The sequence below is a fragment of the Flavobacterium sp. CFBP9031 genome, from assembly GCF_034044945.1.
Taxonomy (GTDB): domain Bacteria; phylum Bacteroidota; class Bacteroidia; order Flavobacteriales; family Flavobacteriaceae; genus Flavobacterium.
Genome location: NZ_JAXCWF010000012.1, coordinates 57,672 through 115,342, shown reverse-complemented (window position 1 = coordinate 115,342; position 57,671 = coordinate 57,672). Strand labels below are relative to the sequence as shown.

General features: G+C 34.0%; 59 protein-coding genes and 1 pseudogene (2 of these 60 cut by a window edge). 30 read left to right on the top strand and 30 right to left on the bottom strand.

Annotation, left to right across the window (positions count from 1 at the left end; translation table 11 throughout):
• The 4 genes from SOM12_RS19160 to SOM12_RS19145 form a co-directional block, all read left to right on the top strand.
• Positions 1-136: the 3' end of a glycosyl hydrolase family 32 gene (locus SOM12_RS19160; protein WP_320494917.1), read on the top strand. It extends 1,376 nt beyond the left edge of the window; the window shows 136 of its 1,512 coding nt (coding positions 1,377-1,512); the start codon falls outside the window, past its left edge; it ends in the stop codon at positions 134-136.
• A 6-nt stretch (positions 137-142) separates the two neighbouring features.
• Positions 143-664 (top strand): PPC domain-containing DNA-binding protein, encoded by a 522-nt coding sequence (locus tag SOM12_RS19155; RefSeq protein ID WP_320494916.1) that lies wholly within the window; start codon positions 143-145, stop codon positions 662-664.
• 153 nt (positions 665-817) lie between these two features.
• Positions 818-1,408 (top strand): Crp/Fnr family transcriptional regulator, encoded by a 591-nt coding sequence (locus tag SOM12_RS19150; protein ID WP_320494915.1) that lies wholly within the window; start codon positions 818-820, stop codon positions 1,406-1,408.
• Between the two features lie 76 nt (positions 1,409-1,484).
• On the top strand, positions 1,485-2,174 hold the full coding sequence (locus SOM12_RS19145; RefSeq protein ID WP_320494914.1) for a CPBP family intramembrane glutamic endopeptidase: 690 nt from the start codon (positions 1,485-1,487) through the stop codon (positions 2,172-2,174).
• A 248-nt stretch (positions 2,175-2,422) separates the two neighbouring features.
• Here the strand turns inward: SOM12_RS19145 and SOM12_RS19140 are convergent, their stop codons facing one another.
• Positions 2,423-2,779, bottom strand: a complete 357-nt coding sequence (locus SOM12_RS19140) for a hypothetical protein (RefSeq protein WP_320494913.1) — start codon at positions 2,777-2,779, stop codon at positions 2,423-2,425.
• A 172-nt stretch (positions 2,780-2,951) separates the two neighbouring features.
• Between SOM12_RS19140 and SOM12_RS19135 the strand changes: the two genes are divergently transcribed.
• From SOM12_RS19135 to SOM12_RS19095, 9 genes are all read left to right on the top strand, one after another.
• Entirely contained in the window at positions 2,952-4,079 is a 1,128-nt protein-coding gene (locus SOM12_RS19135) for an NAD(P)/FAD-dependent oxidoreductase (RefSeq protein ID WP_320494912.1), read from the top strand.
• Positions 4,080-4,793 (top strand): methyltransferase domain-containing protein, encoded by a 714-nt coding sequence (locus SOM12_RS19130; protein ID WP_320494911.1) that lies wholly within the window; start codon positions 4,080-4,082, stop codon positions 4,791-4,793.
• Positions 4,790-5,842, top strand: a complete 1,053-nt coding sequence (locus tag SOM12_RS19125) for a type III polyketide synthase (RefSeq protein ID WP_320494910.1) — start codon at positions 4,790-4,792, stop codon at positions 5,840-5,842. The genes SOM12_RS19130 and SOM12_RS19125 overlap by 4 nt, the downstream gene beginning before the upstream one ends.
• Positions 5,843-5,853: 11 nt before the next feature.
• On the top strand, positions 5,854-6,291 hold the full coding sequence (locus SOM12_RS19120; RefSeq protein WP_320494909.1) for a 3-hydroxyacyl-ACP dehydratase FabZ family protein: 438 nt from the start codon (positions 5,854-5,856) through the stop codon (positions 6,289-6,291).
• Positions 6,288-7,556, top strand: a complete 1,269-nt coding sequence (locus SOM12_RS19115; RefSeq protein ID WP_320494908.1) for a beta-ketoacyl-[acyl-carrier-protein] synthase family protein — start codon at positions 6,288-6,290, stop codon at positions 7,554-7,556. The genes SOM12_RS19120 and SOM12_RS19115 overlap by 4 nt, the downstream gene beginning before the upstream one ends.
• 1 nt (position 7,557) lies before the next feature.
• Positions 7,558-7,812 carry an acyl carrier protein gene (locus SOM12_RS19110; protein ID WP_320495005.1) on the top strand — a complete coding sequence of 85 codons (255 nt, stop codon included), beginning with the start codon at positions 7,558-7,560 and terminating at the stop codon, positions 7,810-7,812.
• The gene (locus SOM12_RS19105; RefSeq protein WP_320494907.1) at positions 7,809-8,309 is read left to right on the top strand and encodes a 4'-phosphopantetheinyl transferase family protein; all 501 of its coding nucleotides are present in this window, start codon (positions 7,809-7,811) and stop codon (positions 8,307-8,309) included. Before SOM12_RS19110 ends, SOM12_RS19105 begins: the two co-directional genes overlap by 4 nt.
• Positions 8,310-8,423: 114 nt before the next feature.
• Positions 8,424-9,209 carry a polysaccharide deacetylase family protein gene (locus SOM12_RS19100; protein WP_250837598.1) on the top strand — a complete coding sequence of 262 codons (786 nt, stop codon included), beginning with the start codon at positions 8,424-8,426 and terminating at the stop codon, positions 9,207-9,209.
• Between the two features lie 24 nt (positions 9,210-9,233).
• Positions 9,234-10,361 (top strand): aspartyl protease family protein, encoded by a 1,128-nt coding sequence (locus tag SOM12_RS19095; RefSeq protein ID WP_320494906.1) that lies wholly within the window; start codon positions 9,234-9,236, stop codon positions 10,359-10,361.
• Between the two features lie 141 nt (positions 10,362-10,502).
• Here the strand turns inward: SOM12_RS19095 and SOM12_RS19090 are convergent, their stop codons facing one another.
• Positions 10,503-10,679 (bottom strand): hypothetical protein, encoded by a 177-nt coding sequence (locus tag SOM12_RS19090; protein ID WP_172426907.1) that lies wholly within the window; start codon positions 10,677-10,679, stop codon positions 10,503-10,505.
• A 204-nt stretch (positions 10,680-10,883) separates the two neighbouring features.
• Between SOM12_RS19090 and SOM12_RS19085 the strand changes: the two genes are divergently transcribed.
• Positions 10,884-11,282, top strand: coding sequence for a helix-turn-helix domain-containing protein (locus tag SOM12_RS19085; protein WP_095930087.1), 399 nt, complete (start codon positions 10,884-10,886; stop codon positions 11,280-11,282).
• A gap of 119 nt (positions 11,283-11,401) precedes the next feature.
• On the opposite strand, the gene SOM12_RS19080 is transcribed toward SOM12_RS19085, so the two are convergent.
• The 17 genes and pseudogenes from SOM12_RS19080 to SOM12_RS19005 all read right to left on the bottom strand — a co-directional run bounded on the left by SOM12_RS19080 (position 11,402) and on the right by SOM12_RS19005 (position 27,241).
• Positions 11,402-12,088, bottom strand: coding sequence for a hypothetical protein (locus SOM12_RS19080; RefSeq protein WP_141248148.1), 687 nt, complete (start codon positions 12,086-12,088; stop codon positions 11,402-11,404).
• 2 nt (positions 12,089-12,090) lie between these two features.
• Positions 12,091-12,786, bottom strand: coding sequence for a hypothetical protein (locus SOM12_RS19075; protein ID WP_095930089.1), 696 nt, complete (start codon positions 12,784-12,786; stop codon positions 12,091-12,093).
• A 47-nt stretch (positions 12,787-12,833) separates the two neighbouring features.
• Positions 12,834-13,469 carry a hypothetical protein gene (locus tag SOM12_RS19070; protein ID WP_141248149.1) on the bottom strand — a complete coding sequence of 212 codons (636 nt, stop codon included), beginning with the start codon at positions 13,467-13,469 and terminating at the stop codon, positions 12,834-12,836.
• 62 nt (positions 13,470-13,531) lie between these two features.
• Positions 13,532-14,023, bottom strand: coding sequence for a hypothetical protein (locus SOM12_RS19065; RefSeq protein WP_095930091.1), 492 nt, complete (start codon positions 14,021-14,023; stop codon positions 13,532-13,534).
• Between the two features lie 97 nt (positions 14,024-14,120).
• Entirely contained in the window at positions 14,121-14,879 is a 759-nt protein-coding gene (locus SOM12_RS19060) for a hypothetical protein (protein WP_095930092.1), read from the bottom strand.
• 4 nt (positions 14,880-14,883) lie between these two features.
• Positions 14,884-15,597 (bottom strand): hypothetical protein, encoded by a 714-nt coding sequence (locus SOM12_RS19055; RefSeq protein ID WP_095930093.1) that lies wholly within the window; start codon positions 15,595-15,597, stop codon positions 14,884-14,886.
• 9 nt (positions 15,598-15,606) lie between these two features.
• Positions 15,607-16,428, bottom strand: a complete 822-nt coding sequence (locus SOM12_RS19050; protein ID WP_320494905.1) for a hypothetical protein — start codon at positions 16,426-16,428, stop codon at positions 15,607-15,609.
• Positions 16,429-16,434: 6 nt separating this feature from the next.
• Positions 16,435-17,439 carry a hypothetical protein gene (locus SOM12_RS19045; protein WP_320494904.1) on the bottom strand — a complete coding sequence of 335 codons (1,005 nt, stop codon included), beginning with the start codon at positions 17,437-17,439 and terminating at the stop codon, positions 16,435-16,437.
• A gap of 456 nt (positions 17,440-17,895) precedes the next feature.
• Positions 17,896-18,081: pseudogene (locus SOM12_RS24160) on the bottom strand (OmpA family protein); the annotation flags it as partial.
• Positions 18,009-19,061: a hypothetical protein gene (locus SOM12_RS19040; protein WP_320494903.1), complete on the bottom strand. Its 1,053-nt coding sequence runs from the start codon at positions 19,059-19,061 to the stop codon at positions 18,009-18,011. The gene SOM12_RS19040 and the pseudogene SOM12_RS24160, both read right to left, overlap by 73 nt.
• Before the next feature lie 23 nt (positions 19,062-19,084).
• Positions 19,085-19,582 carry a DUF4280 domain-containing protein gene (locus SOM12_RS19035; RefSeq protein ID WP_320494902.1) on the bottom strand — a complete coding sequence of 166 codons (498 nt, stop codon included), beginning with the start codon at positions 19,580-19,582 and terminating at the stop codon, positions 19,085-19,087.
• 10 nt (positions 19,583-19,592) lie between these two features.
• On the bottom strand, positions 19,593-20,759 hold the full coding sequence (locus SOM12_RS19030) for a hypothetical protein (RefSeq protein ID WP_320494901.1): 1,167 nt from the start codon (positions 20,757-20,759) through the stop codon (positions 19,593-19,595).
• Between the two features lie 230 nt (positions 20,760-20,989).
• A complete protein-coding gene (locus tag SOM12_RS19025) occupies positions 20,990-22,774 on the bottom strand; it encodes a mechanosensitive ion channel family protein (protein ID WP_320494900.1) in 1,785 nt (594 codons plus the stop codon).
• 76 nt (positions 22,775-22,850) lie between these two features.
• A complete protein-coding gene (locus SOM12_RS19020; RefSeq protein WP_320494899.1) occupies positions 22,851-23,357 on the bottom strand; it encodes an acetolactate synthase small subunit in 507 nt (168 codons plus the stop codon).
• A gap of 412 nt (positions 23,358-23,769) precedes the next feature.
• Entirely contained in the window at positions 23,770-24,795 is a 1,026-nt protein-coding gene (locus SOM12_RS19015) for an NAD(P)-dependent alcohol dehydrogenase (protein ID WP_095930100.1), read from the bottom strand.
• Between the two features lie 219 nt (positions 24,796-25,014).
• The gene (locus SOM12_RS19010; RefSeq protein WP_320494898.1) at positions 25,015-25,617 is read right to left on the bottom strand and encodes a murein L,D-transpeptidase catalytic domain-containing protein; all 603 of its coding nucleotides are present in this window, start codon (positions 25,615-25,617) and stop codon (positions 25,015-25,017) included.
• Positions 25,618-25,951: 334 nt separating this feature from the next.
• Positions 25,952-27,241: a S28 family serine protease gene (locus SOM12_RS19005; RefSeq protein WP_320494897.1), complete on the bottom strand. Its 1,290-nt coding sequence runs from the start codon at positions 27,239-27,241 to the stop codon at positions 25,952-25,954.
• Between the two features lie 196 nt (positions 27,242-27,437).
• Between SOM12_RS19005 and SOM12_RS19000 the strand changes: the two genes are divergently transcribed.
• Positions 27,438-28,649 carry a M24 family metallopeptidase gene (locus SOM12_RS19000; RefSeq protein ID WP_320494896.1) on the top strand — a complete coding sequence of 404 codons (1,212 nt, stop codon included), beginning with the start codon at positions 27,438-27,440 and terminating at the stop codon, positions 28,647-28,649.
• A 362-nt stretch (positions 28,650-29,011) separates the two neighbouring features.
• Here the strand turns inward: SOM12_RS19000 and SOM12_RS18995 are convergent, their stop codons facing one another.
• The 7 genes from SOM12_RS18995 to SOM12_RS18965 all read right to left on the bottom strand — a co-directional run bounded on the left by SOM12_RS18995 (position 29,012) and on the right by SOM12_RS18965 (position 40,740).
• Positions 29,012-32,140 (bottom strand): M43 family zinc metalloprotease, encoded by a 3,129-nt coding sequence (locus SOM12_RS18995; RefSeq protein ID WP_320494895.1) that lies wholly within the window; start codon positions 32,138-32,140, stop codon positions 29,012-29,014.
• A gap of 210 nt (positions 32,141-32,350) precedes the next feature.
• Complete coding sequence (locus SOM12_RS18990) at positions 32,351-34,510, bottom strand: S9 family peptidase (RefSeq protein ID WP_095930105.1); 2,160 nt, start codon at positions 34,508-34,510, stop codon at positions 32,351-32,353.
• A gap of 1 nt (position 34,511) precedes the next feature.
• Positions 34,512-35,810 carry a Xaa-Pro aminopeptidase gene (locus SOM12_RS18985; protein WP_320494894.1) on the bottom strand — a complete coding sequence of 433 codons (1,299 nt, stop codon included), beginning with the start codon at positions 35,808-35,810 and terminating at the stop codon, positions 34,512-34,514.
• Between the two features lie 3 nt (positions 35,811-35,813).
• Complete coding sequence (locus tag SOM12_RS18980) at positions 35,814-37,049, bottom strand: NAD(P)/FAD-dependent oxidoreductase (protein ID WP_320494893.1); 1,236 nt, start codon at positions 37,047-37,049, stop codon at positions 35,814-35,816.
• Between the two features lie 45 nt (positions 37,050-37,094).
• Positions 37,095-38,105, bottom strand: coding sequence for a 4-hydroxyproline epimerase (locus SOM12_RS18975; RefSeq protein ID WP_320494892.1), 1,011 nt, complete (start codon positions 38,103-38,105; stop codon positions 37,095-37,097).
• Between the two features lies 1 nt (position 38,106).
• Entirely contained in the window at positions 38,107-39,690 is a 1,584-nt protein-coding gene (locus SOM12_RS18970) for an aldehyde dehydrogenase (NADP(+)) (protein ID WP_320494891.1), read from the bottom strand.
• 135 nt (positions 39,691-39,825) lie between these two features.
• Positions 39,826-40,740 (bottom strand): dihydrodipicolinate synthase family protein, encoded by a 915-nt coding sequence (locus SOM12_RS18965; RefSeq protein WP_320494890.1) that lies wholly within the window; start codon positions 40,738-40,740, stop codon positions 39,826-39,828.
• Positions 40,741-40,918: 178 nt separating this feature from the next.
• Here SOM12_RS18965 and SOM12_RS18960 point away from each other — a divergent pair, with 178 nt between their 5' ends.
• Positions 40,919-41,764 carry an AraC family transcriptional regulator gene (locus tag SOM12_RS18960; RefSeq protein WP_320494889.1) on the top strand — a complete coding sequence of 282 codons (846 nt, stop codon included), beginning with the start codon at positions 40,919-40,921 and terminating at the stop codon, positions 41,762-41,764.
• A 216-nt stretch (positions 41,765-41,980) separates the two neighbouring features.
• Entirely contained in the window at positions 41,981-42,970 is a 990-nt protein-coding gene (gene bioB / locus SOM12_RS18955; protein ID WP_320495004.1) for a biotin synthase BioB, read from the top strand.
• Between the two features lie 160 nt (positions 42,971-43,130).
• Here the strand turns inward: bioB and SOM12_RS18950 are convergent, their stop codons facing one another.
• The 3 genes from SOM12_RS18950 to SOM12_RS18940 all read right to left on the bottom strand — a co-directional run bounded on the left by SOM12_RS18950 (position 43,131) and on the right by SOM12_RS18940 (position 45,919).
• The gene (locus tag SOM12_RS18950; protein WP_320494888.1) at positions 43,131-43,790 is read right to left on the bottom strand and encodes a hypothetical protein; all 660 of its coding nucleotides are present in this window, start codon (positions 43,788-43,790) and stop codon (positions 43,131-43,133) included.
• A gap of 170 nt (positions 43,791-43,960) precedes the next feature.
• Positions 43,961-44,680: a hypothetical protein gene (locus SOM12_RS18945; RefSeq protein ID WP_320494887.1), complete on the bottom strand. Its 720-nt coding sequence runs from the start codon at positions 44,678-44,680 to the stop codon at positions 43,961-43,963.
• 12 nt (positions 44,681-44,692) lie between these two features.
• A complete protein-coding gene (locus SOM12_RS18940) occupies positions 44,693-45,919 on the bottom strand; it encodes a hypothetical protein (RefSeq protein ID WP_320494886.1) in 1,227 nt (408 codons plus the stop codon).
• 240 nt (positions 45,920-46,159) lie between these two features.
• On the opposite strand from SOM12_RS18940, the gene SOM12_RS18935 reads away from it, so the two are divergent.
• Positions 46,160-46,654, top strand: a complete 495-nt coding sequence (locus SOM12_RS18935) for a DNA-deoxyinosine glycosylase (protein ID WP_320494885.1) — start codon at positions 46,160-46,162, stop codon at positions 46,652-46,654.
• A gap of 14 nt (positions 46,655-46,668) precedes the next feature.
• Here SOM12_RS18935 and SOM12_RS18930 read toward each other — a convergent pair whose 3' ends face one another.
• Positions 46,669-46,911 (bottom strand): hypothetical protein, encoded by a 243-nt coding sequence (locus tag SOM12_RS18930; RefSeq protein WP_095930117.1) that lies wholly within the window; start codon positions 46,909-46,911, stop codon positions 46,669-46,671.
• Positions 46,912-47,644: 733 nt separating this feature from the next.
• Here SOM12_RS18930 and SOM12_RS18925 point away from each other — a divergent pair.
• The 12 genes from SOM12_RS18925 to SOM12_RS18870 all read left to right on the top strand — a co-directional run.
• Positions 47,645-48,505 (top strand): LuxR C-terminal-related transcriptional regulator, encoded by an 861-nt coding sequence (locus tag SOM12_RS18925; protein WP_320494884.1) that lies wholly within the window; start codon positions 47,645-47,647, stop codon positions 48,503-48,505.
• Positions 48,506-48,911: 406 nt separating this feature from the next.
• A complete protein-coding gene (locus tag SOM12_RS18920; protein ID WP_320494883.1) occupies positions 48,912-49,481 on the top strand; it encodes a Pvc16 family protein in 570 nt (189 codons plus the stop codon).
• A complete protein-coding gene (locus SOM12_RS18915; protein ID WP_320494882.1) occupies positions 49,478-50,311 on the top strand; it encodes a hypothetical protein in 834 nt (277 codons plus the stop codon). The genes SOM12_RS18920 and SOM12_RS18915 overlap by 4 nt, the downstream gene beginning before the upstream one ends.
• Before the next feature lie 36 nt (positions 50,312-50,347).
• Positions 50,348-51,925, top strand: a complete 1,578-nt coding sequence (locus tag SOM12_RS18910; RefSeq protein WP_095930121.1) for a phage tail sheath family protein — start codon at positions 50,348-50,350, stop codon at positions 51,923-51,925.
• A 49-nt stretch (positions 51,926-51,974) separates the two neighbouring features.
• Entirely contained in the window at positions 51,975-52,445 is a 471-nt protein-coding gene (locus SOM12_RS18905; RefSeq protein WP_095930122.1) for a phage tail protein, read from the top strand.
• Positions 52,432-52,902, top strand: a complete 471-nt coding sequence (locus tag SOM12_RS18900; RefSeq protein WP_095930123.1) for a phage tail protein — start codon at positions 52,432-52,434, stop codon at positions 52,900-52,902. The genes SOM12_RS18905 and SOM12_RS18900 overlap by 14 nt, the downstream gene beginning before the upstream one ends.
• 6 nt (positions 52,903-52,908) lie before the next feature.
• Positions 52,909-53,079, top strand: a complete 171-nt coding sequence (locus tag SOM12_RS18895) for a DUF5908 family protein (protein WP_172426911.1) — start codon at positions 52,909-52,911, stop codon at positions 53,077-53,079.
• 123 nt (positions 53,080-53,202) lie between these two features.
• Positions 53,203-53,877, top strand: coding sequence for a hypothetical protein (locus SOM12_RS18890; RefSeq protein WP_320494881.1), 675 nt, complete (start codon positions 53,203-53,205; stop codon positions 53,875-53,877).
• Positions 53,877-55,676, top strand: coding sequence for a type VI secretion system tip protein VgrG (gene vgrG / locus SOM12_RS18885; RefSeq protein WP_320494880.1), 1,800 nt, complete (start codon positions 53,877-53,879; stop codon positions 55,674-55,676). The genes SOM12_RS18890 and vgrG overlap by 1 nt, the downstream gene beginning before the upstream one ends.
• A 140-nt stretch (positions 55,677-55,816) precedes the next feature.
• On the top strand, positions 55,817-56,116 hold the full coding sequence (locus tag SOM12_RS18880; protein ID WP_320494879.1) for a PAAR domain-containing protein: 300 nt from the start codon (positions 55,817-55,819) through the stop codon (positions 56,114-56,116).
• Positions 56,109-56,543, top strand: coding sequence for a GPW/gp25 family protein (locus SOM12_RS18875; RefSeq protein ID WP_320494878.1), 435 nt, complete (start codon positions 56,109-56,111; stop codon positions 56,541-56,543). Before SOM12_RS18880 ends, SOM12_RS18875 begins: the two co-directional genes overlap by 8 nt.
• Positions 56,540-57,671: the 5' portion of a baseplate J/gp47 family protein gene (locus tag SOM12_RS18870; RefSeq protein ID WP_320494877.1), read on the top strand. 2,555 nt of this gene lie beyond the right edge of the window; only the first 1,132 of its 3,687 coding nucleotides appear in the window; its start codon is at positions 56,540-56,542; the stop codon falls past the right edge of the window. The genes SOM12_RS18875 and SOM12_RS18870 overlap by 4 nt, the downstream gene beginning before the upstream one ends.

The following is a 57,671-nucleotide window of genomic DNA, read 5'->3' as shown; positions in this document are numbered from 1 at the left end:
CGGAATCTATGTCTGTTCGGCTGTAATTTCGATAAGCGATTCTAAAATTCATGTCATTCCAGAACCAGAAAACGAATACGCAGCTTCTGATCCTGAAAAATATGATAATGAATTACAACCCAATTCTCTAATTTAAATACTTATGAATATACAACCCCTTAAAATCGGTATGGCATTGATACTTTTAATGTCTCTTAATTTTGCTAATGCCCAACAGAAAGATGCTGAAAAATGCCGTTATACCAGAACACCTCAAGGTTATCTGATGGTTCTTCGCGAAGGCGATAATGTTTTGGAACTAATTGAAAAATTAGCCAAAGAGCAAAATATTCCGTCAGCAAATTTTACTGGAATAGGTTTTGCGCAAGATGCCACTTTTGGATTTTATGATTTCAACCAAAAGAAATTTCACCCCAAAACTTTCAATAAAGTAGAAATGGGAAGCATTACGGGATCTATTGCTTGGAGCGGCGACAAACCTTCAATACATATGCACGGAGTTGCAACCGATGATAAATTTGATGCTTACGGCGGTCATATTCTTGGACTGAAAGTAGGAACGGGTTCTATGGAAATTTATATCACAGTGAATCCTGAAAAACTAGAAAGAAAAATAGAACAGCCATTGAATGCAAATGTGTTACAATTGCCTTGTTTAAAGTAGATTTTTGCCGTCTTAAACTTTGTCAAAGTTTAGAACTTTGACAAAGTTGTCTTACCAGTCTTCTCAAAAAATATAAGTAAACAGGATAATAAAGCTGTTTTTATTTTGAAAGATAAAACCTATATTGGCATTCCAAACTGATAATTCTAAAAAATGCCACATAGTCCTTCTCCAGAAGATGTAAAGAGAATTTTCGAAAATTATTTTACTGCCGATATGAATATCTGGACGGGATTTTCGGAAAAAATTAGAGTTCGTGAATTTGACAAATCTGAAATTATAAAAGATTATCACGGTGTCGAAAAATATCTTAACATCATTATTAAAGGATCGGCTGGACTATTTGTTTGGGATGGCAAAAGAGATATTTGCATTAATCTTCTTTACGAAAATAGTTTTATTAGCGATTATATGTCTTTCTTAAATCAGCAGCCGTCTGTTATTAAAACCGAAGCTTTAGAAGATGTAACGCTTTGGTCTATTTCTAATCAAGATTTAAATGAATTGTACCAAAGATCGGAAACGGGTTTGCGAATCGGAAAAGCTATTTCTGAAATGCTTTATGTTCGTAAACAGCAAGAACAAATAAACCTTTTGACACTTTCGCCACAAGAACGTTATTTAAAACTTATAGAAGGACGTCCAGAAATTTTTCAAAGAACGCCACCTAAAATCATTGCTTCCTATTTGGGATTAACGGCCGAAAGTTTAAGCCGAATTCGAAAAAGAGTTATGGAAAAATGATTTCTTACCCAAAGTCAATTTTATTTTCATTTTCGTGCCCTAAGTTTGCTTCACTAAACCAAACAAATTTAAAACGATGAAAAATAAAATCAACTTTGGCGCTATTATAGTTTATTATGTAATTGCTGTAATCTGCAGATATGCAGCTGTTAAAACCAATTTATTATCTGGAATAGAAAATCCGTATTTAGCCATTTTGCTGCGCGGTGTTGGTCCTGCTTTAGGAGCTTGGGCTGTAATAAAAATATTCTCGCTTCATAATCCGATGTCATTAAAAGGGATTTATAAAAATGCTCTAGTTCCGTTTGCCGTTTATTGGATTCTTCCAGCGGTTTTAATTGCAAGTGTTTATTACTTTACAATTGGTAAATTCCCAATTTTATTAATGTTTACGGTTTTGGCTTACGGACTTTTAGAAGAAATCGGTTGGCGCGGATTTTTACAAGAACAATTAAAATCGCTTCCTAAATTTACTTCTATCTTGATTATTGCGATACTTTGGTTTGCATGGCATTTAAACTTCGAAATAACACCAAGCAATATGATTTTCTTCGGAATCATTTTCTTCGGAAGCTGGGGAATCGGAAAAGTATATACTTCTACAGGATCGTTATTGGCAGTTGCAGGAGTGCATTCACTAAACAATTTCTTCCGTAATGGCTTGCATGAAACAGAGCTTACTTTAATCGTTGTGTTATTAGTAATATGGGTTGGTTTTATTATTCTTTATAACAGAAAATATAAAACTGTAGTAAATCCAACATAGACTTTAAACCCTAAACTTTGACTTCAATGAACCTTTATCTTCAATAAAATAACCCCAATCATTGTCATTTCGACCGAAGGGAGAAATCTCCACAAGTAGCTCCGCAACGAAAATCCAATCTTTGTCGAGCTACTAACGGAGATTTCTCCCTTCGGTCGAAATGACAAAAATGTGAAAACCAACTTTATAATTTATCTTTCCTCGAAGTTCTTTACACCCATGGTTTAAAACTTAAAAATTATTCTCCCTTAATTTAATCGTTCTGTAGTTTCCATTCTCAAACAATGTTCACTTCCTAAATACAAAGGATCTCCATGTTTCTCCGACCAAAATCCGTCTAAAACATCTTTTGTAATGCATCTATAAACCGCAACTCCTTTATAGGTTTTATGGTCATCTCCTTTATAACTGAAATTAATTACCAGAATATTATCTTTAAAGAAACCCGTTCCTTTTTGTTTGTGCGAGTTGATAATCCAATCTGCTTTTATGCGGTTGTTTTGATCTAACGTCAGCGTCAAAACACCTTTGTATGTTATCTCATTACTTTCGTCCTGATTGCTTCCAGAAATGGAATAAGTGCCTACTAAATCTTGTATTGTCATTTATTTAATGCGCTATTTTTTTGCAAAAGTAAAAATTATCTTTTAAATCAATTTTCTACCATTTTTTTCTAATAATAACTCATTGTAAAATTTTAAAATAAAAGTTGAAATTTTGTTAATTTCTTATGAAATTAAGTAAGATCATTTGAGTTTTTATGATTAAATTGGTTGTATGAGAACAAATCCTGACGTACTTATTATTGGAGGCGGTCTTGCTGGTCTGGCAAGTGCTTTACACTTATCCAAAAAAGGATTGAAGGTGATTCTTATCGAAAAAAACACCTATCCAAAACATAAAGTCTGCGGAGAATATATCTCAAATGAAATCCTGCCATATTTATTTTGGTTGGAATTAGATGTTAGGGAACTTCAGCCAACCCGTATTTCTAACTTTGAATTTACAGCCCAAAACGGAACAACGGCAAAAACTAAACTTCCATTAGGCGGTTTTGGAATCAGCCGTTATGCATTGGATAATTTCTTGTTTGAAAAAGCAACCCAAAATGGCTGTACCATTATAACCGATCACGTCTCTCATATTTCTTTTGAAAATGACATTTTTACTGTAACTACTTCTGAAGAAATTCTTTCATCAAAAATAGTTTTAGGCGCTTACGGCAAAAGATCGAATATAGATCAGGTTTTGTCTCGAGATTTCATTTCTAAAAAATCACCTTGGCTAGCCGTAAAAGGACATTACAAAGGAAATTTTGACGAAAGTCTTGTGGCTTTGTACAATTTTCAAGGCGGCTATTGCGGCGTTTCAAAAGTTGAAAACGACGTTATCAATATTTGCTATTTAGCCGATTTTGATACTTTCAAAAAATACAAAAACATCGAAGAGTACCAAAAATCGGTGCTTTATAAAAATAAAAAATTGAAAGGGATTTTTGAAAACAGCACTTCCCTATTCGAAAAACCCTTAACAATCAGTCAGATTTCATTCCATAAAAAAGAACCTGTCGAAAATCACATTTTAATGATTGGAGATACTGCCGGATTAATTCATCCCATGTGCGGCAACGGAATGGCAATGGCAATTCATAGCGCTAAAATAGCTTCTGAGCTCGTACTTGATTTTTATTATGGAAAAATAGAATCGAGAAGCGAATTTGAAAAAGAATACATTAAAGAATGGAAAAAGCATTTTAGCAAAAGATTATTCTTTGGTAGAATTTTAGCCAAAGCGCTGACACATAAAAATCTGACTCATATCATGACAACCGTTGCAGCATCAATTCCTGCTTTACTTTCGTTCATTATAAAACAAACGCATGGCCGACCAATAACAATTGAATAAATGGGTGTAAACACTAAATATAGAACAGAAGAAATTGAAATAATGGATGATTTTTCGCTTCAAAGCGAAGAGCTTATTGGCGCGTTAGATCAAATTGCTTCTATTAATCAATTGCTTGGCGGAAATAAACTCACGCTTCATGGCATAAAAGAACTCTTAAAAAAGACGGATACTTCTCAAACCATTACCATCGCCGATATTGGATGCGGAAATGGAGATATGCTGAGAATGCTTGCCAAATATGGGAAAAAGCGAAATCTCAAGTTCAAATTAATTGGAATCGACGCCAATGCTTTTACAATTGATTATGCCACGAAACTTTCAAAAGATTTCCCGAACATAGCATATAGCTGTATGGATATTTTTAGCGAAGAATTCAATCAGCTAAAATACGATATTGTTTTGTGCACGCTAACGTTGCATCATTTTACCACCAGTCAAATTGCTGAAGTAATGAAAACTTTAAACCAAAATGCCTCGATTGGAATTGTGGTAAACGATCTTCATAGAAGTAAAATTGCGTATCGATTGTTTGAGCTCATAAGCGTTGTGTTCAATCTCAATACAATGTCGCGCAACGATGGTTTGATTTCTATTTTAAAAGGATTCAAAAAAAACGAATTGGAGCATTTCTCCAAAAAACTAAATCTAAAAAACTATTCCATAAACTGGAAATGGGCCTTTCGCTACCAGTGGATAATTACTAAAATATGAGTGTAAAGATAATCACGGCTGTTAAACAGCTTCCGCAATATTCTCGAACGACCGAAGAAATACTTCCGCTTGTAGACGTATGGCTTGAAGGTCAGGAAGAGCGTTTTATCAAAAAAGTAAAAAAGATATTCGAAGGCGCTTCTGTAGACAAGCGCTATTCTATCATGGAACCTTCGGAAGTTTTTAACGCTACTTCATTTGAAGAAAAAAATGATATTTATAGCCGCGAAATGATTGTTCTAGGACATCAAGTTCTCGAAAAAGCATTAGAAAAAACAGGCTGGGATCCGCAGAGTTTAGACTATATTATTACGGTAAGCTGTACCGGAATTATGATTCCTTCGCTTGACGCTTATCTGATTAATAAAATGAAATTAAGACAAGATATTGTTCGTCTTCCTGTAACCGAAATGGGCTGCGCAGCAGGAATTTCTGGAATTATTTACGCTAAGAATTTTCTAAAATCAAATCCTGGAAAACGTGCTGCGGTAATAGCAGTAGAATCGCCAACTGCCACTTTTCAGCTCGATGATTTCTCCATGCCAAATATTGTAAGCGCTGCAATTTTTGGAGATGGAGCGGCTTGCTGTTTATTGTCTTCAAAAGAAGAAGATGCTGGTCCTGAAATTCTCGACGAACAGATGTATCATTTTTATGATGCCGAACATATGATGGGTTTCAAGTTAACCAACGGCGGACTGCAAATGGTTCTCGATATTGAAGTTCCAGATACCATTGCTTCTCATTTTGGCGATATTATTCATCCTTTTTTAAAGCAGAATGATCTTGAAATTAAAGATATTGACCACATGATTTTTCATCCCGGAGGAAAAAAAATCGTAACAACGGTTGAATCGCTTTTTGCTGGATTGGAAAAAAATATTGACGATACTAAAGAAATTCTCAAACAATACGGCAATATGTCGAGCGCTACGGTTTTGTATGTTTTAGAAAACATTATGAATCGAAATCCGAAAAAAGGAGAAAAAGGTTTAATGCTGAGTTTTGGCCCAGGATTTTCGGCACAAAGAGTTTTATTGCAATGGTAATTTAAAAGCTTATGGAATTAAATGATATTATAAAACAGCTACCGTACAGCGAACCTTTTTTGTTTGTAGATGAATTGCTTCACGCAGATGAAAATGGCGTAACTGGAACGTATACCTTCAAAGAAAATCTTGATTTTTACAAAGGCCATTTCAAAGACAATCCGGTTACTCCAGGCGTTATTCTAACTGAAACAATGGCTCAGATTGGAATGGTTTGCTTGGGAATATTTTTGTTGGGAAATGAATTGGGAGAAAATACTGTGATTGCCTTCACTTCTGCCGATATGGAATTTTTAAAACCCGTGTATCCAAATGAAAAAGTAACGGTAACTTCAGAGAAATTGTTCTTTCGCTTTGGAAAATTAAAATGCAATGCGGTCATGAAAAATGAAGCTGGACAAGAAGTTTGCAGAGGCGTTCTGGCAGGAATGATAACAAAAAGATTATGAAAAAACGAGTCGTTATAACAGGTATTGGAGTTGCAGCGCCAAATGGGGTTGGAATTCCTGCGTTTACTCATGCGCTGCAAAATGGCATTTCGGGTATTCGTCATGATTCTCAGCTGGAAGAATTGCAATTTTCTTGTCAGATTGTAGGTCAGCCGCAAATATCTGAAGAGTTGAAAGCGCAGTATTTTACAGAACTCGAACTTCGCGGGTTTAACAGCACAGGAATTTTATACGGCGTTATTGCGGGTATGGAAGCTTGGAACAACGCAGGATTGCCTATTAACGAAAATCCAGATTGGAATAGCGGTGCCATCTTTGGAGCTGGAACTTCTGGAATTGATAAATTTCGTGAAAGCATTTATAAAATTGATGAACTGCAAGTCAGAAGATTAGGAAGTACAGTTGTTGCACAAACGATGAACAGCGGTGTAAGCGCTTATCTTGGAGGTAAAATCGGATTGGGAAATCAGGTAACGACCAATTCATCGGCTTGCACAACAGGAACTGAATCCATATTAATGGCTTACGACCGCATACAATCTGGACAAGCAAAACGAATATTAGCGGGAAGCACTTCTGACAGCGGTCCCTATATTTGGGGTGGATTTGACGCGCTTCGTGTCTGTTCTTCTAAATATAATAACAATCCCGAAGAAGGTTCAAGACCAATGAGTGCTTCCGCTGCCGGATTTGTTCCTGGAAGCGGTGCAGGAGCTTTTGTAATTGAAGATTTGGAAAGCGCTTTAGAACGCAACGCTACTATTTATGCCGAAATATTGGGTGGAAATGTCAATTCGGGCGGACAGCGCGACGGCGGAAGCATGACTGCTCCAAACAGTATAGCTGTGCAAAGATGTATTAAAACTGCTATTGCAAATGCCGGAATCCATCCCAATGAAATTGATGCCATAAACGGGCATTTAACAGCAACAACAAAAGACAGTCTGGAGATTGAAAACTGGACTAAAGCCTTGGAACGAAACGGTTTTGATTTTCCGCATATTAATTCGCTGAAAAGCTTAACTGGACATTGTTTGAGTGCTTCTGGAAGTATTGAAAGTGTTGCAACAGTTTTACAGCTTCATGAAGGTTTTTTATTTGGAAATAAAAACTGCTCTGATCTTCATCCCGAAATTGCTGCATTGATTGATCCTTCAAAGGCACTTATAGAAACTATTAAAAATAACCCAAAAATAATTGCAAAAGCCAGTTTTGGTTTTGGCGATGTAAACGCATGCGTAATATTTAAAAAATATGAAAATTAAAATGGATAGACAAGAACTTACCGCAAGATTAAAAGTAATTATAAAGCCTTTTGCTACCAATACAGAAGCGTACAACAATTTAACTGAAGAAACAGACTTCATTAAAGATCTCAATATAAATTCGGCTAATTTGGTGGATATCGTGCTTGATATTGAAGAAGAATTCGACATCGTAATTGACAATGCCGATATGGAACGAATGCTGGATGTTAAAACTGCTTTGGAAATCATCGAAACCAAACTTGCTGCAAAATGATTGGCAATGACATTATAGATCTCGCTCTATCCCGTAAAGAAAGCAATTGGCAACGGAAAGGTTTCCTAGAAAAGCTTTTCACGGCCGAGGAGCAACAGCTTATAAAAAAGTATGATGAACCAGAAATCATGGTTTGGCTTTTATGGAGCATGAAAGAAGCTGCGTATAAAATCTATAATCGTCAGACCAAAATTCGTGAGTTTAGTCCCAAAAAGCTTGTTTGTTTTATAGAAGCATTAGACATAAATAATTCATGCGGGAAAGTAGTTTGCGATAAAAATATTTATCACACCAAAACTATTTTGTCTCTAGAAAGTATTCATACGGTTGCTGTTGCCAATTTTAAAGATCTAAAAAATGTTATTGAAGTTGAAAATAAAGAAATTGTAAAAGACGAAAACGGTATTCCGTATTTGAAAATTTCTTCCAATGCGCTTCAAGATATTTCAATTAGTCATCATGGGCGTTTTGAAAAGAGGATTATGATACAAAATTAATTTATCAAACACCTAGTGGTTTCATTCCAAACAAATCAGGTTTAGTCGCTCAGAATATTTTTTATATTTGATTCTTTATATGTTCAATTCATATTCACCAGAAAGCAAAAATCTATGAAAATACTTTTTACAAAAACGGTATTGCTTTTACTTTTCTTAACCTTATTTTCTTGTGAAAATAAAAAACCAAAACCAGTCGCAAAACCGGCCTATAAAGCGGGTGTGATTTTATCCTTTGATGATGCTTATGTCGACGAATGGTCGGAAGCCGATCAAGTTTTACGAAAATATTCTTGGAAAGCAACTTTTAACGTTTGCAGAATTGATTCGATTGGAGCTCCTGAAATTAAAAAACTGCTCGAAATGCAAAAATACGGTCATGAGATTGCCGGACATGGTTATCATCATTACAATGCCGTTAAGTTCACTCAAAAATATAGCGTCAAAGAATATCTAAAACAGGAAATCGATCCGATGATTATTTCTATGAAAAAAAAGTCTTTCAACGTTACTTCCTTTGCTTATCCATATGGCGAAAGATCAGATTCGCTGGACAAAGCACTATCTCCTCTTTTCAAAATTATTAGAGGAAGAGCATTTGGAGGCGAAATTCCAGAAAAGCAAGACAGTTATTTTAATAATTCAAAAATTGTATTTGCCTTTGATATCGATAACAGCCACATTCATTTTAGTATTCCGTATGTATTAGAATTATTAGATTATGCCAAAAAGAACAATAAAATTCTACTTTTATGCGGTCATAAACCGGTAAAAGAAATCACAGAAAATTATCAGGTGAAAATCGAAACTTTAGAATTTATCTGCAAATACATGAAACTGAATGATCTTAAATTCTATAAACTTTCAGATTTAGACAATTTGCTTCCTCCACAACTTTAGTCCAAAAAATAGAAATTATAACCAATGAAGATTTATCTTATTTCAATGATGGCTGCCGTAACGGTTTCTCAGGACCAAGTAAAAAATCCTGTAATTAAAGCTTCTTCTAAAATCTGTTATATAAAAGAAGATAATGAAGAAAAAACGAAATGGTATTTAGATTCAAAAGCAAAACCAGATTTATACGTAACCAATAAAACTCCGAAAGAGAAAACGGTTACTTTTTATACCAATGAAGATTCCATCTTCATAAAACTAAAGCCTGGAAAAAAGTTTGATTTTGCCGTTATTTTAAATAATACCGACAACTGTTATACACGTATTGAATGTCCGTCTTTACAAAACTTTTCAAAACTCAAACCTGAAATACACGATACAATTCCTTTTGTTCTTTCAGAGTTTAACAACATTATTTTCAAGGTTAAATTAAACGACAAAGAAACACTCGATTTAAAATTTGATTCGGGAACTAGTGATTTTCTTTTAACGAATGATATGATCAGTCAGCTAAAATTAAGCAGTTTAAAAGGACATAGTTTCCAACTTGGAAATCAAATCTGGAAAGATCAGGAAATTTATCCTGTAGAGCTTTCTGGACAAGGAACTGTGGGCCGTTTTGGTTGGAATATATTTGATGGAAAAATAGTAGAAATCGATTATGATAAAAAGCTTTTTATAATTCATTCTAAGTTGTCCAAACGAAACAAAGAGTACACAAAATTGGATATGGAATTTACGCATACTTTGTTTTGCGTTCAAGGAAAACTTCAAATAAAAAATACAGCTTATAAAGGCCGTTTTCTTTTTGATAATGGCTATCAGCGTACCGTAATGCTTGATCAAGAAATGGTACAAGAACAGCAATATCCAACAGAAAGTTTACCTGTTCTTAAAAAAGTAATTTTAAAAAATGGTCAAGGCGAAGAAGTTCCAGTTGTGACCGTGAAAAACGAAAAACTTTACTTAGGCAATTTATGTCTAAATGATGTTCCCGTACAATTACTAACAGCAAACAATCCGGCACGATTTAAAACCCATATTCTTGGTAGCGAAGTTTTAAAAAGATTTAATACCATTTTGGATTTTCAGGAAAATAAAGTTTACTTGAAACCAAATTCGCTATGGAATGAATCTTATACTGAAAGTTCATAAAGAATCATAATTATTGTAAAACTCAAAGAATCTAATTTAAACAAATCCATTAAATTAGATTCTTTTTTTATTTCATAATTAAATACTTAGAAGTTTTAAATAATTAAAAACTATACTTGAAAAACATACAGCCTTTTCAGTTTAAAACATAGTATTATCCCGATTTGGATCAAAACTTCCTTTATCTGGATATTTAATGCTATCCTTTAATTCTTCTACTCGTTTTGGATCAAACTTAGGCAATTGCAGTTCGTTATTTTCTTTCCACTTTTTAACGGTTTCGGAGATTTCTTCTGCTTCCCCTCCCTCGCGTAACAAAATAAAATATTTAGAAAAATTTTTAAAAGGAAAATAATTTACTGAATATGCAAAATGAATAAAGACCTGAATAATCAGGGCTTTTTTTCTGTCTGAAAAATTGTATTTTTGTTAAGTCAGACAAAAAGGTGATTTGGTATTTTACAGCACCAAAATGTAGGATACATTTTCTATTTTTTTATTCTTAATTATTATCTTTGAGCTATGAGTACATTACTAAAATCAAATCATATCGGGCGAAAAATAAGCCGTATTCGTGAACTAAAAGACATGAAACAAGAAGCCCTTGCACAAGCTTTGGGAACAAATCAACAGGCAATCTCAGCTATGGAGAATAGTGAAAATGTTGATGAAGAAAAATTAATCCAAGTTGCAAAAGCCTTAGGCGTAAGTGTGGAAGCAATCAAGAATTTTTCAGAAGAAGCGATATTCAATATTATTGGAAATACAATCAATAATAATGATAATGCATCTATGAATTCAAATATTCAGTATCAGCCGACATTTAATCCTCTTGATAAAGTTGTTGAGTTATATGAAAGGTTAGTACAAGCTGAAAAAGATAAAGTGGAATATTTGGAAAAATTATTGAAAGGAAGATAGTTTACCGAATATGCAAAAAGAACAAAGCCCTGATTATTCAGGGCTTTTTTTATGATTATGATAAATATAGTTAATACGACGATCATTTGAAAGTGTTGTTTTCCTCATTATTATAATTCTTAAATTCCTTTTAAATAATATTTATTTCCCTTATTGCTTTGTTCTTTTGCAAAAACCGAATAACTGTAATTTTTTACATTTAAATTTTTCTTTTTTCTTTCTTTAAGATAAGCTTCATAATAAGTTGTACTGTTTATATACATTATTAAATTGTCCAGTTGATTATTTAGCACAATTAAATTAACTTCATCAGTTTTTATATTTTGTATTATAGCATTATAACCAATATTAAAAACATAAATTTCATTTTCGTCCTCCCAAACAACATGACGATCAATTTTATCTTTATCATCATAATTAGGTAACCCCAATTTTTTATTAAGAGAATTGAATAATTTTTCACTTTCTTGTTTTGTATAGGTATGAAATTGATATCCTTCTATTTTTTTTGTCTTTTCATTGACTAATAGATTGAGGTAGTTTTTTCCGCTGTAAGTTGCTGAAACATCTTCGTCTATTGAGTTTGATAAATCATTATTATCGTAAGTTAACATTTCAGAATCTTTATACTCATAAGCAGTAAGATTAGGGTCATAGATAAATGGCTGTTTTTTTTGATCTATTTCATTATTGATTAAAGTACTTTTACTTGTTGGTAATTTAATTTGAGCTAAATCTTTTTTCTGTGAGTTGCAACTTTGCATTAAAATGCAAATAATTGTTGATGTGATTATTTTTTTTAACATTATCAAGGTTTTACATAACTTTTTATCTTATAATCATCCCCTTCACTTTCCATGATTTTTGCATATTGATAATACGAAATTTGTTTACTTGTTTTATTTTGTTTGTCGAGATAATCTAGATAATCACCATAATATTGAAAAGGTCCTGCTGAGAATTTATGTCTTCGAATTATTAGATTGTTTTTTTTAAATGCATCAAAATATGACGTGTTTTGTGTTACTCCTCGTAATAAGTAGTAATTCTCCTTATCTTCCCATAATAAAGCATCTGGCTCAATTTCTTTTGGTTCAGATAAAAGTTTATCCACATAAACAGGTTTGCCTATGCTGTTTTTTAAAGTGTTGATTAATTGTTTTATATTTTTATTATAGAACAATATTATATGATAATAATTTAATGTATTATCTTTTTTCGAAAATTCAAAACTTATAGTATTAGTTCCAAATTCTCCCTTTTTATTTCTATATCCACTCAAATCGACTCCGTTAAAATTAAGCACATCTTCCGATTGTGAGCCATAGACATCAAAAAAATTATAATCTATCATAGAACTATTTTCTATATATTCATTAGGAATATCTCCAAAAAAAGTATCGTACTTTTCAGTAAAAGTAATTTTTGCCAAATCTTTTTTTGGCTGATCTTTGTGACAGGATATGAAAAACAATATCATTAAAAGCATACTTGTTTTTTGCATAAGATTTTAATTTTTGCTCTGAATTATCGTTTAAATAATTAGAACATCTAATAGTATATAATTTTGCGGTTTTTTATTTCTGGTAAATTGCTGTCATGATAATAAGTTGTTGTTTTAATTAGACTTCCAACATTATCATATTGATATAATTCTTTACTGGAAATTTTATTTTCATTTTGATTGTTATAACTATGTTTTTCAATTAAATATCCTTTATTGTATATATACTTTTCTCTACCTTGTTCATAAAATTTATTGTCTTCTAAAATTGATATTATAAATTCTTTTAAAAAACCATTTGAATCAAATAATGATTGAATTTTCCTATCGCCAAATTTTCTAATTTCTTCTGATTTTTTACCAGCTGAATTATATCTAAATTCTGTTTCAATTGTTCCAGAATTACTATACTCTATTTGTTTTACTAGTCTTTGCTGATTATCATACTCTTTTTTAACTTTTATCTGTTTCAATTCTTCATCTGTTAATTTAATCCATGGATCGCTACTTTTTATCTTTCCGTTTTTGTCATATTGTATTGTTTCGATAGGATTTCCATTTCTGTCAAAAGTTGTTGTTGAAAAATAATAAAAATTTTCAGTAACTATTTTTTCTTGAATTTCTTTTACATTGCCTTTAATTTTAAATATTTCCTGAATGTTTTTTATATCATCAGGTTTCATTTCTTTCGAAGTGCAACTATGTAGTAAAATGAATAGAACGTGTAATTTGATAACATTTTTCATTAAATAATTAATTCTGAATTATTATCTATAAACTCACTGTAAAAAGATAGCTTAGGAATATCTTTAAAATTATTGACATTTAATTTTATTATTTTTCCAGAGCTATTCCACTGTACTTCTTGCCCAAAATCATTTTTAAAATTGATTTTAAATTTTCCTAATGATTTTGAAATTAAGCCTATATTCTCCTCATAAAAATCGTTCCCTTCAATTTGTAAAGTGTACCCAATAACTTTTCCGTTTTTATAAAAAATAAATGCTTCTTTCCCTTCATAGTTTTCTATTATCAAATCATCTTTTGCAAAGTGGTAATAGCCAAAATTCTTATTTCCTTCTTTATTTAAAAATTCAAATGTATCTAACAAGGAATTTGATTGTCCCAAAATAGTATTCAGGTTTACTTTTTTATTAGAGCAACTTACTAATGAAGGGATAAAGTATAAACCTAATCCTCCTAATCCTGTATTTATTATAAATTTTCGTCTATTCATAAAACTATATTAGATTATACTAAATCCTTTTTCTAAAGTTCTAACATGAAGCTTAACCTCTAACTCGATATTTCTTTCTCCTTCTGCAATATTTCGTTTAAACTGAAGTGCTGACCCCCCCATCAATTCGAAGCAATGAAACTAATTTACCATAACCAAAAATTTCTAATTTCAATTCGTCCGGATTCAAAGGAAGTACTTCTAAGTTTTTATTAAATAAATTTATAATACTATCTCGTATTTCTTGTTTTCTAATCGAATTGAAATAAAATGCTTTAGTTTGTAACTCTTCTTTTTCTCTTGATAGCTCTAGAAATTTAGATGCGTTATGTTCTTTTAAAATAGCATGAAGTTGAGTATAATATTCTATAACTTTTTGTTTCAAAACAGTTTCATCTAGTTTTGTTAAGTCGATAGAATTTTGCCATCCATCTAAGACAAAAGGTAATTCAATCTCAATTTCTGTTTTAATTTCAAAATAAGGGAGACCTTTTAATGGACTCGTAACTTTGTTGTTTCTATCAAATGAAGCTTCAGGTGTACTTAATTGAGGGAAAAAGCTTTGTTTTGTTTCTTTCCAGTTATCAATATCGGATACATTAAAACTGATTTCCATTCCATCATTTTCTGTTAAAGTTTTTTGCCCAAACCTAGGGAATATTTTTCCAACAACGTTGTATTTTCCGCTTTGCAAAACCACATGATTTATAGGAACAGAGCCATCTAATATTCCGTCTTTAGTGTCTTTACCAAGAAAGCTAAATACAGGAACGTCATTAATTAAAACTATTCCTGAACAATTTAGGTTAGGATATAATTCGTAGAAAGGATTATTTATCGTACTTCCTATTGACATTTTTTTACTTTAAATATTCATAAAAAGGAATGTTATCTTTTTGTTCTGGTAAAGGCGGAGGATAGAGTACTCGATCTTTACATGCTTTCTTAGTCATTGGTCTGTAGTTAACACTAAAATTTTCGCTATCCATAATAATATTTACAATGTATAAGACTTTATCTTTATCCCATATAATATCTCTGGGATAAGTGAAATCCTCCTCTACAATTCCTTCTGGTTTATAAAGTTTTGTTTCTTTTGGAAAAAACTTTTGTAATTTTAAATAAATCTCTCGATCAGATTTATTATTTATGGTCGCAGTATCAAAATTGATTTTTGAAGGATTTCCAAGTTTTTTTAATATTTTTCCTAAAAACAAAAACGCATTTTCTTTTGCAAAACGAGCATTGACTTCGGCAATTTCTCCTTTGTAGATGACAATCTTCACATCCCATGTTGAATCAATAGGAATTCCTGAATAGTTGAATTGATTTTTTATTTTATTAATTTCATGGTAGTTGGTTATTATTTCTCCATTATCTATTGTTACAAGTGTATTTTTTCCATCTGTAGTTTTCCATTCATAATGGCCTTTAAGAGTATTGTGTTCAAGATTTTTATTGCTTTCTAAATCATATTGATCAGCTTTGTTTCCTAATTCAACTGTTGATAAATCCAGTGTGTTATTACAGCTATATAATATAATAAGTGCTAAAAAAAGAATTGTTTTTTTCATAATGTGATTTTAAATAATGCTTAATCCTTTTTCAGCATTTCGGACGTGTAATTTAATTTCTAATTCTATGTTGCTCTGTTCTTTAGGATTTGGACTTTTAAATTGAAGAGGTTGAGAGCCGTCTAGTTTCATTAATCTCACTAGTTTTCCATATCCTAAAAACTCTAATTTTAGTTCGTTTTCATTCAAAGGCTCCAATTCAAGGTTTTGATTAAATAATGCTGTAAGCCCTTCTTTAAAACTTTGTCTTCTTTCTTCATTAAAGTAAAAAGCTTGTTCCTGTAATTTCTGTTTTTCTCTTGATAATTCTAAAAACTTACCAGCATTATGCTCTTTAAGCACAGCATGAATTTGTCTGTAGTATTCCAGAACTTTTTCTTTTAAAACATTTTTGTCCAATTTAGATAAATCGACAGAATTTTGCCATCCATCTAAAACAAAAGGTAATTCAACTTCTATTTCTGTAGCTATTTCAAAGTAAGGATAATTAATGTTTTCACTTAAGCCACTCCATGGAGATTCTATTTTAGGATGGAATTTGTATATAGAGGATTTCCATATTTTTGGATCTGCATCAGCGCAATAAAAATCTATAAGCATTGCCTCTTCTTCTGTCAATGTTTTTTGCCCTTTTCTTGGAAACATTTTGCCAACGACTCTGCATTGGCCACTTTGTAATAGAACATGATTTATATCTAATGCACCAAGATAACCTCCATCTTCTGTTTGATTTCCATACCAGTCTATAACTGGAATGTCGTTTACCAAAATTGTACCTGAACAATATATATGAGGGGCAATGGTATATAAGGGTCTTTCTAATTTATTCATTATCTCTTAGTTTATATATTTTTTATCTAATTTTTTGGTTTCGTCAGAAATTATTTTTTCTTCAACTTTGAAACTACTTTTCCACCATGCTACTTCTCCTTCAATTTCAGCAATGAACATGATACCTGAAAATTTTACTACCGGTTCTATGAAAACTCCCTTTTCATCACTATCTATAACAACGTCTCCTCCAAAGTATCCATCTAATTTAGCTTCTGCTTTGAATTTGGCAATTGGTTTTGATTTTTTCCCTTTTATTTTTCCAATTTCAAGTTTCATTTCAAATTTAATTGTTACACCAAATTTGCCTCCAATAACTAACTTTCCAGGACTTCCAATTCCATAAAGGGCACTAATTTTTAAATCTTCAACCATTACAGATAATTCTCCATAAAAAGTTGCTGTAAGAGTGACTTTGCCTCCAAGTTCTTCTATTCGATCTCTAAAACGTTCTATTATTTTTGCGGCTGCAGGATTTCCTGTTCCAACATTTGACGCAAGTGCAATTGCCGAACCTATAATATCAATGATAACTTCTGCACCGATTAAAGGACTGAAACCAAAACCAACTTCCCCTTTTACATCAACAATTGTTGAGTTTTCAGGTCTTTCGAGATACCATTTGGCTACGATAGCAAATTTTGGGTATCTTACATCGAAGGCTACGGGTATTCCAGTTCCTTTAGCTGCGCTTTGTGCAAAATTGACGGCGTTTTGCAACAGATCTGTTGATTTCGCAATAACTTTTGCAATATCTTCTACTTTTTTTTCAAATAATTGAGTGTAGCTTCTTTTATGACGACTATCATCCCATTCGGCAGATAAGCCAACTCCAATTTCAATTGGAATCTCGCCCTGCTTATTCATTAGCCATCTTTTATAGCCTGCCTCTCTTGCTTTTTCTTGATGTTTTGCAAAAATATTACCAGCGGGCATATTTGCGGCTTTATAATTTGAAACATTTACTAAAAACTCTAAAGCTAATTCCCATTTAATATCAGGATAGGCCATAATCTTAACCGTAGAATTTGTATCATTAGAAAAATAACGGCAAGAGTGTACATCAATATTATATTCATTGGCAAAAACTTTCGGCCAAATATATTTTAAAGGAAAAAGATTGAATTGGCTTAAATTGGACTTTATAGGAAAGTCTAATTTATTGGTAACCTGATCGATTGCTTTGTTGTATTCAGGAGAGCTAACTTTAATGTTCTTTGTGTGTTTTCCTTTTTCTCTAAAACAGGCTTTGTTTTGATATTCGGTAATATCAATGGTAATGTTTTTGTCTTGGCTTGGCGCAATAGTTTCATAAACTATCGTTTGGGCATCATGTCCATAATAATCAAACGAAATATCTACACGTCGGTTTTCTTTGTATTCTTTTTCGTCTCTATATTTTAAATTGTCACGGCCTTGTTTATCGTCTGTTGGGTTTACTTCGCCGTGACCAATAGAGGTGATGCGTTTAGCATCTAAACCGCCATCGACAAATAATTTTTTAACAGCATCGCTTCGTTGCTGTGATAATTTTTGGTTATAATTTTCTTTTCCTATTACACAGGCGTGCCCATCGATTTTTATGCTTGAAAATTGGTGTTCCAGTAAAAATTGTAGTGTGTTGTTAAGTACTGTTTTTGCTTCTGCTGTAATGTCATATTTATCGAATTCAAAGAGAATTGACTTTTTGATGGGTTCTTTTTAGGAACTTTATTTATTAGGTTTTTACCATTGTCGAAGACTAAGGCTTTGACTTTTGTCGTTTTTCCATCTTCTTTTTTGTCTTCAATAATAGTAATGGTTTCAAACTTGCAAGGTTCAAATCGTGTGGCATTTTTATCTGGTTCTCCAGTTTTTAAAGGAGATAAGTTTGTTGGTGGTTTTGCAGTTTGCGAAACAATTTTTTTATTGATTTTTAAAAAACTGGCATGTTTGGTCTCGTTTTGACCATTTGGAATATAATGCTTGATAGCTGGATCAAATATTTTTACATAAAATTCCTCTGTTTCTTTTATACCTTTTATAAGCGGAAACCAAGAAAAAGTATTTTTAATTTCGAGATTTATTTCGCCATCAATTACATCGACACTTGTATATCTGAATAAAGCTGTTTTGCCATCGCCAGAATTTCTAAAAACGTCAACACTTAAATTTAAATTACCATTGAGCCCTTCAGTTTTTAGATTTAAATAAACCGTTTCGCCATAGCTAAATACGTGTTCTTTTCGAACATCTTTTCCATCGTTTGTAGTGCACCATTTGCTGCTTACTATTTTTGCTGGGCAAGAGCCGCTAATCAATAAACCAGTTTGGTTAATCACATCTCTTTTACCAGAAAGACTAGCTTCAAGATAATATTCAAACGGACCGCATAAAGCTTTTGGAAGCTTTATGCCATATCGATTATTGGAAGGTAAAGTTTTTTGCAAAACAATAGTTTTTACTTTACGATCCTGAAAAATCCAAGTTATACTCTTTTTTTTATCTGTTTCAGGAGTTCCATCGTACCATTGATCAACTTCAAAAAACACATGCTGATCTGGCGCAATAACTACTTTTTTATTCGGAATTGATAAATCTTTTTTTACAATTCCCTGCCCTGTCCATTTTATTTTTTTAACACCTTTTGCCATTATAAAAAATATTTTTTAATCAATTATGCATCGCTTATTCCCTCATGCTTCGCTTCCTTTGTGTACATATCTCTCACATCCACCATTGGGTTTATCAGATTGTGCACCATCGGTTCGGTATTTTTAAAATTCTGTTCGCCAGGTTCTGCGGTTTGTCCGTGATCTGTAATTTCGATACAATCGGGCGCTCCCATCGGGCATGTTGCTTTGCTGTCTTCCAATAATATTTTGCCTTCATTGCTAAGGGTCACTTTTTCATAAAAACCACTCCATTTGGTGATTGTGGCTTGGCAGACCATAAAACTGTTTCCTACAGGTTGTTTTTTGCATTTGCCAAAGGTATTTTTTTCTAAAGTCTGACCAATTTCTTTCGAGGTAGCCAAAAGCTTTTCTGAACCTTCTTTATCATTTCCAAAATGTTTATTTTGCGATTTGACTTTAATTTTATCTGTTTTAGAAGGATCTTCGCTAAACTTGCATTTGCAAGTGGCGCCTTGTACTACAAAATGTTTTTCGCTCATAATTTTATTTTTAAAATTGCCACCACTTCTTTTTAGGTTCGACTTCTTCAACAAATAATTGTGGTTCGGGTTCTGCGCTCATTTCTTTTTGATCGTCTTTGTTGGATATGGTGACCGAAAACTTTTGAGGTATTTCTAATGCTAGATCACAGCTTATAAAAACGACTTCAGGCATATGCTTTTGTGGATTTAGAAAATATTTTGCTCTGTAATTTCCTGTAGCTTTTTCTTCGGAATATTCTTTTACGGGCAGACCTAATTCTTTTTCAAGATCAGTCTTAGTACGCTGATCATTTAATTGTCCGTTAATGTCAATCACTAAAAAATTATCTATGTCTAAGTATTCATCTACTTTTTGCTCAACCTTAAAATTAAGATTGTCACTTTTAGCCATGAATGGAAATTCTTGCTCTTTTTGAATGCTCAAAGAGGCAGGATATTCAATATGAACTTCGTTGAAAAAGGCATTAAGAAACCAGTCTTTTGAAAGTGAAATATACAAGGAATCGCTGTCTTCTAAATTTCGGTCATAAATAGAGATATATTTTTCGACCAGCTCGCCTTTGTAATATTTTTTGATCTGTTTTTTGGCTTCAATCCAACGTTCTTCAATTTGATTAAAGTTATTAATGTAAACCCATTTTCCATATTGATCAACGACCACTAATAGTGGATATAAAGCCGCAGAAGCTTTTTCTGCAATTTCATCGGCCATTGTTGAAGTTTGTGTGTCATTTATATAAAGATGTCCAATTCGGTCTACTTCAAAAAAAGAATAGCCATCTTCATTTCTAGCTCTCCATCTTACATTGAATTCTTGTTTTATATGATATACATTTGGTCCCTTTTCAATAGAGTAAAGAACGGAGTATGAATTGTTGATGTGCGAATTGTCAAGAGAAAGTTTAAAGGAACCTGAAGTATTGATTTTTGTTCGGTTTTGTTCTTTTTCTTCATCACTAAATGCAACCTTTTGAGGTTCCAGAATAAGATATTCTAGATGATGAGGAAAATCTGCTTCGATTAAGTCTTTTGTAGATGGAACATATCGGTTATGATAACTTCTGAGAAGATAAGGTTCAACGCCCAAATCTTGAGCGACACTAAGTAGAGTATCTCCTTTTTTAATCTTGTAGGTTAAATAATCTTCATATGAAGATTCTGGAATATAAAGCATTAGGCAGGTAAAATAGTTGGATTCAAATATATGTTTTTTCCTGCAAAATAAATATACTAACAAGAAAAAGTATGAAAATTCTTAATTCCTTGGCATAGAATCCATTATAGGAAAAAACCGATTTATTTTTTAATTTTAATATATTTTGAAGACAGAAAAAAGGCAAAGAATAGTCTTTTCAATATCAATTTTAGACAAAAAAAGCTATCAAAATTGACAGCTCTTTCAGTTTAAAACATAGTATTATCCCGATTAGGATCAAAACTTCCTTTATCTGGATATTTAATGCTATCCTTTAATTCTTCTACTCGTTTTGGATCAAACTTAGGCAATTGCAGTTCGTTATTTTCTTTCCACTTTTTAACGGTTTCGGAAATTTCATCTGCCTTTTCTTTAGAAAAAGGAGTATCACGCGCCATGTATAATGTTTGTGACGGATAAGCTAGAGAAGTACCGCTTTTTTCTATAATATCCATCATTCGCAATAAAAGATCTTCTTGAACTTCTTGAGATGTCTCTACATTTATAGCTTCAATATAAGCCGTAATTTCAACTTTTAAAGCATCGGCTGTAATTCCAGTAAAACGAACTATTGGCGGCGTATTTAAAACCGCTGGATGTGCGTAAAGCAAAGATCTTAATTCAACCAGCAGATAGCGCATCTGGTCTGGAGTAGTTTCCATCCTAAAGCCAAAAATCGGATTAAATATAAAACGATCGCGATGTGCATAATTTTCTATTTTACTAGCCGATAGCTGCCCATTTGGGATTGTTACAATAGTACGAGCTGCAGTACGAAGTGTAGTAGAACGCATTCCGATTGCTTCTACAGTTCCTTTTATATCGTCAACTCGGCAATAATCACCAACTCGCAATGGCTGATCTGCAATAAGGCTAACACTACCTACAAAATTCTCTATTGTTTTTTGTGCTCCTAGGGCCAATGCAATCCCCCCAATACCCAGTGCCGCAAGTCCAGCTGTAACATCAACTCCAATAATTCCTAAGATTGCAATAATTCCAATGACCACAATTGCAGCTTTCATGGTACGGCTTAAAAACAATACCGCAGATACCGCAGAAGCTCTACCACTACTGTTCATTCTGCTTCTGGTATACATACTCACGAAGTCGGTCATTCTCCAAAGCAGAATTAGAAAAGCTAAAATCCCGATTGTGATTATGATAATGCTAAACCGCTGGCGAACTATTATCGAAATTCCCATTCGTTGTGTTGACGCGATGAATAAAATCACCGTAAGATACATTTGAACTGGAAGCGTAAAGGCATCTATAATCGCAGTTCCTTTTTCACTATCTGCTTTTTTCCATATCTTTTGAATCAGAAAAATGAGTACGAAAATAAGAAGTCTCGACAATAAATAAGTAACCACTGCCATCACCACCACTACTGCCCAGTGACCAATTGGAACATTTCCTAATTTTCTATCTTTCAAAAATTTGGGTAAAACCCTATCTAAAAAAGTTTTTTCGCCACTAACATCTGCAGCAAGAATTGCTTCTATGGTCTCAGCAGAAAAAAGCCATAAGGCAGGCTGGCTATCATCTGCCTGATTTTCTAAGTAAAGCGGTATATTTATTTTATCTGTAGATATGTTTCCAACCAAATCTATGCCCGTTGTCAAATTATCGTCTAGACGTCCTAATTCTTTATTGCTTAGAATTGATGATGGCGAGAAATTACCTCCCTGATCCAGCAGCTGCTGAAAAGTTTTTGCTATTCGTATTCTTTCGGCTGTTTTACGATAAGAACGTTTACTTAACACAAGATACTGGCTCGCACGCAGATAATTCTGATCGCCGATTGCTTTTATGAATCCGTTGACAGTTCCTTGAGGGGTTCTTCTTCCTAAAGAATCGTCAGGAGTTTTTGCAGGTTCTTCAGTCGTAGTTTTTGCTCCGCCTAAAAGCTGTGCTTCTAGTTTACAAGGAGTTATTGTTAAGACTGAAATCAACAGTAAAAAATGAAATAAACGTTTAGTACCTAAAATCATATTTTTGTGCTTTAGTAACTTAGACTATTAAAAATAAGAAATATAGCAGAAAAATAACTTGTTTATGTTGCTTTTTTTAAATTTCCACACAAAAACCTTCACTAGATTTCATAAGGGCTATTCTAGAACTCTTTATAAATTCAATTAATCCAAATCTTTTTAATTTTTCAGTCAATTGCTCCATTTCTTTATCTGTTCCCACAGTTTGAAGTATAACATACTCTCTTTCAATCTCAGAAACTTTGAGATCGTTTTCACGAAGCAAACTTTCCATATTCGCGTTAGTAAGAAATACTTCTGTTGCCATTTTAAACAATACCATCTGTTTAGAAACAATTTCATCATTTGAAGAATAATAACATTTAAAAACTTCTATAATCTTCTCTATCTGTGCTGCTAAATTTATTACTGTATCTAAACTTTCATTTACTACAATGGTGTGTCTGTACATATTCTCTATTTCGCAAATAGATATATTAAGACTCAAAATCTGTATTTGTTTCCTTAAAAACATGCTAGATAATTTAGGGATTAATCGTATCTGATCTTCGGAGTAGATGGTTAGAGTAAATTCATTTTTCATTTTTAAATTTTTATTTGTACTTCTTTTTTGAATGGGTTACTGAGAAATAAAAAAGCCTTTCTCATTTGACTGAGAAAGGCTTTTATGAATAGACAATAGAATCCTAACTCGTCATGGAATACGAATAATGATAATTGAAATAATAATGCTATTCTGAATTGAATTTTTCATAATTGCTGTAAACAAAAAAACCTCCCGTTGCGGGGAGGTTTTCTAAATTGTATCTTTTACTTATTTATATAACATCCCTGCACCACTATCTAATGATAATCGCGATAATTGCAGTAATGTTAATTGTGTTTTTCATTTGTTTGATTTGATGAGCAAATATATCGATATTTTTTAATCTGCAAACATTATTACCACAAACAAAAAATCCGTCTCTATTGTGACGGATTTTTTGTTTTGAATTTTAAGGTATTAAAACGGCTCTACCTTTTATTTTCCCTTGTCGCATTCTTTCGTATACCTCGTTGGCATCGTCTAGTTTATGCTTTTCAATTTCTATATGAATTTTCTTTTGCCTTGCCAAACCTACAACTTCCATCAGTTCTGTTCTTGATCCCCAATACGGATTGGTCATACTCACCCCAAAAGGCAATCCGTTCATGCTGTACTGATAATGTCCGCCTCCAAGTCCGACAATGGTAAGATCTCCATCAAGGCTCACTATTTTTGTTCCTAGATCTATTGTAGAAGTTGCTCCAACAAAATCAAGTACTACTTTTGCTTTCTTGATTCCTGTAATTTTCTGAATCTGTTCTGCGGCATCAGCATCTTTAGAATTAATTGTAAAAGCTGCACCCAATTCTTTTGCGAAAGCCAATTTATCTTCGGTAACATCGCAAGCAATAATTTCGGCTCCGCTTATTTCTCTTAATATCTGTAACGCAACGTGGCCTAATCCTCCAACTCCAATTACTACAACATATTCATCGGCCATTAATTTAGGAAGTGAACGTTTTATAGCAGAATAAGGCGTAAGTGCCGCATCTGTCAGTGGAGCAGCAATAACAGGATCTAAGTCAAATATAGGCACCAAAAGTCTAGAAGATGGCACTAGCATATATTCGGACATTCCGCCGTCTAATCCTAATCCGCCGCCATACGCTTGCTCAGATTGATGATCACAATAATTTTCTTTCGACTGCTGACAAGGTTTGCAATGACCGCAACCCCACGGACCATAAACTAAAACGGCATCGCCTTTTTTATAGCCTTCAACATTTTCGCCAATTTCTTCGATCCATCCAGCATTTTCGTGTCCTAGAGTAAAAACTGTTCCCACAACAGTTCCCTCGTCTATAATATGCAGGTCTGAGTGACAAACACCAGCACCGCCAATTTTTAATAAAACTTCATCACCTTTAGGAACCGGTTTTTCAAGATCATTAACAACACGGACATCTTTGTGTCCAAAAAAACGTACTGCTTTCATAAAATAAACTTTTGATTACTATTTTACTAATTTACGACTTGTATTTGCTATCTACTTTATTAAACGAGTTAAGTTTATCCTAATTTATTACTAATAATGAGGTTTTAAGAGAAAGTGTCCCTGTTTCGGAACAAGGGAAGAATGATTAAATTTTAGATTAATGGCATAAAAAAAGAGAGCCAACGCTCTCTTTTTCATTTATATTTTAATGTCTTTTATTTAGTAATAAACAGACAATAAGATTTTAGAATTTGTACTTTCTATATATTTTGAAAGTCTAGTTAAGAATTCTTGACTAACCATTGGGCAGCCGTGGCTATTGATGATATAGTATTCTTTTTCATCAGATGGAACTTCTTTGTAAGAATGCAATACAATAGCACGTTTCATTGCATTATTATTGGTTTCATCTAATCCAGCAAGTCTGAAAGCTTTACCAAATATACCTTTATATGGTTTTTCTACTGAATATCTTCCTAATGAAGTGCAGTTAGATTCTGGAGAATTACTAAATTGTAAAATATCTCCTTTTATTCCAGTTTCAGAACCTTTTCCATGGGCTACTAAGCCTTGATCCAAAATTTGATTGTTTTCTAGATCGTAAACAAAGAAACGATTTCTTCCTGATTTGATTTTCATATCAACAAGGAAAGCGATTTTATTGCTATACTTGCGATTTGACGCTGTAAAAGACTTAATCTCATTTACATGCTCATTGAGCCTTGCAAATTCGACTTCGTTTAAAATTTCATCTTCGTCCCACATACTTAATGAGGTAAACGAGCTTAAGGAAAATAGCAGTGCCAATAAAAATACTCTCATATCCGGCAAATGTTAAGTTAATAGTTATGACTTGGGGTCAATTGTTAATTTTCAGTTGCAAAATTATACACAAATCTTATACAATTCCCATATCATAAGTTAAAGATATTATAAATATCTGAAAACAACAACATTATATGTTAATTTTCGATTAAAATACCTGATTTAATGTTGAAACGCTACATCTAGTGTTAATATTATTTCTTTTCTGACTTTTATTTTTTTCTTTATTAATAATAGTCCAATAAAATAATTGCTGCCAAGTGAAAAACTCACTTGACAAAAATTATAGGAAACCTAAAAGCAATAATAAATTAAACTTATTTACCTGCTTTTAATTAAGCCATTTTCCTAAAGTATCCATAATCAATTTCTGGTCATTTTCGGCAAAATCCTTAACTCTCGTGGAGTGGCTTCCTTGTGGAAGTACCATTTTAAGAGCATTAACACCAGGATTAGGAGTTGGTGAACAAGAGAACCAAGTATCATAACCTCCGTAGATATATAAAATACGATCTCCCCTATTTTCCACATATTTGCGTACTTTTTTTATGTATTTTGGATTGTATTTAATGACCACATCTTTTGGTGCAAATCGTGCATTAGAACTACTTTTTACTTTTGTTAGCAAATCAGCAACAGGCTCAAGATCAAATCCATAATAACCTAACTCGCTTAAATGCTGATAGTAAGAAGGCAAATAGACAAAAAACATTTTATCATTATAAGTTCTCACTCCAACAATCTTATTCAAATAATCGAATAGATCTTTTGCAGAGGCATTTACTGATGGAATTTCTTCGCATTTTCCTCCCCACTGCCAAAATGAAAAAGGAAATTCCAAAACGGCATATTCTAAGGCTTCGTTCAAAGGAACTTCTGTAAATTGCATTTTTTTCTCTGTAGCATATTCTTGAAAAACGGCTAAAACTGCTTCTCTATTTTTTAAAACAGCTCTCTGAAATGCCGTTATCTTTTCTCTGCATTCTAATGTTCCAACTGTTCTAGTATGCTGTATTGTTCTTGGATCTTCGCAAGTATTAATTAAAGGAGCGACATAAGGCATGGCAACATCCACATCATTTGGATATTTAGATTTATAAATCAGAGCTGTTTCCCCTCCTTTACTTATTCCAGTTGAAATCCATTTTCCCGAATATATCTTTTTTAATTTCGCTACAATATCATGATAATCTTCAATCGCTTGATCGTTAGTTAAATATTTCCATTGAATCGGATTTGGTCTTGATTTTCCGTAAAAACGATACTCAACTGCAACTTGATTTGCTTGCAACAAACTACTTACTTCGCTTTTTACGTTTTCAGTATTATAACCATGCGTTTCTATTACAGTTGGCCTGTCAAAACCGAGATGAGAAAGATAAATATAATGCTGAAATGTGCCTTTTTCTGGGTGTTTGTGATCTAAAGGCTCATCTAAAATAAGCTGATAGGTTTCGGTATAGTGCTCTAAATTTTCAATTCGAGTTATACTAGCTTTAGGAAACAATTCATTCAACCTTTGTTGCAGATTTGTTGATGTTTCTTGAAGTTCTTGTGCAGCTGCTGCAAAATAATTCAAACAAAAAAAGAGCAACGTTGTGATAAAAGTTTTTCGATTCATTTTAATCTTGTTATTTTGAGTTTTTAAAAGTAAGAGCCATACGAAGCATAAACTGATACTATATTACCTCGAAAATATAATATTTTATCTAGTTTGTATCAACATAGGATAAAATCGAAATAATACTTTTAATTTTATTGAAAAATTGAACTTTGCTAGAGTTCACACATTTAAATAATAACTAAAAAATAAAAAAATGACAATTGGAGTTGGCGGATCAACTATAGATATCGAATTAGGGAAAATACAAAACATGACACTAGATGTCGTACCAATCGCTTTATCGGAGTACCAACAGCGTGTAAAAAAAGCAGCTGTTTTAATGAAAGAGCATAATTGTAAAGCATTATATGTGAATGCTGGAACTAATCTGTATTATTTTACAGGAACAAAATGGAATGCTTCTGAACGTATGGTTGGCGCAATCATTTTTGAAGACGAAACTATTGAATATATTGTTCCGAAATTTGAAGAAGGCACTTTCAAGACTTTTATGAAAGTTGAAGGAAATCTAAAATTCTGGGAAGAACATGAAAGTCCGTATGAGTTGTTTGGAAATATCCTAAAAAGTAAAAACATCTCTGACGGCACTATTGCGCTAGACGAATCGGCTTCTTTTTTTCTTATTGATGGCGTTTCAAAAGCAAATTCAAACTTTAGTTTTGTAAATGCACAGCCTATAACGGCAGGTTGCAGAATGCATAAATCGGCTAATGAAATTGCTATTATTCAAAAAGCAAAAAATATTACAATGACTGTTCAAAAAGCAGCAGCGAGTATTTTATATCCCGGAATTGAAGTAAGCACTGTTGTTGATTTTATACACAAAGCGCACATTAAGGCAGGTATTGCATCTGGCTCTTATTTCTGTATTGTTCTATTTGGAGAAGATTCGCAATATCCGCATGGTGTTACTGCCCCTCAAAATTTAGTGGACAATGATGTTGTGTTGATTGATACTGGATGCCGATTGGAAGGTTATTTGTCTGACATTACTAGAACCTATGTTTACGGAACTCCAAATGAGGAACACATAAAAATCTGGAACCTTGAAAAAGCAACTCAAAAAGCAGCCTTTGATGCGGCACAAATTGGAGCTACATGTGGTTCTGTTGATGATGCCGCGCGAAAAGTCTTAGCGCAAGCGGGATTAAGCGGTGATTATGAAATTCCAGGCTTGCCACATCGCGTTGGACACGGCACAGGATTAGACATTCATGAATATCCTTATTTGGTTAGAGGCAATCAAACCGTTTTAAAAGAAGGAATGGTAGTGAGTAACGAACCTATGATTTGTATGCCTGGACAATTTGGTATTCGTCATGAAGATCATTTTTATATGACTGCAGATGGGCCTAAATGGTTTACTGAACCAATGCAGAGTATTGATAATCCTTTTGGGTTATAGGTTTAAAATACTATGGAATTTAAATTTAGAAAAGAGCTGTCTATTTGAAGATGGCTCTTTTTTTATAGATATGTTGCTCCGCTTGAGCTTTTTTAATCTTTGAGAATTGAATTTTCTATAAATATTCAGCTCTCCGGAGCTTTTTGATCTTTGGTAAACTGGATTTCCTATACATACAAAGCTCTTCCAAAGCTTTAATACCATTTTGAAAAATCCCGGAGGGATGAAATATTTATAGCAATATAGTATGTCCCCAAAAGAAAAAGCTCCGCAGGAGCCAAATAGTACATCAAGTAATAAACAGTAAAAAAATAGGGCTGTCTCTTTGTAGACAGCCCTATTCATTTAACTAAATCAACTTATTATTCAACCAATAATTTTTTCTTCTCTGTAAAATTTCCATCTGTTGCCACCACGATGTAAATTCCTTTATTTAAATATGTAAGAGCATACACAGTGGTACCCTGTAACGTATCTACTAGCATACCCACGCTGTTGTAAATCGATATTTTGACTTTGCTTGCATCTAAATTTTCAAAATTAAAATTCACGACATCTGTAGCGGGATTTGGATACATGGTAAAAGATTTCGCGTTATCAGATCCTGACAAACCTAAATTTCCAGATTGTAGGTTTATTGTATGAGAAACGCTCCATTCGCTAGAAGCAGTTCCGTTTTTTGCTCTGACTCTAAATTCATATATGGTTTGAGTTCCTTGTTTCGGAATCCATAAATAATAAGTGGTAGAAGTTCCAGCAGTTACCCATCCAGATGAAGAATTTAATTGCACTTCATAAGATGTTGCCTCAGGAAATGTTGCCCACGAAGCATAAAATCCAGATGCATAAACTCCTGCATTTGAAATATTTGTTGGTGCTGGCAAAGTTGTTGGATTTGTTGTTTGTGCTCCAGCTAGAATTGGCTCATTGGGTTTGGTATTATAAGCAAAATCCAAAACGGTATAACCTACTCCACCCGCTTCTACTTTTATCTGCATCCATCCGTAACAAGTACGTCCTCTACTAGTATATTCAAAACCAACATATCCTGTTTTATTATCCCATGTTGTATACGTAGCTGTTCGTAAATCTAGCTGATTAGGATAGTTTCCTGGAGTCGCAAAATTACTTGAAGCTCCAATAGAAGTGCCTTGCGATAAAAAGGATATATTTCTGGTTCCAGATTGGGCCACTAGTCTTTTTCCATACGTTTCCATTTTTAAAGCTGCGGCTGCATATTGCCATGCGCCATACTCTGTATTGTCTCCAATACCTAAATTGAAATATTGCCAAGTCGATGCCGCATTGGCTGTATAATCTGGATTATTTACATAAACGATTCCATAAGGCGAGTCGAACTTCAAATTAATGGTTTTCGAAGCCATATCTAATGTGCCAACACCTCCTGTGATGGCTGCATCTTTAAAAGTAATTACAACAGTAGCATCATCTGCCACATTATGTGCGGTAGCTTTTCCTGTAAAAGTTACGACCGTTTTTTTATTGCTTTCTAATGTCAAAATCGCCGTTAAACCAGTTGGAACGCCTGTAATTGTATAATCCGTTCCTGCTGTAAAAGTTCCGCTGCTTTTTGTAAATGTTCCATTATTGGTAGATAATGAAATTACGGTATTTGTTGTAATACTTCCATCATTTACTTCAGCTTCATATAAAGTATCGGCAGATAAAACGGTAGCGGTTTTATCGCTCATTCCAGTATAAATTGGGGTGTTTGGTTTGGTATTATAAGCATATTCCAAAATAGTGTAACCATCTCCATCTGCATTCACTTTTACTTTAAACCATCCATAACAGGTAAGACCGTCGATTACATAATCAAATCCTACATAAGCTGTTTTGCCATCCCAAGCTGTGTAACTGGACGTTCGCAAATCAAGCTGATTTGGATAGGCGCTTGGAGCGGTCAAATTGCTAGATTGCCCAATGGCTGTATTTGCATTTAAGAGCGAAATATTTCTAGTGCCTGCTTCGCAAACCAATCTTTTAGAATAAGTCTCCATTTTTAAAGCATTTGCAGCATAACGCCAACCTCCAAAAGCTGGATCATCTCCTTTAGCAATTTCAAAATATTTCCAAGTTAATGCCGACGAAACCGTGACATCTGGCATATCTACAAAAAAGATTCCGTATGGATCTGAAAATTTAAAATTGAAAAATAAAGAAGTACAAGACAAGTCAGCTGTTCCTCCTGTAAAAGCTGCGGATAAAAAATTAATTCCGCCTGAGGCATTATTACTTAATGCATGATTCGTTGCTTTTCCAGTTAATGTAACCGTGATTTGATTGTTGGAGTTTACAGTAAGTACTGGCGTAATTCCAGCTGGAAAAGTATGCGTGAAATGGGTTCCTGCTACTAAAGTTCCAGAAGACAAAGCAAAGGTTTTACCTCCGTTTAATTTTATGATGGAAGAAGTATCAAAAGAACCATCGTTGATAACCGCTTCTTTGAAAGTTACTGCTGAAGCAACCAGAGCACTTCCTGTAGCATTAACGCCTGTATCAATTAAGTTTTGCGGTTGCCATAAAGATTTTCGGGCTGGATGCTCCAAGGCAGCCAACATTCTATCAATCTGACCCTGTGTGTACATTTTATAACAGCCTTGCGCGCCATTATAGCCCATGTAGTTTTCAAAATTTACCTTGTCTCCACTACAATTTGTTCCCGGGGTGCAACCTAAGGTATGATTTCCGTCTTCTGCTGGTGTATCAGCAACTTCATCAGTTCCTGTGCATCCTCCTTCAAAAGTATGAATCAAGTTAAGGAAGTGGCCAAATTCATGCGTTAAGGTGGCAGAGAATTCTTTACTATAGGAGTTGTCATATAAATAAGCTCCATTAAAAACAACACGAGCAGTATTATTTGCCGTCATATCTGAATTGGGATACCAAGCAACTCCAGAATTATTGGTAGCTCCGTCGTTGTACAAATCATTCTGAATATAAACATTCATATATTTGGTATTATCCCAAGCGTCGGCAGCAATTTGATCATCATATCCTCCACCATTTCCAAATCCGTTTTTGGTTGGATGGAATATAACTCCCGTTGTACAACCGCCATTTGGATCTTTTTTTGCTAACTTAAATTCAATATTCATCGTTCCGCGTCGAGGCTGAAAAAAGGGCTCAACCGTTAGGTAGTCTGCATTACGTCCATTAAAATCATCATTGAGCTGCGCGAGATGGTTTACAATTTTTTCGTAAGTAACCGTTTTTCCTCCCTGTACATCTCCATAAATATGAAACACTACTGGAATTGTATAGGTAACAACTGCCGTTTTTGAAGTTTTAGATTTACGTTGTGCTGCAAAATTTTTACTAAAAACATCAAAGTTCTTTTTCTCTTCTAGTGCATTTGGATTATTCCGATACACTTTAGCATTTTCTTCGCTTGTTCTACAGGGTAAAACTTGAGCACTAACTTTCAATCCACTGAAAATCAGAAAGCAGATTAGTAATTTTAATTTCATCTATTTAGGTTTTTTAATTAGTATATATCAAAATTACCTTACATACTTTTACCTTTCTGATAGTATTTTACTCAGAATTAATACATAATTATCATATTTTAACTTAAAAAAATCAAATTTTAAAATTCCAAATCCCAATATTTTTTAACGCAAAAAAAAGGAGAATTTCAAATGAATGAAATTCTCCTTTTTCTATAAATGCACTATTTTCTATTTTGCTCCTGGCGGACAATTTTTTTCTATGTATCGAATAAAAGTATCCGTTAAATGTTTCACTGTTCCTTCCCCTTCAGAAATATCATGAGAACGATTTGGATAAATCATTAAATCGAACATTTTATCATACTTAACTAATTCATTTATTAAAACCTCAGCATTTTTATAATGCACATTATCATCGCCTGTTCCATGAATATACAATAAATTTCCTTTTAGATTTTTTGCATGAGTAACCGGCGAAGCTTTACTGTAATTCGCTTCATTTCCTTCTGGCAATCCCATGTAACGTTCTGTGTAGATGTTGTCATAAAAATGTTGGTCTGTTACCGCTGCAATCGCGATTCCGGTTTTGTATATATCTGGATATTGAAACATTAAATTTAAAGTTACAGCACCACCACCACTCCATCCATGAATGGCTACACGATCAGAATCAATAAAATTCCATTTTAAAACTTCTTTGGCAGCCATTGCCTGATCGCGAGTATTGATAATTCCGATGTTTTTATAAATAGATTTTCTCCATTCTGTTCCCTTCATTACAGGAGTTCCTCTATTATCCATCGCAATTCCGATGTATCCTTTTGGAATTAATTTTGCAATAAAATAATTAAAATAAGGCTCATCGTTTGCTACTGAAGCCATCGGCTCTCCATATACATAAAAGAACACAGGGTATTTTTTTGAAGGATCAAAATCTAATGGTTTTGCCATAATTCCATCAATATCAATACCGTCGCTAGTTTTTACTTTAAATTTTTCTAACGAATAATTAAGTTTCGGATTATCAAAAACATCTGCTTCTTTCGGCAATATTTTTTTATGTCCCGAAAGCGCCACTAATCTTGTATTGTAGTCTCTTTTAATGTTTGAATTAGTATGTTTGGCATATGATGCATCTGTCGAAAAAACGTAAGCATTTGTACCTTCAAAAGCTTCTGGAGTTACTCTTTTTGTTTTCTTTGAACTTAAATTCGTTTCATATAAATAGCGCTGTGTAGCATCTGTAGGACTTGCAATAAAATATATTGTTTTTGTCTTTTCATTGTAGGCTTTAAAATAAGCATCAAAATTAGTTTTGGTCACCAATTCTTTTGATTTTCCGTCAAGGCTTATTTTATAAATATGCATCCATCCGTCTGCATCAGAACTCCATAAAAAGGCTTTTCCATTATCAACAAACTGGCAAGGAAAAGTATCATATTCTCCTGCAGAAATATCAAAAACATCGATCCACGAAGTCGATTCTTCTTTGTAAATAACTCTAGCAGATCCCGATTTTGCATTGCAATCATACATAGTAACTTGGTTCTGATTTCGGTTCAACTGAATCACCATAACAGACTCGTTGTTAAGCCATTTCATACGAACTAAGTAATTATTATCAGGCTCTCCTGGAATATTTAGCCAATTGGTTTGCACCGAATCAATATTTACAATTCCGATTTTTACCGAAGAAGGTTTTTCTCCTGCCTTTGGATACTCAACTGGAACAATAACTGGATAAAGCGAATCGGTATTATTGATCATGAAATGAAATTTAGTAGAAGTGGCATCTACTCTCCAAAAAGCAATACTTTTTCCGTCTGGGCTCCATCTGAATCCGTCACGGGCAGCCAACTCCTCTTCATAAACCCAATCAAAAGTTCCGTTGATGATTTTATCTGTACCGTCTGTGGTTAAAGGAGTAATTTTTCCTGTATTTAGATTTTCCACATAAATATTATGTTTGGAAACATAGGCAACATTTTCATTATCGCTCGAAAATTTAGCAAACATTAATGATGATGCATCAAGGTTTTTACCTAATTTTTTTCCTTTTCCTGTAGTCAAATCAAAAAACCAATAATCGCCTTTGGTATTTTCTCTCCATACTTTTTTTGAATTGGTATAGACCAAAACTTTTGTTTTTGAGTCATTCCACACCAACTTCTCGATTTCTCCCGTAAATCCCGCTGTTGCTAATTGCGATTTAGACAAAATTGTACTTTGCTTATCTAGTTTATCAACATCATAAACCACCACGCTATTGTCTTTGTTTACCCAAAACGAATGAGAATTTGGCAGCCAATTTAGATCGTTAATATCAATATCCTGCTGTGCGAAAACAGATGTACATACAAACAGAAAAAACAACAAACACTTTTTCATCTTATTTTTTATTTTTAATTAAATTTTCAATTTCTGCAATTTCGATTGGCATGGCTTCACTCAAATTAATGTTTCCATTTTCTGTTATCAGATAATCATTTTCTAAACGACAGCCTATTCCTTCTTCTCTAATGTAAATTCCAGGTTCGCAAGTCAGCACCATTCCTTTTTCAAAAGGTCTAGAATACAATCCCACATCATGAACATCCAATCCTAAGTGATGTGCTGTTCCATGCATAAAGTATTTCTTGTAAGCAGGTTTATCTGGATCTTGATTCTTAATTTCGTCTTCTGTAATCAAACCTAATTTGACCAATTCAGTTTCAATTAATTTTGCCATTTGAAGTTCGTAATCTTTCGATAAAACTCCTGGTTTCAATAATTTTGAACCTTCTTTCAAGCAATGTAAAACCGATTCGTAAACCTCTTTTTGTCTCGCACTAAAAGTTCCGTCAACCGGAATGCATCTTGTTGTATCTGAATTATAATTGCCATAACAGCTTCCAAAATCAAGCAACACCATGTCGTTTTCTTTACAAACATCATCATTGGAATTATAATGAAGTGAGCACGCATTTCCTCCAGATGCTATAATTGATTTAAATGCTTGTCTCGTTCCGCCATTTTTAACGGTAGCGTACAGCAATTCGGCTTCCAATTCGTATTCTTTTATATTGGGGCGAATTGCACCTAAAACTCTATGAAAACCTTCAACACTTAGTGCCGTTGCTTTTTTGATTAAATCAATTTCTTCGTCTGATTTAATTGGACGCAATTCACGCGTTATTTTTGCCACACGTTCGTATTGATGCAATGGATATTTTTCTTTGCACCATTTTATCATACGATCTTGTCGGGTTTCCATTTCAGCAGTGACTCTTTTGATATGCTCGTTATGCCCTAAATAAAAAGTATCGGCCTCAAAAGCAAAAAGCTGTAAAGTCTTTTCAAACTCATGAATCCATTTGATATTCTGTATTCCAGAAATTGCCGTAGCTTGTTCTTTAGTTAAAAAATTACCATCCCAAATTAGCGTATGTTCATTTGCTTCTTTTACAAAAAGTATGGCTTTGTTTTCCTCTTTAAAAGCATCTGGATAAAGCACTAGAATGGTTTCGTCCTGATCAATTCCAGACAGATAAAACAAATCATTGTTTTGTGAAAAGCCCATAACATCATCTGCGTTATTTGGCATTACGTCGTTTGAAGTTAAAATAGCCAAACTATTCGGCTTCATTTTTTCGGTAAATCTTTTTCGGTTTTCTACAAACAAAGAAACCGGAATCGCATTGTATCTCATAATTTATATTTGGAATCGGTCAATAGCCACAGAAGCAGGTTTGCCAGAAATAATCTCTGTCACGATTTTTCCTGTCGCCGGTGCCAGACTTAATCCCATCATGGCATGTCCTGTTGCTAAGGTCAAATTTACGATTTTTTTGTCTCTGGCAATAATCGGCATACCGCTTGGCGTACAGGGTCTAAACCCAAACCAAGTATCTTCATTCTTTGGCATTTCGACTTTCAAATCGGGATAAAAACCATTAATGCTATTTATAATTCCCTGAAGCCTGTTTGCATTTATTTTATTGTCTTTTGTATGTGTAATTTCCATAGTGCCTCCAAATCTTATATCATTGGCCATTGGAGTTACGGCTACTTTTCCTTCGCATAAAATAGAAGGAATACTAGGCTTTTGGTTTTTATCCTTTAAAGTAAAACTGTATCCTTTTCCAGGTAAAATAGAAATAGAAATGTTTAATTTTTTAGCCAAAGAAGGACTCCAAGATCCTGATGCCAAAACTACTTCGTCAGCTTTAAAAAGCCCTTTATTGGTTACAATTTTTTCTATTTTATTTCTTTCTAAAACAAAATCTTTAACGCTAGTTTGCGAATAAATTTCGACTTTTAAACGAGACAATTCTTCTTTTATAAAGGCCATAAATTTTTGCGGATACAAATGCGCATCACTCTTATAATGAACTCCACCAATAACATTTGTAGTGGTTCCTTTTTCTAAAAGCGCTACTTCAGATTTTGAGAGATAATCTACTTCAAGCCCCAAACGTTCTGCTTCTTTACCTTCATGATGCATTTCTTCTGCCACTTTATCACTTTTATAAAGCATCAAAAGTCCTTTTTCTTCATAAAAAAAAGAATTATTCTCCTTGGCAAAATCCTGATACAATTCTTTACTTAACAAAGAAAGATCTCGTAAAGCGGGCATTGCTTTTTCAACATGATTCAAATTGGCATGTTTATAGAACTGCATTCCCCAGTTTATTAAATCTCTGTTTAAGCGCGGTTTTACATAAAATGGACTACGGCTGTCAAACATCCATTTTATTCCTTGTGCAATCATGCCAGGCTGCGCGAGCGGAATAATATGCGATGGCACAATCATACCTGCATTTCCGTATGAACAGCCATTGTTCATATCAGATTCATCAAATACGTTCACCTCGTAACCTTCCTTTGCGAGATAATAAGCAGAACATAAGCCGATGATTCCACCGCCAATAACAGCAACTTTTTTCATAAATTTTAATTCGTTTTTTTTTGAGACTACTACTAATTGATTTTCTTAAATAACCTGAAATCCAAAAGCATAAGGATCATCGCTTTCGTCAATTATAATAGTATTGTATCCATATACTTTTGCCCAGCCTTGTATGCTTGGAACAATTGCGGGAATATCTCCTATAGAAGTTTCTTCTACCACTTTTCCAATAAACTTACTTCCGATATAACTTTCGTGAATAAACTCCTCTCCTTTTTTTAGTTTTCCTTTAGCATGCAATTGTGCCATTCGGGCTGATGTTCCTGTTCCGCATGGTGAACGGTCAATTGCTTTATCGCCATAAAAAACAGCATTCCTTCCAGACGAAGTAGAATCTATAGGCGCTCCTGTCCATAACAGATGTGATACATCTCGAATAGTATCATTTTCTGGATGAATGAAATAATTTGGGTATTTTTCATTAATCATTTTGCGAAGTTCCTGACTATACTGAATAATTTTGCTTGCCGTAAAATTCTGAACACCAGAAAAATTCTTTTGCGGATCGACGATAGCATAATAATTTCCTCCATAAGCCACATCAAAAACAATCTCACCCAATTCTTCACAATCAATGGTAAGACCTTCGGCTGCCAGATACGATTTTACGTTGGTCAGACGTACCCAATCTACCTTTTTGCCCGTTTGCTGATATTCGATATGCACTAAACCTGCAGGAGCTTCCATTTTGATAATTCCGGGAACTTTTGGAGTGACCAAACCTTCTTCTACAGCAATTGTAATAGTTCCTATTGTTCCGTGTCCGCACATTGGCAAACAGCCCGAAGTTTCTATAAATAAGATACCAACATCGTTTTTAGAATCGCTTGGCGGATACAAAATACTGCCACTCATCATATCATGTCCTCTTGGTTCAAACATTAAGCCTTTACGAATCCAGTCGTATTCTTTTAAGAAATGCTGCCGTTTTTCACTCATTGAATCACCTTGTAGATTTGGTCCGCCCCCAGCAACAACCCGAACTGGATTCCCGCATGTATGAGCATCTACGCAAAAAAAAGTTTTCTTTACCATTTTATATTTGAGATAGTGTTAGTTTATTATTTACTGTACGAACAATTTGCAGTGGATTCTCGTTTTGCAATTCAGCAGGCAATAATTCATTTGGCCAATTCTGATAGCTTAGGGGTCTAACCCATCTGTAAACTGCGTGTATACCAACGGCTGTAAAACGTGAATCTGACGATGCCGGATAAGGTCCGCCGTGAATCATCGAAGCGCAAACCTCAACTCCCGTAGGCACACCATTAAAAATCAAGCGCCCCACACGATTTTGCAAAGCAGAAATAATCTCTTTATGCGTTTCTATTTCGTTCTCTTCGCTTATGATTGTTCCCGTTAGCTGCCCTTCTAGTTTAGAGATCACTTCTATTAGTTCAGTCTCCTTTTCGCATTCAATTAAAATAGAAAATGGACCAAACACTTCGTTATGTAATATTTTATTCTCTAAAAATTCTTTTCCGTCAACCTTTAAAACTGTAGGAGTACCATGATTTGGAATTGTCTCTCCTTTAAACTGAGTAATTTTGGAAACTCCGTTCTGTGCTTCAATTTTTGCAATTCCGCTATTGAAATCAGCATAAATAGAAGGATGCAACATGCAGCCAGGCTGAATTTTTTCGATAGCTTGATTAAGGTTTTCTTCAAACTCATTCAATTCTTCGCCTTTTAAAGCTAATAATAATCCTGGATTGGTACAAAACTGCCCTGCTCCTAAAGTGATAGAACCTGCATAAGCTGTCGCCCATTTTTGACTATTTTTTTTCAACGCTTGAGGCAAAAGCACCACAGGATTGATGCTTCCCATTTCAGCAAATACCGGAATTGGTTCTGGACGTTGAGCCGCTAAATCGCACAAAGCACGACCTCCTTTAATGCTTCCCGTAAAACCTACCCCTTTTACCAACGGATGCTTTACCAAACTTGTTCCAAGAGTTCTACCGTCGCCTACAAGATTAGAAAAGACACCTTCTGGCATATTAGTTTTCTCAGCTGCTTTTATAATAGCTGAAGCTACCATTTCGCCTGTTCCGATATGCATGGAATGGCTTTTTACAATAACCGGACAGCCCGACGCCAAAGCCGAAGCTGTATCTCCACCGCTTGTAGAGAATGCAAAAGGAAAGTTGCTTGATCCAAAAACCACTATGGGCCCTAGAGGAACTAACATTTTGCGCAAATCTTCTCTTGGTGCAGGTTGTCTGTCGACTATTGCAGTATCAATCGTTGCTTGAACCCAACTTCCTTCTGTAAGCATTTCGGCGAAAGCTCGCAACTGACCTATCATCCGTCCGCGTTCCCCTTCTGCTCTCCCTTTCAGATAACCCGATTCGATGCAGTATTGCTCTAAGAGAACATCACCTAAAGCTAAAATTTCATCAGCAATTGTGTTTAAGAATTTAGCTTTTTCAAGACCTGATTTCTTTCTATAAATCGCAAATGCTTGATTGGCCAAAGTAACCGCCTCTTCAATTTCATCCTGAGTTGCCTCTACAAAAAACCAAGGATTTTCTTTGTTCAATAGCGGGTTGAACGTTTTTAAGACTTTTGAACCGCTGGCTTTAAGCTGGCTTCCTATATAATTTTTTCCTGTAATCATGTTTTTATGCTATAAATGAATATTTTCTAGCCGCAGTTTTCGGTCGCAGTCTCAGTAAAAATCTCCCCTAACATTATGACTGAGACTGGCGCTGGGACCGAGATTGATAACTAAAAGCCAATCTGCAAAATGCTTTTATAAATTTTTATACTCTGGCAAAGTTGGTCTTGTACGTATTCCTTCAGCGATAATCGCTAGAACTCTTTCTTTTTCTGCTCCTTGCAATGGCAATCTCGGTGCACGAACATGTTCTGAACCAATTCCTGTTGCAACTTCAGCCAATTTGATATTCTGAACCAAGAATGAATTAATATCCAATTCTAATAAAGGCAAAAACCATCTGTAGATTTTCAAAGCTTCTTCTTTTCTTCCTGCTTTGGCTAATTTGTAAATGGCTACCGTTTCAGCAGGGAAAGCACAGCCCAATCCAGAAACCCAACCGTCTGACCCCATTAATAGACTTTCTAAAGCCAATGTGTCAACTCCCGATAATATTTTTAAGCGATCTCCAAAACGATTAATCATTCTAGTCACGTTCGAAATATCTCTTGTAGATTCTTTTACAGCCTGAATGTTATCGAATTTCAATAACTCTTCGAACATGTCTAGAGTAACATCGATTTTATAATCAATAGGATTGTTGTAAACCATTATAGGAAGTGTTGTATTCTTAGCTACTTCACTATAAAAAGCCACCGTTTCAAAATCTGATGCTTTGTAACGCATTGGAGGCAACATCATTAATCCTTTTGCTCCATCTTGTTCTGCTTTATTGGCTGCCAAAATGGCTCCTTTTGTAGTTTGCTCTGCAATATTCATAATTACAGGCACTTTATTTTCGGTAAGCAAAACAGTATGTTTTACTAATTCTCTTTTTTCGTCTTCTAAAAGTGTGCTGGCTTCGCCTAAAGTGCCTCCTAAAATAATCCCTGACACTCCAGCATCTAATTGCGCTTTCATATTAACTTCAAACATTTTGAAGTCTAATTTATCATCTGCAGTAAATTTTGTAGTTACCGCTGGCATAACGCCATTCCATTGAATACTCATAATTTTAATTTTTTATATAAGCCAAAATTATCTAGAAACAAGAGAGTTAGCCTTTCAAAAATTACCACAAAACAATACTATATTACCCTGTACAGTTACAAAACTTAAAAAATAGAGCATTATAGCATCATTTTTTGATCAAATACAATATATTTGATAGTAACTAACTAACCACTATATGAAAGTTTTCCCGTTTAAAATTCCAAAATCTGGAGAGGATCCCCTTATTTATCAAGAAGATATAGAAGTATCGTTTTATGATAAATTGCATCAGCACGAAGAAATTCAAATTAGTTTTATCGAAAAAGGAGAAGGCGACGTTTTTGCTGGCGATACAATCTCGCAATATCGTGAGGGCGATATACTCGTAATTGGAAGTAATTTGCCTCATGTTTTTAGAAGCGATGTTCAGGAAAATGAGGTTTCGGTAATGCGGACTTTATTCTTTACTTTCAATTCGTTTGGGAAAGATTTTTTTGAATTGTCTACTTTTCGAAATATACAACCCCTTCTAGAAAGCAGCAAGAATGGATTTATTATTCATAACGCACCCAAAAAAGTGGTTAAGTATTTTAAGAAATTGAAGAATGCTGATAACTATACACGATTTATACTGTTTCTTGATATTCTAAAATGGCTTTCAACATCAGAAACTACTCCTCTATCTAATTATTTATATCAAAAGAAAATAACGGATAATGAAGGCAAAAGAATGCAGATTGTGTTTGAGTATGTAATGACGAATTTCCACAAAAACATAACGCTCGATGAAATAGCTTCTATCGCCAGCATGACTAAAAATGCTTTTTGTCGGTATTTTAAAGTTCGTACCAACAAATCTTTTTTTCATTTTCTTATTGAAGTGCGTATTGAAAGAGCAGCAAAATTACTATCTAATAATGAAGAACTCTCCGTTTTGGAAATTGCAGAATTATGCGGTTTTAATAATATCTCTAATTTCAATCGAAAGTTTAAAGAACTAAAACAGATTTCTCCTTTGCAATACAGAAAGCTTAATCTGTAATATTTGTTCTCGTTGTTCCTACAGTTGTTTCATTTCCTTTTCTTATAATGTATCAACAATATATTTAGTTTTTTATGAATAATTAAGCACTTCTATTCTAAACGCTTCGAACTTGCACTTATAAACCGGACTACTCAAAATCTAAAAAGTGGTACATTTTGATGATACAGCAAAACAATACTTTTGGCTAAAAATCATAAAGCATCAAAAGAAAAAATGAACGGACAAATAAGAAACGACTGGAGCAGAGAAGAAATTCAAGCTATATACGATAAGCCTTTATTAGAATTAGTTTATGAGGCTGCAACTGTACACCGCAATTGGCATAAACCTTCAGAAATACAGGTTTGCACCTTGCTTTCTGTAAAAACAGGCGGCTGTCCTGAAGATTGTTCTTACTGCGGACAAGCTGCACGTTACCATACCGATATTAAAGTTCAAGCTTTATTGCCAACCGAAAAAGTATTGGAACACGCACAAAAAGCAAAAGATGGCGGTTCCTCTCGTTTTTGTATGGCTGCCGCTTGGCGTGAAGTTCGTGATAACAAAGATTTTGATCGTGTTATTGAAATGGTAAAAGGCGTTAACGATCTTGGACTGGAAGTTTGCTGTACGCTAGGAATGCTTACCGAAGAACAAGCTATACGTCTGCAAGAAGCGGGTTTGTATGCTTATAATCATAATTTGGACACTTCTGAAAGTTATTATGACGAAATCATCAGTACACGTAAGTTTGATCAGCGTCTTGATACTATTAATAATGTCAGAAAAGCGGGAATCACAGTTTGTTCTGGCGGAATCATTGGTTTAGGAGAAACTCCTGCAGATCGTGTTTCTATGCTGGCAACTTTGGCTACTATGCCTGTTCATCCGGAATCTGTTCCTGTAAATGCTTTGGCAAGAGTAAAAGGAACGCCTTTAGAAAACAACCCAAAAGTGCCTCTTTGGGATATGGTTCGAATGATCGCCACTGCGCGTATCATTATGCCTGCTGCTGTTGTACGCTTAAGTGCCGGACGCATCGAAATGACCGAAGAAGAACAAGCTTGGTGTTTTATGGCTGGTGCCAATTCTATTTTTACAGGAGAACGCGAAACGCTATTGGTAACACCAAACCCAGGACTTTCTGAAGACATGCAGATGTTTCAAAATCTTGGACTTAAACCTTTGGTGAAAGAGAATAAAAGTGCTTGTTCTGTGGTTTAAAAAGCTGATATCTTTCTAATATAAAAAAAATGCGCAAAAGTCTTAAAAGAGACATTTGCGCATTTTTTTCAATTCAGTTTTGGAACTCTTCAAGGAGCAAGAATATTTTTAAATCTCCTCTAGTTCTAGAAAATTTACTATTCAACTATATCTATTCGCATTATTTAATTCTTTCTGCGATAAATTCTTCTGCAATTATATAGGGCTGACAAAGATTAAAATCGTTTGGGCTAACATCTTCATTACCAAATATTAGAATTTTAACATTTGATTTATCTTTATAACCTTTCTTTTCACCAATAACTTCATTTTTTATTTGAAAATCCATGTCATGCTTTTTACAAACTTGCATTATAGAGTTACCTAGAGACTTAGGTATCGTAATTGCTCGCTTTGAATATTTTTGGTAGAATTCTTCATTATTCCATAAGTATTCATTTACAGTAATCCAATTTCCAGTCTCTTTCTCCAGAATATTACTTATTTCACCTATAAATTCATTTACGTTCAAAGGTTTACCTTGGATTTCACATTCGATTATGTTTTCATGAAAAATTAGTAATAATGGATGATGCTCCAAGATTTTCATCTTTACGTAAGGCAAAGTTAAACTCCAAAAGAATCCGTCGAATTTTTCTGTTTTTAAACAAGTAATTTTCCATTCTTCATATTCAATAGGAATGTCATAGCTGTTCTGATTAATTGAAAATATCATTTCTAAAGTGTGATCTGAAGTTTGAAACCTGTAAGATTCAAGTTTTAAATCGCAATCATTATAAAACTTTTTATCGTTGGTTTTTTTTAGAAGTTGTTCTATCATAAAATTATTTTTTTAGTAATTAATACTTTTCCATAAAGTATTCTTCATTAGTGCTGCGCAATGCCGAAAGCATTTGGGACTCACTTTTCGCCACTTCTTTTTAAAAATGGATACATGACATCTAAGTATTTTGTACTCATCATCTCATGTGAAGCATTCGTATTTTTCTTTCACGAGTGGGACGTTTGTGCTAGCTTTCCATTGTCGCCATCCTTTTTTAATCGATCAATTTGATAATTAATATCTCCAATTATTGTGATTGATTTTTCATAAGATGAAAATTTTTGAAAAAATGCTCCAGCGATAGTTACTACCTCATTATTCGATTTGTAAGGCACATCTAAATTGTTTATATTATATAAATCAAAAATATAAGGAAGAAATTTTACTCCCTTATATTTTTCAACAATTGATTGATATACTTTCAGAAAAACTTCTTCATATTCTCCAACAGGCGAAACAACTATATTCTCAATAGCCCAAGTTTTTCGTTTGCCAAAAACAGGATGAGAAATTTCCTTAAGATGGATATTTTCTAAGACTTCAATAGTAAAATAATTCCCTATCAAGCTTTTATAAAAATGTAATTCTGTCCTACCCTCAAAAGTGTTGTTTAATTTTATAACTCCAGAGAAATTAGGAACTAATCCTGCGGTTGTCTCAGATATGTCATGAAAATCTAATTTTAACTTTTCCAAAAGCCCAATATTCCATTCTTTTTCATCGTTTTTCTTAATTATTTCATTCAATGCAACTATTCCTGAATACGAAAAGTAATTTTCATCTTCTCTTGTTAGCCCTATTGGATAATATTTCTTAATACAATTACTTATCTCTGAAAAGCTATCAGAAAGATCATCAATGCTAATGTTTAAAAATTTGTCATTCATAAGAAAAAGATTTTATTTACAATAAATAGCTGTTGAAGAAGGAACACCCGAACATGTTCCAGTAATAATAGAAACGCCTGAATTCAAACCTGCTGAATAATTTAAATTGGCAGTTAAAAACTCCAATGTTAGTTCTCGAAGCTTCCATGGAGTTGGATTTATAATTCCTGAAGTATTATTTAAATAAGTCATCAATGCATTCATCGTATTTGCCCAAGCAGTGTTGAATTGGACAGAAGATTGTGCTAATTTCATATTATAATTGGGAATTGTTACACAGACTGTTGGTAAATTTGTAAATACTTTATCTCCACTAGGACTAGATGCTGAAAACCCAAGTCCTGATATGTTTGCAACATAGGCGTTACCTACCGCTTTGAAATTGTATGTTCCACATAATCTGTTTTTATTTATAAGAATATAGTAATCGGCTAAAGCAGATTCTGGAATGGAACTCTCCCCAATATATTGTCCATTTTCGCTATAATGCGAATAATGTGCCATTCGCTGTAACTTTATAGCTTCTACATCTCCTGAACCATCACAAGGATAAGGCAAGATAATAGTACTTTTTGTAACCTTTTCGCCGACATAGATAACCTCTAAAATCTTCGGACCGTTACTAATTATTCGCCAAACGTCTTGAGTTAGCCATACAGTTTGTGTATATGTTGCGTCGCACAAAGGTATTTTGCTTGTAATATCCGAAGGAACATAAAACAAATTTATTGCTTCTGTCAAAATATCCAACTCTTCCTTTCCAGAAATATTTTTTGCCTTACCGTTTATAACTCCAACTGAACCCAAATTTTCCCCTTCAAACGAATACACATTCAATCCTCCTGAAAAGTCTTTAAACTTTGTGATACTCTCCGGATAAGTGGCGCTTTTTTTAAACGTATAAACCTCTAAAAAATAAGAATGCGTTTTGCCATCATTTTCAATTGTAACACCTTGATATTTCAATTGATTTTGCAGCAGATCAGACTCAAAATAATTTACAACTTTTTCTTTGGCTGAAAATTCAGAAATTTTAAAATTATCTTTTTCAATTTCGTTGGCATTTTCAAAATCGGCTTCAACATTTTGGGCAATATTGGGATTTGAAAATTTTGCTAATTCTAATTTGGACTTAACATCTTTTACTGTTTCTTGATTTGTTTCTAATTCATCATTGCTACACGACAATAAAAAAAGTGCAACAAAAAAACAGACGGAATACTTACTAATTTTTCTCATAATCATTTACATTGGTTGGTTAATAATTCATTTAAATATGGTAAAAATCCTACAATTAGGATTTACGAATATAAAAGAATTATTTACAATATTGCAATATAAATACTACAAAATATGTTAAATAAATATTTTACTACAAATAGAAAGTTTGAAAAAGCTCAGAAATAATTGAATTCTAAAGGATTTTTATCTTGTTTATACTTTATTAAATAATCGGTAATTTTGCAAAAAAACAAACAAATGCTAAAAAAAGCCCTTGATCCCTTAATTGACCATTCTACAATTATTCTAATTATGGGTACAATGGCGGGTGAGCAGTCTATTGCGAAGCAACAATATTATGCAAACCGAGGAAATCTTTTCTGGAAAATTTTGTTTGCTATTTTTGAGGAAGAATTTAGCGCCTCTTATGAAGATCGAAAAGCACTAGTAAAAAAGTACAACATTGGTCTTTGGAATGTTTTACAAAGCTGTAAAAGAGAAGGAAGCAGCGATGCCTCTATTACCGAAGAAACAATTAATGATTTTGAAGGTTTGCATAAACAGTATCCTAATATAAAATATGTCTTTTTTGAAAGCAAAGCCGCTGCAAAGTATTTTTTAAAACATACAGCTCCGCAAGAAGGAATCACTTATATAACCCTGCCTTCAACTAGCGGATTAAATGCAGGTTTAACGAAAGAGAAAAAAATAGCACAATGGAAAACGGTATCCGAAATAGCACTTTCAAAATAGACTAAAAAAAGTAATTATCTATTTCTCATAATATAGAACAGTATTTCTTCTTCCAATTCCCTAGAAAGATTTTCAAACTTCATCTTACGACGATAATTTTTTTCACTTCTATCCTTATAAAGTTCCGTTTTTGCAGTGCTTGCACAGTAAGCATCACATATTACTTTAAATTTTTGATCGAGAATATACAATTCTTTCATGGAATCAAAATACGCTGCAAATTTAACATTGTACAATTCGTCAGGAATAGCGGCCATAGGTCTAGTTGTATTTAAATTAATACTTTATTTTACCTTATAAGTTCATTACACACTCAATTAAAATCAGCTCTTCTTCTATCATTTAAAAAAACTGGATTGAAACAATACTTAAAGTTAAAATGAAAAATTTTAATCCTTCTGTCTAAACCTCTTGAAATGGTTTCAGATTATAATCTGAAACCAGAAATAGTAAAATGAACCTTGAACCGTTAAAATGCAACAATGGTAAAATCAGGTGTTTTTACATCATGCACCGCTAATCACACCTCATCATCATGGTTAGAAATTCTGCGGTTAGCGACGCATTGTTGCCAATATCAAAAAGGTGCCTGTCGCCTTATCACGAACTTCTATAATAATTTAGATAGATTAAAATACTTCAGATACTTTTTGAAAGGCCCTTTTGTAGATTTTTTGAAACTTAAAGTCATAAAATTGTTAATTAACACAAATAGATATAAAAACACGTAATAGTACTTATAGTAATATTCCTATATATTAAATAAATTTACATCCCTTTAATTTACAAGCCACAAATCATCAAAATATCTATTCTATTTTGTTAAATCAAGTTATTAATGTTGGTGGGAGATTTGAGTTTATCCATTGATTAAACTCGATCTGATGGTTAGAGCCGTTTATAACGACGAAAATGTTATTATCTATTTTTCATTTCATATACAGTATTAGAAATTAGTACTGCATACAAAAGCAATAAACTACCCCAAAAATGCTCGAAAAAAAATCTATAGTAATTGGATGCGACGATGTCACGATACTGACTATGATATTAAATGCTATATCAATAGTATCTGCTTATACGTTTTCTACCGTTTCTGTAACAACAGGATTAGATTTGAAAAATGCCATAAACTCTTTAAATCCTGATTTAGTGATTTTAGGATTCAGACAAAACCAGCTCGTTTTAAATGATACCAATTTCAATTCTGATAAAAGAAATATTCCCATTTTATACTTGACTCAAAATTATGAATGCGAATCATTATGCTGGACTAAACAAAACATTGTTTTTACTTATCCGTACAATCAGATTAAAAATACCGATTTTTTAATTTATCGAATTCAATCTATCTTTCTTCTCAAAAAAACAGAACCGCAAATCAAACCGGCAGCGACGTTTGCAGAAGCGGCTTTCCAGAAGAATAACTCCGATAAATTAAGCCATTATGTAATGGAATTGGATCAAAAGGTTGAAGTGCTTTTAAAAATAAAAGAACGTATCTCTTACCTTTATCCAAACGTAGACGATGCCACTAGAATTGAGCTAATGTCTATTGTAAATTCGATAAAGACAGTCGCAAATGATAATAAACTCTGGGACGATTTTAAAATCTATTTTGAACAATCAAACCCAAATTTTCTTCTGGCTCTTGCCAAAAAACATCCGTCTTTAAGTTCTCGAGATTTAAAATACTGCTGCTATATTAAAATGAATATGAGCAACAATGATATTACCAATCTTCTTGGCATTAATCAAGAAAGTGTTCGAACTCATAAATATCGTCTTAAAAAGAAACTAACGCTTAAAAAAGAAGATGATATCATTTCGTACCTCAGAACAGTTTCATAAATTATCTTTTCTCTTATTTATATCTCCTGCAATTGTAATGCTTATTCTATTCTAGCAGTACAAAAGATAGTTTTATGCTATCCATTTTATGATTTTCTTCTTTTGTATTACACTCTTTTAAATTTTCCATAAAACATTTTAATCAGTACTTTTTTTAAAGGTGCTTTTTCCATATTGCTAAAACTTTTCTCTACATTTCAACCGTTTATGCCTCTATTTGAGACAAAGCGTAGACAAAGTTTTTTCTGTCTATATTTTGTCTACAAAAATGCCAAACATCTTTTGTCCCTGTCTATGAAAAGTATATTGCAAAATTCTCGTACAAATCTAATTGTCAGTTACTTTTACAAATACAAATAGCCAATCGATGCGCTATTGCACTGAATTAATTTAAGAGTTAAATACGATGATACATCAATCGCTTCAATTTACGAATAAATTATTGGGACAGTTTTTAAAAAATCGTTTTGCTTTAACCGAAGACAAAACCGTTGTGAACTATCTTATTGAACCAAGTGGAACTTTACCTAAAGTTAACCAAAACAAAGTCGTTTTATCTCTAATAAATATTGAAAAAGAAACCAATCAGCCTTTTTATATTAGAAACCAGAAATTAGAAAGCGGAAACTATTCTAATTTCAATCCGACAGAAAGATACAACATTGACTTATTGATTAGCAGCAACTTTGATGATTATTCCGAATCTTTAAAGTTTTTAGACGCCATAATCGCCTTCTTTCAGATTAATAATTATATCGATGCGTCGTCCTCTTCTTCTATTCCAGATGGCTTAAGCCGATTAGAATTTGAGTACGAAAAGATCTCTTACCATCAAATGCACAGTTTGTGGACAGCGATGGCAGCAAAATATCAGCCTTCTATTATTTACAAAATGAAGCTGATAAAAGTTCAGAGTCATGAAATTATGGAGATCATACCTTCTGTAAAAAACACGAATAACACCATTTCCAAATGATACAGAGCAATTACATAAAAACCTTTGGTATTGCAGCCTATCATACTTTTTTTGATAGCGGAAAATGTAATTGTCTTCACTTTGTTCCCAATCATAATACAGATAAGATATTCAAAAAATTTGGCTTTAAAATAAATCATATTTCTAACGGACTCGATTTATATTCGAATACAAAATCATCATTATCAGAGTTATTCAATTATATAGCGCAAACCACACAGCAAAACTACTTTGAGTTTGATATAAAATGCTCTAATCCTAATTTTATTCTCTTTACAACATTACCCATTAATTGGATTGGAGCGGTTACTTACTCTAGTCAAGATCCTAAAAATCTCAACAATGAAGGTAAAATAGTCCTAAATCAAACTTTAGAGAATAAACCTGTATCGACTCATTTTGGTCATTTAAAAATTTATTTTGAAGATATATTAAAAGAAAAGCCTTCTGATAATGCTGCGCTTTTTGAAATCAATTTTACTGCAAGAGCCACACAATGGCAATACTATTTTATCAATAGAAATGCGGTGCAGTTAAACAATCCTTCGATTACAGAAAAAGAAAACATACAATTTGACGGTCCGCAAAATGTAACGATCCAAACAGGAGAATCGGCATTACTGTTTACCTCAAACAAAACCTATATCACGCTCAGCGAAAAGCCTAAATATAAATTTGATTTAATAAGCAATTCATCATCTGCAAATCAAAACAATACCAAGCCCAAAGTAATTATAAAAGGACTGCCTAATCCAGATGTCTCTAGAATAGGAATAATCGAGAATAGCGACCCAAATCATGTCGCATCGCCAATGTATATCTATTTATAAAAAACTATTAAAAATGAACATTAAAAACTAAAATCAATGAATTTATCTACCATTCAAACTCCTGGTGTTTACATTCAAGAACTAAATGCTTTTCCCAATTCTGTTGTTGGAGTAGCTACAGCTATACCAGCATTTATAGGGTACACACCACAGGCCTCTTACGAAGGAAAATCGTATACGAATGTGCCAGTAAAAATCACATCTTTTGCTGATTTTCAGGCTTTTTTCTGTTTGCCAGATCCACCTGCTCCTGCAAGTCCGTCTAAACAGTACAAACCTGAATACTACTTAGTAGCAGAAAAAAGTCAACCTTTAAAAGGAGACTACATGCTAATTGCAGGAACGTATTACTCGATAGTTCCAGATCCGAACACGGTTTATTATTTATACAATAGCGTAAAGCTTTTTTATGAAAATGGCGGTGGAGATGCTTATATTGTTTCTGTTGGTTCTTATGGACCTGCGTCGCAAAAACCAGGAACTCCGGGAATTCCAGTTGTAAACCCGAATGTGCAATTGAATGATTTGACAAAGGGTCTTTCTCTATTGCTAAACGAGCAGGAACCAACTATGTATATTTGTCCCGAAGCTACTTTATTAAGCGTAGAAAACAACGGGACTCTAATGCAGGCTATGCTTCTTCAGTCGACGCAAATGCAAACGGCAATGTGCTTATTTGACATTATTGGTGGCGACGCCCCAGATCCTATTTTGTATACGGAAGACATTACAAACTTCAGAATGAACACCGGTTCTGTTGGATTAAACTACGGAATGGCGTATTACCCGTTTATAGGAACTACAATAATGCAAAATTCTGATATTGATTACACTAATTTATTTGGTGGAGATGTAAAACAACTAGAAGCCGTTCTTAATCCGCCTAGTGCTCCTAACCCAGCCGTTGCCGCTATTATTGCCAATATTCAGAATCCATCGAGCACTTTGACTGTAACCCAAAATCACAATGCTTTGCTTATTGCAAGTCAGACGTATTCCTTAATGATAAAACACATTGTGGCAGATGCTAATATTCTTCCTCCAAGCGGTGCTATGGCAGGCGTTATTACAACGGTAGACAATGCTGTTGGCCCTTGGGAAGCTCCTGCTAATACTTCTATTGTAGGTGCGGCATCATTGCCAATTTCCATTTCTGAAAGTCAGCAAGCCAATTTAAACGTTGATGCCGTTTCGGGTAAATCGATCAATGCCATTAGAACATTTAATGGTTTAGGAATTTTAATCTGGGGATCCAGAACATTGGACGGAAACAGTCAAGATTGGCGATATATTCCAGTACGCAGAACTATGATATTCTTGGAGCAATCTTGTAAACTGGCCGCTCAAGCTTATGTTTTCCAGCCTAATGATAAAAATACTTGGGAAGCTGTAATTTCTATGATCAGTAGTTTTCTTAGTTCGATCTGGAAACAAGGAGGTCTGCAGGGAGCCAGCGCTTCTGATGCCTTTTCTGTAGCCTGCGGATTGGGTTCTACAATGACAGCAGATGATCTTTTAAATGGTTTCATGAATGTAACGGTAAAAGTTGCAGTTGTTCATCCAGCTGAATTCATTGTCTTGACATTTCAACAGCAAATGGCAACTTCTAGTTAATCAAACAAAAACTCACTTAAGTAAATTTTTAATTTAAATATAAAATAATATGGCAACAGATGACGGAAGCGCACAAGGCGCAACATGGCCCATGCCAAAGTTTAGATTCGAAGTAGATCTTGGAACAGAATTAACCAAAGTAGCTTTTCAGGAAGTTACGGGAATGGATGTCGAAAATCAAATTATAGAATACCGCAAAAGTAACAGTCCGCTTTTTTCTGTGGAGAAAATGCCTGGTATTACTAAATACGGAAACGTAACTATGAAACGTGGCATTTTTGTAAATGATAATACTTTTTGGGATTGGCATCAGCAAGTCGTAATGAATACGATTAAAAGAAGAACCGTTCTGATCAAATTATTGGACGAAAAAGGCGGCGTAACCATGCAATGGACGCTAAACAATGCTTGGCCAACCAAAATTACAAGCACCGATTTGAAGTCCGACGGTAACGAAGTTGCGGTAGACACGATAGAAATTGCACACGAACAACTGATCATTAAAAATGGCGGTAAGTAACGATTATCCCGTTAGCTTTTATTTTACACTTTCATTTGCAGGTGTAGATGCGGCTTTCAAGGAGGTATCTGGAATATCTAAAGAATTAAGCGTAGAAGAAATTGTTTGCGGAGGCGAAAATAGATTTAAATATCGCCTCCCAACCATTTCTAACAGTCAAAACTTAGTGCTTAAAAGAGCCATGGTGCCTGCAGGATCTCAGTTGGTCAATTGGTGTTCCAACTGCATCGATCAAGGATTATCAAACCCAATACAGCCCAAAAATGTGATCTTAAAACTGCTTAATGCTTCGGGCGTAGTCTGCATGCAATGGACGTTTAACAATGCCTACCCAGTAAAATATGCCGTTTCTGACTTAAACTCTCAGGAAAGCAATATTGCGATAGAATCTATTGAGCTGGCCTACACCTATTTTGACATTTCTAAGGATACCAAATTTGATAAACTTTTTACCTAAACCATTATGCCAATCGAAATAAGAGAACTTGTCATTAAAACAGAAATCGTAACAAACAACACTAAAAATTCGGCGCTAACCAAAGAACGAGAAATGTCTATTCTGAGAAAACAGCTGCTGGAAGAATGTAAAAGATTAATTGCAGAAAAAAATCAGGAGAATAGTTATAAACGTTAAACCACTCCCGACATCTATCGCATAAAGTATTAAAAAATCCGCACGATCTGCAAAATCTGCGAGAGAAAATATTTCAAAGACCAACCAGGATTTAAAAAAATTTAAACTTAAAATAAGACACAAATGGCAAGTTTAGAATTAATGAAAATTACGGGATATACAGACGAGGAATTTCAGAATAGATTCTCCGGAAATCCATATGCTTTCATGATTAATCCTGATAATATCAAAATACAAAAAAGTATCGAATACAACGAACAGCAGGCTCCAGCAACAAGTTCGGCTTCGCAAAAATACAAAAGCACTCCAAGCGATAAACTGAGTTTTGAAATGGTAATAGACTGTACGGGAATCATAGATGCCAAACGTACCGATATGTCTAAAGAAATAACCGCTTTAGAAACGATTATTTATACTTATAACGGTAAAATACATCGCCCTAATTTTGTAAAAGTGCAATGGGGACAGAATATTACATTCAACGGAGTTCTCGATTCTATTGACATCTCTTACACTCTTTTTAAACCAGATGGAAGTCCGCTTAGAGCCAAGATATCATTATCGTTCAGTCGCTATATTTCTCCGAAAACGGTAACCAGAGCAGATGCTCCAGAATCTCCAGACCTTACTCATATTGTAAGCGTTTCTGAAGGCATGTCTTTACCGCAATTGTGCCAGAAAATCTGGAATGACGATTCCTTTTATATACAAGTTGCAGAACATAATAAACTTAACAAATTCAGAAACCTCAACGGTATCGACAAATTAATTTTTCCACCCATAATCCCTTTAAACTAATGAGTGCTTCAACCGAAATAAAAAGTGGCGGAATCGCAACATTCGCAGTTAAAGTTAACGGATCGGCAATAGCCGATGAACTTAGCGTGCTTTCTATTCACATCGAAAAAAAAGTAAACCGAATTGCATCTGCAAAAATCATAATCCTAGACGGAGAACCAAACACGGGTAAATTTGATGCCAGCTCCTCTTCTACTTTTGTGCCTGGCGCAACAATTAGCATAGAAGCAGGATATGACAATAATAACGCTGTTATTTTTTCTGGTTTAATCATGAGCCAGACCATTCGCATTGATAATTTAGTAGGATCTGCTCTAGAAATTGAATGTCGTGATAATGCCATAAAAATGATTGTAGGCAGAAAAAGTCTCACGTTTTCTAAACAGAAAGACAGCGATATTATATCTTCTATAATTGGAAGCTATTCCGGTTTAAGCGCAGATGTTACTGCCACAACTACGGTTTGGCCAGAACAAGTGCAATTTTATGCTACCGATTGGGATTATATTTTGGCTCTAGCCGAGGCAAATGGTTTAATCGTAACCACTTTAAACGGGAAAGTTTCTGTTTTTCCTCCTGATAAAAGCACCACATCTGTGCTTACGGTAACTTATGGCGATAATCTTCTTGAATTTAATGCCAAATTAAATGCTGTGACACAATTAGGAAACGTAGCTGCCAATAGCTGGGATTTTAAAACTCAAGCGGTTGTAAACGGTAATGCAGCGCCAAATGTTAGCGGAGCTGGAAATTTGACCACAAAAAAATTATCGGAAGCTATTGGACTCTCGACGTATCAATTGCAGACTTCTGCCCCGCTAGAAAGTGCTGATTTAACCAATTGGTCTAAAGCGCAAATTATTAAAAGCGAATATGCTAAAATAATGGGCGAAGCTAAATTTCAAGGAACCAATTTAATTGATCCTGGAAAGTACATGACTTTTGCCGGTATTGGAGATCGTTTTAATGGCGACTACCTCATTGGCGGAGTTGTGCATGATTTGTCTCAAGGAAATTGGGTTTCAGAAGTTACACTCGGACTTTCTCCATTTTGGTTTACCGAAGAACCAGATGTTATGGCACCACCCGCTTCGGGGCTTGTTCCAGGTGCAAAGGGGCTTTTTAACGCAACCGTAAAAAAGATGGATGAAGATCCCGATTCTCAATACCGAGTTTTAGTCGATGTTCCTTTGCTAGACCCAAAAGGCGAAGGAATCTGGGCAAGGCTAACCAATTTCTATTCAACAAGCGGAGCCGGAGCTTTCTTTATGCCCGAAGTTGGAGATGAAGTTATTTTGGGTTTTATAAATGAAGATCCACGATATCCCATAATTCTCGGAAGTATCTACAGCAGTACAAGCATAAAACCTTTTACGGGTTTGGACCCCAATCAGAAAAATTCGGTAAAAGCCATTGTTTCTAAATCGGGAATTTCGGTACAGTTTGATGATGAAAACAAAGTTTGGACTGTTGCAACACCCAACAAAAACACGATCATTATTAGCGATAAAGACAAGAAAATTACGATTCAGGACGAAAACAATAATAGCATCGTAATGTCAAGCAGTGGTATCGATTTATCGAGTCAGAAAAACATCAATATCTCAGCCAATCAAAATGTGACCATCAAAGGAAATGAAGGTGTGAACATACAGTCAAGCGGCGGAGATGTCTCAATAAAAGGTCTCAACATTAAAGAAAATGCAGATATGCAATACAGCGCTCAAGGCGGTCAAATGGCACAAGTCTCCGGAGGAATGCAATTGACGCTGAAAGGCGCAATGGTAATGATTAATTGATTGTTTATTGTGAGATGATAGAGAATAGAAAATAGAGAATAGAGGAAAGAGAATAGAAGCAAGAAGCGATAATCACGATTAAACGAATCAAGAGTAAAACAATTAAACAAATAAATAATTAACCGATTAAACAAAAAGATATGCCACCAGCAGCAAGACTTACAGATTTTCATCAATGCCCGATGGTTACTCCGGGAGTGCCACCAATTCCGCATGTAGGAGGACCAATAGTTGGGCCAGGTGCACCAACAGTTTTAATAGTAGGATTACCAGCTGCCAGAGTTGGCGACATGCTGGTTTGTGTAGGACCTCCAGATTCTATTGTAAAAGGATCTGCAACGGTTATGATATGTGGTATGCCCGCCGCAAGAATGGGAGATTCAACCGCTCATGGAGGATCAATTGTTCTTGGAGCATTTAATGTTATGATCGGTGGATAATATAGCACATAATGATACCGCTTTTTTAGGTTCAGGATGGGCATTTCCTGTTTCATTCTCAGCAGACAATCACCAGCTGAATTTGTCTGCTAATGAAACCAACATTAATGAATCTATCAATGTCATTCTAAACACACGCAAAGGCGAGCGTACGCTTGAAGCCGAATTTGGTTCTGGAATACAGCAATTTATGTTTAAAAAAATTGATAGTACGCTTAAAGGCGAAATCATAGAAACGATCAAGTTTGCTTTATTACGATATGAACCCAGAATATTAGTTCAAGACGTGAGAGTCGCATCAACAGATATCGTAAACGGAACAATCGAAATACTGATTAGTTACATCTATTCTAAAACCAATACAAGACACAATTATGTGTTCCCATTTTATTTAAAAGAAGGAACCAACTTAGATCGAAAAAAATGATTTTAATTGATCAAAATAGCGCTATAAATTCTCTCAACGAAGCACTCGTTCCGAATCCGTATTTAATAGACGGAAGAACCGAGCAGGATTGGCTGTACTTTTTGACAGAATTTAGCAAATTGATCAATTTCTATAATGACAGTAATGCTATAGAAGGAAACTGGAGTCCGTTTTTACTGAAAGATCCCGTTTTTCTGATGGCTTCCATTTCGAAAACAAATTACAAAAAACTGTTCGCTGATTATAAAAATGGCTGTTTAGAAATTCAACGATTGCTTGAAAACAAAAACAGCATAATAATCAACACGCGAGCTTTAAACAACTTGTTTGATCGCATTACGGCTATTTATCAAATTATAGAACGCTGGACGCATCATATGCTAAAAAACAGTGAGGTATATGATCTCAAAACGTATATACTGCAAGAAGTAAAAAACAGATTGAGCATAGATTTTTGGGCTATTCAATCTTATAGACAATATCTGTTAAAACTATCTGTCGAGAATATAATTCTCACTTCTGTTCCTTGGGACGAGTTTAAATCTTTTGATAAGAATATCTGGTACATCAATAAAGATAAAATCCCATTTTGGCAGGTTTTTGGTTTTGAAAAAGAACATCCTATTTTGGATGAAATAAGGGCTGTACTAAAGGCAAGCTTAGCTATTCTAACCAAAATTGGCGATAAATTATTTCAGTTTTTAGAAACCATCATTCATCACGCCGCAAAAGAATACCAGAAATTAAACCTCAAAAAAGGGCATTTTCCAGATACTGTTTTGTTGCGCTCATTTGTAAATATTCTCAAAATTCAGCAAGATCAATTAAACGGACTTTCTGAGAAGCATCTTGATTTTTATTATAAAAATATCCTGAAACAAACCAAATTGCCAGCAGTGGAAGATCAGGCGTTTTTGTGTGCAACACTAACAAAACCAACATCTGTTTATACTCTGCCTGCGGGGATTTTATTTAATGCGGGAGTCGATGCCCAGAAGAATCCTATTCTATTTGCTTCTAAAAAAAATGTAAATCTCAATCCTGCCACAATTGCAAGTGTTCATAAGCTTTCGTATCAGGATAAAAACAATGCGTCTTACAATTTGCAAACCATTGTAAAACCAACCG

Bases quoted from the DNA above. Each gene is read 5' to 3' on its own strand.
- vgrG (WP_320494880.1), top strand. From the start codon at position 53,877: ATGAGTGCTTCAACCGAAATAAAAAGTGGCGGAATCGCAACATTCGCA.
- SOM12_RS19010 (WP_320494898.1), bottom strand. From the start codon at position 25,617: ATGAGAGTATTTTTATTGGCACTGCTATTTTCCTTAAGCTCGTTTACC.
- SOM12_RS19025 (WP_320494900.1), bottom strand. From the start codon at position 22,774: ATGATTTTAGGTACTAAACGTTTATTTCATTTTTTACTGTTGATTTCA.
- SOM12_RS19035 (WP_320494902.1), bottom strand. From the start codon at position 19,582: ATGAGCGAAAAACATTTTGTAGTACAAGGCGCCACTTGCAAATGCAAG.
- SOM12_RS18905 (WP_095930122.1), top strand. From the start codon at position 51,975: ATGGCAACAGATGACGGAAGCGCACAAGGCGCAACATGGCCCATGCCA.
- SOM12_RS19005 (WP_320494897.1), bottom strand. From the start codon at position 27,241: ATGAATCGAAAAACTTTTATCACAACGTTGCTCTTTTTTTGTTTGAAT.
- SOM12_RS19135 (WP_320494912.1), top strand. From the start codon at position 2,952: ATGAGAACAAATCCTGACGTACTTATTATTGGAGGCGGTCTTGCTGGT.
- SOM12_RS19050 (WP_320494905.1), bottom strand. From the start codon at position 16,428: ATGAATAAATTAGAAAGACCCTTATATACCATTGCCCCTCATATATAT.
- SOM12_RS19110 (WP_320495005.1), top strand. From the start codon at position 7,558: ATGGATAGACAAGAACTTACCGCAAGATTAAAAGTAATTATAAAGCCT.
- SOM12_RS19060 (WP_095930092.1), bottom strand. From the start codon at position 14,879: ATGTCAATAGGAAGTACGATAAATAATCCTTTCTACGAATTATATCCT.
- SOM12_RS19155 (WP_320494916.1), top strand. From the start codon at position 143: ATGAATATACAACCCCTTAAAATCGGTATGGCATTGATACTTTTAATG.
- SOM12_RS19150 (WP_320494915.1), top strand. From the start codon at position 818: ATGCCACATAGTCCTTCTCCAGAAGATGTAAAGAGAATTTTCGAAAAT.
- SOM12_RS19105 (WP_320494907.1), top strand. From the start codon at position 7,809: ATGATTGGCAATGACATTATAGATCTCGCTCTATCCCGTAAAGAAAGC.
- SOM12_RS18995 (WP_320494895.1), bottom strand. From the start codon at position 32,140: ATGAAATTAAAATTACTAATCTGCTTTCTGATTTTCAGTGGATTGAAA.
- SOM12_RS18945 (WP_320494887.1), bottom strand. From the start codon at position 44,680: ATGAATGACAAATTTTTAAACATTAGCATTGATGATCTTTCTGATAGC.
- SOM12_RS19130 (WP_320494911.1), top strand. From the start codon at position 4,080: ATGGGTGTAAACACTAAATATAGAACAGAAGAAATTGAAATAATGGAT.
- SOM12_RS18895 (WP_172426911.1), top strand. From the start codon at position 52,909: ATGCCAATCGAAATAAGAGAACTTGTCATTAAAACAGAAATCGTAACA.
- SOM12_RS19065 (WP_095930091.1), bottom strand. From the start codon at position 14,023: ATGAATAGACGAAAATTTATAATAAATACAGGATTAGGAGGATTAGGT.
- SOM12_RS19070 (WP_141248149.1), bottom strand. From the start codon at position 13,469: ATGAAACCTGATGATATAAAAAACATTCAGGAAATATTTAAAATTAAA.
- SOM12_RS19040 (WP_320494903.1), bottom strand. From the start codon at position 19,061: ATGGCAAAAGGTGTTAAAAAAATAAAATGGACAGGGCAGGGAATTGTA.
- SOM12_RS19120 (WP_320494909.1), top strand. From the start codon at position 5,854: ATGGAATTAAATGATATTATAAAACAGCTACCGTACAGCGAACCTTTT.
- SOM12_RS18990 (WP_095930105.1), bottom strand. From the start codon at position 34,510: ATGAAAAAGTGTTTGTTGTTTTTTCTGTTTGTATGTACATCTGTTTTC.
- SOM12_RS19140 (WP_320494913.1), bottom strand. From the start codon at position 2,779: ATGACAATACAAGATTTAGTAGGCACTTATTCCATTTCTGGAAGCAAT.
- SOM12_RS19085 (WP_095930087.1), top strand. From the start codon at position 10,884: ATGAGTACATTACTAAAATCAAATCATATCGGGCGAAAAATAAGCCGT.
- SOM12_RS19100 (WP_250837598.1), top strand. From the start codon at position 8,424: ATGAAAATACTTTTTACAAAAACGGTATTGCTTTTACTTTTCTTAACC.
- bioB (WP_320495004.1), top strand. From the start codon at position 41,981: ATGAACGGACAAATAAGAAACGACTGGAGCAGAGAAGAAATTCAAGCT.
- SOM12_RS18920 (WP_320494883.1), top strand. From the start codon at position 48,912: ATGATACATCAATCGCTTCAATTTACGAATAAATTATTGGGACAGTTT.
- SOM12_RS18880 (WP_320494879.1), top strand. From the start codon at position 55,817: ATGCCACCAGCAGCAAGACTTACAGATTTTCATCAATGCCCGATGGTT.
- SOM12_RS19080 (WP_141248148.1), bottom strand. From the start codon at position 12,088: ATGTTAAAAAAAATAATCACATCAACAATTATTTGCATTTTAATGCAA.
- SOM12_RS19075 (WP_095930089.1), bottom strand. From the start codon at position 12,786: ATGCAAAAAACAAGTATGCTTTTAATGATATTGTTTTTCATATCCTGT.
- SOM12_RS19000 (WP_320494896.1), top strand. From the start codon at position 27,438: ATGACAATTGGAGTTGGCGGATCAACTATAGATATCGAATTAGGGAAA.
- SOM12_RS18910 (WP_095930121.1), top strand. From the start codon at position 50,348: ATGAATTTATCTACCATTCAAACTCCTGGTGTTTACATTCAAGAACTA.
- SOM12_RS18965 (WP_320494890.1), bottom strand. From the start codon at position 40,740: ATGAGTATTCAATGGAATGGCGTTATGCCAGCGGTAACTACAAAATTT.
- SOM12_RS18900 (WP_095930123.1), top strand. From the start codon at position 52,432: ATGGCGGTAAGTAACGATTATCCCGTTAGCTTTTATTTTACACTTTCA.
- SOM12_RS19095 (WP_320494906.1), top strand. From the start codon at position 9,234: ATGAAGATTTATCTTATTTCAATGATGGCTGCCGTAACGGTTTCTCAG.
- SOM12_RS19045 (WP_320494904.1), bottom strand. From the start codon at position 17,439: ATGGCCTATCCTGATATTAAATGGGAATTAGCTTTAGAGTTTTTAGTA.
- SOM12_RS19125 (WP_320494910.1), top strand. From the start codon at position 4,790: ATGAGTGTAAAGATAATCACGGCTGTTAAACAGCTTCCGCAATATTCT.
- SOM12_RS18890 (WP_320494881.1), top strand. From the start codon at position 53,203: ATGGCAAGTTTAGAATTAATGAAAATTACGGGATATACAGACGAGGAA.
- SOM12_RS18925 (WP_320494884.1), top strand. From the start codon at position 47,645: ATGCTCGAAAAAAAATCTATAGTAATTGGATGCGACGATGTCACGATA.
- SOM12_RS18985 (WP_320494894.1), bottom strand. From the start codon at position 35,810: ATGAGATACAATGCGATTCCGGTTTCTTTGTTTGTAGAAAACCGAAAA.
- SOM12_RS18950 (WP_320494888.1), bottom strand. From the start codon at position 43,790: ATGATAGAACAACTTCTAAAAAAAACCAACGATAAAAAGTTTTATAAT.
- SOM12_RS19115 (WP_320494908.1), top strand. From the start codon at position 6,288: ATGAAAAAACGAGTCGTTATAACAGGTATTGGAGTTGCAGCGCCAAAT.
- SOM12_RS18960 (WP_320494889.1), top strand. From the start codon at position 40,919: ATGAAAGTTTTCCCGTTTAAAATTCCAAAATCTGGAGAGGATCCCCTT.
- SOM12_RS19030 (WP_320494901.1), bottom strand. From the start codon at position 20,759: ATGCTTTATATTCCAGAATCTTCATATGAAGATTATTTAACCTACAAG.
- SOM12_RS18935 (WP_320494885.1), top strand. From the start codon at position 46,160: ATGCTAAAAAAAGCCCTTGATCCCTTAATTGACCATTCTACAATTATT.
- SOM12_RS19020 (WP_320494899.1), bottom strand. From the start codon at position 23,357: ATGAAAAATGAATTTACTCTAACCATCTACTCCGAAGATCAGATACGA.
- SOM12_RS18970 (WP_320494891.1), bottom strand. From the start codon at position 39,690: ATGATTACAGGAAAAAATTATATAGGAAGCCAGCTTAAAGCCAGCGGT.
- SOM12_RS19145 (WP_320494914.1), top strand. From the start codon at position 1,485: ATGAAAAATAAAATCAACTTTGGCGCTATTATAGTTTATTATGTAATT.
- SOM12_RS18975 (WP_320494892.1), bottom strand. From the start codon at position 38,105: ATGGTAAAGAAAACTTTTTTTTGCGTAGATGCTCATACATGCGGGAAT.
- SOM12_RS19015 (WP_095930100.1), bottom strand. From the start codon at position 24,795: ATGAAAGCAGTACGTTTTTTTGGACACAAAGATGTCCGTGTTGTTAAT.
- SOM12_RS18930 (WP_095930117.1), bottom strand. From the start codon at position 46,911: ATGGCCGCTATTCCTGACGAATTGTACAATGTTAAATTTGCAGCGTAT.
- SOM12_RS18980 (WP_320494893.1), bottom strand. From the start codon at position 37,049: ATGAAAAAAGTTGCTGTTATTGGCGGTGGAATCATCGGCTTATGTTCT.
- SOM12_RS19055 (WP_095930093.1), bottom strand. From the start codon at position 15,597: ATGAAAAAAACAATTCTTTTTTTAGCACTTATTATATTATATAGCTGT.
- SOM12_RS18915 (WP_320494882.1), top strand. From the start codon at position 49,478: ATGATACAGAGCAATTACATAAAAACCTTTGGTATTGCAGCCTATCAT.
- SOM12_RS18940 (WP_320494886.1), bottom strand. From the start codon at position 45,919: ATGAGAAAAATTAGTAAGTATTCCGTCTGTTTTTTTGTTGCACTTTTT.